General features: G+C 36.3%; 47 protein-coding genes (1 of these 47 running past the window's edge). 20 read left to right on the top strand and 27 right to left on the bottom strand.

All coding sequences use genetic code 11. The annotated features are described in order from the left end of the window. Window positions 1-287 precede the first annotated feature (287 nt). From MP478_RS21320 to MP478_RS21335, 4 genes are all read right to left on the bottom strand, one after another. Complete coding sequence (locus MP478_RS21320) at window positions 288-1,931, bottom strand: SusD/RagB family nutrient-binding outer membrane lipoprotein (RefSeq protein WP_257201595.1); 1,644 nt, start codon at window positions 1,929-1,931, stop codon at window positions 288-290. Between the two features lie 26 nt (window positions 1,932-1,957). Beyond that, window positions 1,958-5,083, bottom strand: a complete 3,126-nt coding sequence (locus MP478_RS21325) for a SusC/RagA family TonB-linked outer membrane protein (RefSeq protein ID WP_257201596.1) — start codon at window positions 5,081-5,083, stop codon at window positions 1,958-1,960. 452 nt (window positions 5,084-5,535) lie between these two features. Beyond that, complete coding sequence (locus MP478_RS21330; RefSeq protein ID WP_257191686.1) at window positions 5,536-7,164, bottom strand: acyl-CoA carboxylase subunit beta; 1,629 nt, start codon at window positions 7,162-7,164, stop codon at window positions 5,536-5,538. 297 nt (window positions 7,165-7,461) lie between these two features. Further along, window positions 7,462-7,989, bottom strand: a complete 528-nt coding sequence (locus MP478_RS21335) for a GNAT family N-acetyltransferase (RefSeq protein WP_257191685.1) — start codon at window positions 7,987-7,989, stop codon at window positions 7,462-7,464. A gap of 198 nt (window positions 7,990-8,187) precedes the next feature. Between MP478_RS21335 and MP478_RS21340 the strand changes: the two genes are divergently transcribed. The 4 genes from MP478_RS21340 to MP478_RS21355 all read left to right on the top strand — a co-directional run bounded on the left by MP478_RS21340 (window position 8,188) and on the right by MP478_RS21355 (window position 13,857). Then, window positions 8,188-9,066 (top strand): DMT family transporter, encoded by an 879-nt coding sequence (locus tag MP478_RS21340; RefSeq protein ID WP_257191684.1) that lies wholly within the window; start codon window positions 8,188-8,190, stop codon window positions 9,064-9,066. 13 nt (window positions 9,067-9,079) lie between these two features. Further along, a complete protein-coding gene (locus MP478_RS21345; protein WP_257191683.1) occupies window positions 9,080-10,162 on the top strand; it encodes a PorV/PorQ family protein in 1,083 nt (360 codons plus the stop codon). A gap of 12 nt (window positions 10,163-10,174) precedes the next feature. After that, window positions 10,175-10,927 carry a hypothetical protein gene (locus tag MP478_RS21350; protein ID WP_257201597.1) on the top strand — a complete coding sequence of 251 codons (753 nt, stop codon included), beginning with the start codon at window positions 10,175-10,177 and terminating at the stop codon, window positions 10,925-10,927. Window positions 10,928-11,001: 74 nt separating this feature from the next. Then, the gene (locus MP478_RS21355; protein WP_257201598.1) at window positions 11,002-13,857 is read left to right on the top strand and encodes a T9SS type A sorting domain-containing protein; all 2,856 of its coding nucleotides are present in this window, start codon (window positions 11,002-11,004) and stop codon (window positions 13,855-13,857) included. 452 nt (window positions 13,858-14,309) lie between these two features. Here MP478_RS21355 and uvrC read toward each other — a convergent pair whose 3' ends face one another. Together uvrC and MP478_RS21365 are read right to left on the bottom strand one after the other, a co-directional pair. Beyond that, entirely contained in the window at window positions 14,310-16,103 is a 1,794-nt protein-coding gene (uvrC, locus tag MP478_RS21360) for an excinuclease ABC subunit UvrC (RefSeq protein ID WP_257201599.1), read from the bottom strand. An 88-nt stretch (window positions 16,104-16,191) separates the two neighbouring features. Then, on the bottom strand, window positions 16,192-16,953 hold the full coding sequence (locus MP478_RS21365; protein ID WP_257191680.1) for a hypothetical protein: 762 nt from the start codon (window positions 16,951-16,953) through the stop codon (window positions 16,192-16,194). 129 nt (window positions 16,954-17,082) lie between these two features. Between MP478_RS21365 and hutH the strand changes: the two genes are divergently transcribed. From hutH to MP478_RS21380, 3 genes are all read left to right on the top strand, one after another. Beyond that, the gene (gene hutH, locus MP478_RS21370; protein WP_257191679.1) at window positions 17,083-18,570 is read left to right on the top strand and encodes a histidine ammonia-lyase; all 1,488 of its coding nucleotides are present in this window, start codon (window positions 17,083-17,085) and stop codon (window positions 18,568-18,570) included. A gap of 68 nt (window positions 18,571-18,638) precedes the next feature. Then, entirely contained in the window at window positions 18,639-19,085 is a 447-nt protein-coding gene (locus MP478_RS21375; RefSeq protein WP_257201600.1) for a GNAT family N-acetyltransferase, read from the top strand. Window positions 19,086-19,212: 127 nt separating this feature from the next. Next, window positions 19,213-20,691, top strand: a complete 1,479-nt coding sequence (locus tag MP478_RS21380) for a S8/S53 family peptidase (RefSeq protein WP_257201601.1) — start codon at window positions 19,213-19,215, stop codon at window positions 20,689-20,691. A gap of 208 nt (window positions 20,692-20,899) precedes the next feature. On the opposite strand, the gene ygiD is transcribed toward MP478_RS21380, so the two are convergent. Both ygiD and MP478_RS21390 read right to left on the bottom strand, forming a co-directional pair. Beyond that, window positions 20,900-21,727, bottom strand: a complete 828-nt coding sequence (ygiD, locus tag MP478_RS21385) for a 4,5-DOPA dioxygenase extradiol (RefSeq protein ID WP_257201602.1) — start codon at window positions 21,725-21,727, stop codon at window positions 20,900-20,902. Between the two features lie 79 nt (window positions 21,728-21,806). Then, a complete protein-coding gene (locus tag MP478_RS21390; protein WP_103291681.1) occupies window positions 21,807-22,319 on the bottom strand; it encodes a YceI family protein in 513 nt (170 codons plus the stop codon). A gap of 451 nt (window positions 22,320-22,770) precedes the next feature. Here MP478_RS21390 and MP478_RS21395 point away from each other — a divergent pair, with 451 nt between their 5' ends. Next, the gene (locus tag MP478_RS21395; RefSeq protein ID WP_257201603.1) at window positions 22,771-24,909 is read left to right on the top strand and encodes a S9 family peptidase; all 2,139 of its coding nucleotides are present in this window, start codon (window positions 22,771-22,773) and stop codon (window positions 24,907-24,909) included. A gap of 521 nt (window positions 24,910-25,430) precedes the next feature. Next, on the top strand, window positions 25,431-26,456 hold the full coding sequence (locus tag MP478_RS21400; RefSeq protein WP_257201604.1) for an Atu2307/SP_0267 family LLM class monooxygenase: 1,026 nt from the start codon (window positions 25,431-25,433) through the stop codon (window positions 26,454-26,456). 767 nt (window positions 26,457-27,223) lie between these two features. Here MP478_RS21400 and MP478_RS21405 read toward each other — a convergent pair. From MP478_RS21405 to MP478_RS21415, 3 genes are all read right to left on the bottom strand, one after another. Beyond that, the gene (locus MP478_RS21405) at window positions 27,224-30,259 is read right to left on the bottom strand and encodes an SMC family ATPase (protein WP_257201605.1); all 3,036 of its coding nucleotides are present in this window, start codon (window positions 30,257-30,259) and stop codon (window positions 27,224-27,226) included. Window positions 30,260-30,262: 3 nt separating this feature from the next. Continuing rightward, on the bottom strand, window positions 30,263-31,468 hold the full coding sequence (locus tag MP478_RS21410) for an exonuclease subunit SbcD (protein ID WP_230040034.1): 1,206 nt from the start codon (window positions 31,466-31,468) through the stop codon (window positions 30,263-30,265). 123 nt (window positions 31,469-31,591) lie between these two features. Next, window positions 31,592-31,744, bottom strand: a complete 153-nt coding sequence (locus tag MP478_RS21415) for a hypothetical protein (protein ID WP_230040032.1) — start codon at window positions 31,742-31,744, stop codon at window positions 31,592-31,594. Window positions 31,745-31,865: 121 nt separating this feature from the next. On the opposite strand from MP478_RS21415, the gene MP478_RS21420 reads away from it, so the two are divergent. Both MP478_RS21420 and MP478_RS21425 read left to right on the top strand, forming a co-directional pair. Then, on the top strand, window positions 31,866-32,117 hold the full coding sequence (locus tag MP478_RS21420; RefSeq protein ID WP_230040030.1) for a VF530 family DNA-binding protein: 252 nt from the start codon (window positions 31,866-31,868) through the stop codon (window positions 32,115-32,117). A gap of 115 nt (window positions 32,118-32,232) precedes the next feature. Beyond that, the gene (locus tag MP478_RS21425) at window positions 32,233-32,733 is read left to right on the top strand and encodes a peptidylprolyl isomerase (protein WP_257201606.1); all 501 of its coding nucleotides are present in this window, start codon (window positions 32,233-32,235) and stop codon (window positions 32,731-32,733) included. Window positions 32,734-33,066: 333 nt separating this feature from the next. Here MP478_RS21425 and MP478_RS21430 read toward each other — a convergent pair whose 3' ends face one another. The 3 genes from MP478_RS21430 to MP478_RS21440 form a co-directional block, all read right to left on the bottom strand. Further along, the gene (locus MP478_RS21430; protein ID WP_257201607.1) at window positions 33,067-33,660 is read right to left on the bottom strand and encodes a hypothetical protein; all 594 of its coding nucleotides are present in this window, start codon (window positions 33,658-33,660) and stop codon (window positions 33,067-33,069) included. A 4-nt stretch (window positions 33,661-33,664) separates the two neighbouring features. Beyond that, window positions 33,665-34,042 (bottom strand): YchJ family protein, encoded by a 378-nt coding sequence (locus MP478_RS21435; protein ID WP_257191669.1) that lies wholly within the window; start codon window positions 34,040-34,042, stop codon window positions 33,665-33,667. Between the two features lie 141 nt (window positions 34,043-34,183). Then, the gene (locus MP478_RS21440) at window positions 34,184-36,325 is read right to left on the bottom strand and encodes a M3 family metallopeptidase (RefSeq protein ID WP_257201608.1); all 2,142 of its coding nucleotides are present in this window, start codon (window positions 36,323-36,325) and stop codon (window positions 34,184-34,186) included. 561 nt (window positions 36,326-36,886) lie between these two features. On the opposite strand from MP478_RS21440, the gene MP478_RS21445 reads away from it, so the two are divergent. After that, entirely contained in the window at window positions 36,887-37,702 is an 816-nt protein-coding gene (locus tag MP478_RS21445; protein WP_230040021.1) for a head GIN domain-containing protein, read from the top strand. Window position 37,703: 1 nt separating this feature from the next. Here MP478_RS21445 and MP478_RS21450 read toward each other — a convergent pair whose 3' ends face one another. The 5 genes from MP478_RS21450 to MP478_RS21470 form a co-directional block, all read right to left on the bottom strand. Next, window positions 37,704-39,590: a monovalent cation:proton antiporter-2 (CPA2) family protein gene (locus MP478_RS21450; RefSeq protein WP_257191667.1), complete on the bottom strand. Its 1,887-nt coding sequence runs from the start codon at window positions 39,588-39,590 to the stop codon at window positions 37,704-37,706. A 3-nt stretch (window positions 39,591-39,593) separates the two neighbouring features. Further along, a complete protein-coding gene (locus MP478_RS21455; RefSeq protein WP_257191666.1) occupies window positions 39,594-40,115 on the bottom strand; it encodes an NAD(P)H-dependent oxidoreductase in 522 nt (173 codons plus the stop codon). A gap of 197 nt (window positions 40,116-40,312) precedes the next feature. Next, window positions 40,313-41,131, bottom strand: coding sequence for a YgcG family protein (locus tag MP478_RS21460; protein ID WP_257201609.1), 819 nt, complete (start codon window positions 41,129-41,131; stop codon window positions 40,313-40,315). Further along, entirely contained in the window at window positions 41,112-41,540 is a 429-nt protein-coding gene (locus MP478_RS21465; RefSeq protein WP_202271782.1) for a TPM domain-containing protein, read from the bottom strand. Before MP478_RS21465 ends, MP478_RS21460 begins: the two co-directional genes overlap by 20 nt. Further along, entirely contained in the window at window positions 41,540-42,145 is a 606-nt protein-coding gene (locus MP478_RS21470; RefSeq protein WP_047493113.1) for a LemA family protein, read from the bottom strand. The genes MP478_RS21465 and MP478_RS21470 overlap by 1 nt, the downstream gene beginning before the upstream one ends. A 74-nt stretch (window positions 42,146-42,219) precedes the next feature. Between MP478_RS21470 and MP478_RS21475 the strand changes: the two genes are divergently transcribed. Further along, a complete protein-coding gene (locus MP478_RS21475; protein WP_257201610.1) occupies window positions 42,220-42,723 on the top strand; it encodes a dihydrofolate reductase in 504 nt (167 codons plus the stop codon). Window positions 42,724-42,887: 164 nt separating this feature from the next. Continuing rightward, entirely contained in the window at window positions 42,888-43,454 is a 567-nt protein-coding gene (locus MP478_RS21480; protein ID WP_257201611.1) for a tetratricopeptide repeat protein, read from the top strand. 53 nt (window positions 43,455-43,507) lie between these two features. Here the strand turns inward: MP478_RS21480 and MP478_RS21485 are convergent, their stop codons facing one another. The 5 genes from MP478_RS21485 to MP478_RS21505 all read right to left on the bottom strand — a co-directional run bounded on the left by MP478_RS21485 (window position 43,508) and on the right by MP478_RS21505 (window position 46,652). Next, entirely contained in the window at window positions 43,508-44,029 is a 522-nt protein-coding gene (locus tag MP478_RS21485) for a hypothetical protein (protein ID WP_257201612.1), read from the bottom strand. Between the two features lie 4 nt (window positions 44,030-44,033). After that, entirely contained in the window at window positions 44,034-44,666 is a 633-nt protein-coding gene (locus tag MP478_RS21490) for a trimeric intracellular cation channel family protein (protein ID WP_230040008.1), read from the bottom strand. Window positions 44,667-44,708: 42 nt separating this feature from the next. Then, on the bottom strand, window positions 44,709-44,909 hold the full coding sequence (locus tag MP478_RS21495; protein WP_257191690.1) for a four helix bundle protein: 201 nt from the start codon (window positions 44,907-44,909) through the stop codon (window positions 44,709-44,711). A gap of 193 nt (window positions 44,910-45,102) precedes the next feature. Beyond that, window positions 45,103-45,567 carry a pantetheine-phosphate adenylyltransferase gene (coaD, locus tag MP478_RS21500; RefSeq protein ID WP_230040006.1) on the bottom strand — a complete coding sequence of 155 codons (465 nt, stop codon included), beginning with the start codon at window positions 45,565-45,567 and terminating at the stop codon, window positions 45,103-45,105. Between the two features lie 95 nt (window positions 45,568-45,662). Further along, window positions 45,663-46,652 (bottom strand): D-alanine--D-alanine ligase, encoded by a 990-nt coding sequence (locus MP478_RS21505; protein WP_257201613.1) that lies wholly within the window; start codon window positions 46,650-46,652, stop codon window positions 45,663-45,665. 154 nt (window positions 46,653-46,806) lie between these two features. On the opposite strand from MP478_RS21505, the gene MP478_RS21510 reads away from it, so the two are divergent. From MP478_RS21510 to murI, 6 genes are all read left to right on the top strand, one after another. Further along, a complete protein-coding gene (locus MP478_RS21510; protein ID WP_257191661.1) occupies window positions 46,807-47,901 on the top strand; it encodes a PASTA domain-containing protein in 1,095 nt (364 codons plus the stop codon). A 74-nt stretch (window positions 47,902-47,975) separates the two neighbouring features. Then, window positions 47,976-49,049 carry an RluA family pseudouridine synthase gene (locus tag MP478_RS21515; RefSeq protein WP_230039995.1) on the top strand — a complete coding sequence of 358 codons (1,074 nt, stop codon included), beginning with the start codon at window positions 47,976-47,978 and terminating at the stop codon, window positions 49,047-49,049. A gap of 51 nt (window positions 49,050-49,100) precedes the next feature. After that, the gene (locus tag MP478_RS21520) at window positions 49,101-50,051 is read left to right on the top strand and encodes a PorP/SprF family type IX secretion system membrane protein (protein ID WP_230039993.1); all 951 of its coding nucleotides are present in this window, start codon (window positions 49,101-49,103) and stop codon (window positions 50,049-50,051) included. 51 nt (window positions 50,052-50,102) lie between these two features. Further along, a complete protein-coding gene (hemW, locus tag MP478_RS21525) occupies window positions 50,103-51,227 on the top strand; it encodes a radical SAM family heme chaperone HemW (protein WP_257201614.1) in 1,125 nt (374 codons plus the stop codon). Between the two features lie 48 nt (window positions 51,228-51,275). Beyond that, entirely contained in the window at window positions 51,276-52,868 is a 1,593-nt protein-coding gene (locus MP478_RS21530) for a DUF4139 domain-containing protein (protein ID WP_257201615.1), read from the top strand. 45 nt (window positions 52,869-52,913) lie between these two features. Beyond that, window positions 52,914-53,744 (top strand): glutamate racemase, encoded by an 831-nt coding sequence (murI, locus tag MP478_RS21535; RefSeq protein WP_230039969.1) that lies wholly within the window; start codon window positions 52,914-52,916, stop codon window positions 53,742-53,744. A 171-nt stretch (window positions 53,745-53,915) separates the two neighbouring features. Here the strand turns inward: murI and MP478_RS21540 are convergent, their stop codons facing one another. From MP478_RS21540 to MP478_RS21550, 3 genes are all read right to left on the bottom strand, one after another. Beyond that, window positions 53,916-55,523, bottom strand: a complete 1,608-nt coding sequence (locus tag MP478_RS21540) for a solute:sodium symporter family transporter (RefSeq protein WP_257201616.1) — start codon at window positions 55,521-55,523, stop codon at window positions 53,916-53,918. 43 nt (window positions 55,524-55,566) lie between these two features. Next, a complete protein-coding gene (locus tag MP478_RS21545) occupies window positions 55,567-56,544 on the bottom strand; it encodes a Gfo/Idh/MocA family oxidoreductase (RefSeq protein ID WP_257201617.1) in 978 nt (325 codons plus the stop codon). An 88-nt stretch (window positions 56,545-56,632) separates the two neighbouring features. Beyond that, window positions 56,633-57,671, bottom strand: the 3' portion of a protein-coding gene (locus tag MP478_RS21550) for a CoA-acylating methylmalonate-semialdehyde dehydrogenase (protein WP_257201618.1). 440 nt of this gene lie beyond the right edge of the window; the window shows 1,039 of its 1,479 coding nt (coding positions 441-1,479); the start codon falls outside the window, past its right edge; it ends in the stop codon at window positions 56,633-56,635.

The raw sequence follows: 57,671 nt of genomic DNA on the forward strand, positions 1-57,671 counted from the left end.
ACTGCTAACGCGGGAGAGTAGGCCGCCGCCAGTTTTTATTTTATTTTTAAAAATCCTTTATCGTAAGATAGAGGATTTTTTTTTGTTTATATACTATAACAACTATACTCCTAATACTTCAACTCTAAACTATACTTAACCTCAGTTGATAGTTGATAGCGCTGTCACCTTCAACTCATAACTCTCAACTATTAACTCCTAACTCATAACCCTTGGCTATTGAGGCCCATGGGATGACAAAGTCATAGAACTATTAATTCTATTTTGAAAAGAATTGTACATGCTGTTTATTTCTTATCCCACCAAATGCGTCCCTGGATATCACTTTCACTTAATCCAAAATCAGGATCCAGTTTCATCATATCAAGTGCTGATTTTTGATTCTGATAATTCAGGTTATCTTTTGAAGGGGTTGAAAGAATAATTCTTCTAGGCATTACTAATAAAATTCCTCCATCCCGTGAGGGAGATTCTAATGTAAGAGCAGTGGATGTATTAGGCATGCCGGTCCTCTTAATAAGAGCCCAAACTTCATTTGGTTGTTTGAAATAATTAAGATATTCTTGTATGATAATTTGCTCAAGGGCTGTTGAAGTATTAAATTTAACTTGAGAAGAATTAAGGTAAGTCGTAATTTCTGCTTCGGTAGTTGGGACATACTTGTCTACTAATGCTTCTTTAGCGATATAGTTATAGGTTATGATTGAGGCTCTGATTCCTTGTTCATATAGAGCCTGTACATTACCGGAAATAAGCCCCCTTGCTGCTAACTCAGCTTTTAATAAAGAATAATCAGCGTAAGTAAGAATTGGAAATACGGCGTTTCCGGTACCTGCATTATATTCAGGATGCCATATTTTATACTGTAATCTAGAGATCGTATCATAGTTTATACCGTCTAATAGCCTCTTGGCAGAAGTATAGTAACGGCTTTTATTTGGGCTGACCATATCCGGGCTGGTTGGACCTCCTACATATCGCTGATTTTCTATAGTTGGTTTCATTTTTCCGGCAGCAACAAGCTTATCAATATTTTCCTGGGAATAATCGTTTTCCTGGAAAAAAATGGGCCTTCTTGGATCTTTATTAAGATTCATAAAATCAGCCATTGGTTTAGAAGCAGACATCCCTATAGGGTTGAAATTACCATTCTCAGTAAATCTTTTTGCGAGCAGAGAGAAATCTTCATCTGTACTATTAATCTGTTCTCTTGATAATACTTGTGCTGCAATTGTGGACAGTTTTGCAGGATTTCTTTTCATTAATCTTGAAGCAATCTTTAATCTCAATGAATTGGCAATCTTTTTCCATCTTGTAATATTGCCATTAAAGAATAGATCTTTATTTCCAGGATTTATCTGTATAGATTGATCAGCAGCTTCAATAGCCACATAGACATCATTTAGCTGTTTGTCAAAAATATCATATAATTGTTCCTGGGTTTCAAATTTTGGAGTTAGTGTACCACCATAGCGTGCCTGAAATGATTCTGTATAAGCCATACTTCCATTCACATCAGTAACATACCACGCATAATAAACCTTTAAAATGCTGGCAATGCTTTTAATGTTGACGTATTTTACCTGTTCATTGGCCGGCATTTGATTGATCTTGTGAATAATATCAGTAAGCAACGCACCATGATCTCCATAAAAGATATCTTTTCTCGCATTCATGTTGGAACCATCATCCATAAAGTTCGAAGCATTTCCAGTATTAGGAACTAAGGTTTGAGTCCATGGCATAATTCTACGATAATAATCATAATAGTATTCATAACTGCCATCATAACCTCTTTTAATAGCGAGAGGTAATAGTTCTTCCGGGGTTGCGGTTGTTTTATCCAGGGGATTGGTATTGATGTCAGCAAAATCACTTGTACAGGAAATGAATAGAGAAAGTGAAACGGTTAATATTAATAATTTTTTCATGCTTTAAATTTTAAATTAAATAGTTTCTAGAAAGAAAAATCCAGGTTAAACCCAATATATCTTGACATAGGTGAGCCTCCATATTCTGCAAAGCTTCCTGCACTATTGGAGTATTTTCCTTCGGGATTGATGCCATCGGGTAATTTATTATAGATATAGAATAAATTTCTTCCTATTATAGAAGCACTGAGTGTGTTCAACCCTAGAGGCTTAATCATATCCGGTTTAAAAGAATAGGTAAGTCTTAGCTCACGAAGGGCTACCCAGGTATTCTCAAAAATAGCCTGTTCCCGTATACCGGTTCCCCATGAGGCTAAATTTCTATAATATAAATCGGTACGTACAGGATTTAGCCATCCATTTTCATACACTTCCTGATAAGTCATTCCACCTACATCTCTTTTAATGCCTTGTTTATCAGTTATTTTTGTTTTATCAGCAAACACTCCTTCAGGAATTAATCCATATTGTGTCACGCCATTGGCATCTGTATATTGAATCCCTCCTCTGGCTTCATCTCTATATTGTAGGGTTGATGGTGAGTTTCCAAACTGAACTCCATAATTATAAGTGGCTGAAAGAATATCTCCACCCACTCTTGCATCTATCAATACACTTAATGATAAATTTTTATAGCTGAAGGTATTTCTAAAGCTGGTTAAAAAATCAGGGGTCAGCTTTCCTACTGTAACATCGTTCTGATTCTGATAAGAATTGGAGCGTAGATAATAGCCATTAGAGTTTAAGACTTTCATTCCATTTCTGGGGTCATTGGCATCCTGTGCCTGGTATCTGGCATAGGCATACCTTGTTTGTATCAGCCCATATTGTTGGCCCGCTATGGCTACACTTCTTACATCATCTCCCATACCCAAATTGAGAACATATACACTTACTCCAGGGTACAATTCAATAAGCTTGTCTCTGTTTTGGGAGAATGTAAATGTTGTATTCCATGTGAAATTAGTTGATTTAACAGGAACTGCGTTTACAATAACCTCAATACCCTGGTTTTGTAAGTTTCCGGCATTTATCTGTTGTTCTTTAACTCCGGACTCCTGGGGTAATGAAAGGGTTAATAATTGGTTTGTTGTATTCGTTTTGTAAAAAGAGACATCAAAATCTAAACGGTTGTTCAAAAAGGCCATATTCAATCCAAATTCTATGGATTTGCTCAGCTCATTCTTTAGGTTTGCGTTGGCAAGGGCATTACTATTAAAACCTGTTAAAGGAATGCGGTTCCCATTAGGAGTATTGTAAGCTGACGGGTCTGGTCTGTAGTAGAAGCCCGCGCTTGTGTTATAGGGAGAAGTATCCCGGCCTACCCATGCCAGGCTGGCTCTTAAACTACCAAAATTAATCCATTTCGGAAGTTTGAAGGAATTGGAAAATATCCAGTTCCCCACAAAGGATGGATAAAAATAGCTCAGACTTCCGTGGCCATCAGGATATGATAAGGTGGAAGACCAGTCATTACGTCCGGTAATATCTATGAATAGCTGATCCTTCCATGCGAAGTTAGCAAAGGCATAAACGGCCTGAATCCTTTTTGGAGACTGCTCTCCATCAGTGTATGAAACTTCATTTCCTGCAGGATCTATAGTATTCTGGATCTGAAAAACACCAGGGGTGTTAAGGCCTCCATTTGTCCATTGTTTGTTTGATTTATACCTGGATCTGAAATCCTCTCCGCCCAGGGAAGCATTTAATGTTAAATGATCAGTTAATTTAAAGTTACCATTCAATAAAAATTTAACATTATACTGTTCTTTATTTCCTTCCAGAATAGTATAGCTCCCTCCTGTAAAGCCGGTATTTTCGCCTAGTATTTTAGATTCGTTGATAAAATTATAATTATTGAAATTACCGCTAACGGTTAGATTTAGCCAATCCGTTAACTGAGACCGTATTTCTAAACGTCCTATATAATTATTTTCTTTTTGGGTTCTTGTATTTTGAAAAATATTAAAATAATTAGCGGCCATTTCATAAGGATCGGCACTCTCTTTTTTTATACCTCCATTGATTGGATCCAAATAATTGTTTCTCCAGTAAACGGCATCAAAGCTTCTGGGAAGTCCATAAATATAGCTGAACAACGGACTTGAATTTCCTCCCTGAGGTACCGGGTTCTGCCCAAAAGACCGGTTATAATTGAAACTGGCATCCACTTGCAGATATTTACTGAACTCATGAGTTGCACGGAAATAAAAAGCATTTTTTGTAAATTTATTTCGGGGCAAGATCCCATCGGCTTCCTGATTGGTATAGCTTAATAAAAAAGTAGATTTCTCATCGCCACCAGATAACTCAATTGAATTTTTACGATCAAGGCCTACCTGATAAATATCTCTGTAATTATTGGGTTGAGAATTCCATAGTATGGTTCTGCCGTCAATATCCCTTACAGGCTTTCCATCAAACTTTGGCCCATAGCTGTAAAAAGCATTGCCCGGATCAATAAAGCGCTCACCATTACTATCCGTTTGGAATGTAGGGCCCACGCCTGCTCCAAATTCATTTTGAAATTTTGGCCCTGAGTAAACATGTTGTGTGGTAAGGGAAGAATTGACTTTGACCCCAATCCCATTTCTGCTTTTCCCTTTCTTGGAGGTAATAACGATTACCCCATTTGCGGCACGTGAACCATAAAGGGCCGAGGCTGCTGCTCCTCTGAGCACGGTAACAGATTCAAAAACATCTGAGTTCAGATTTTTCATTTCGTTACCGAAATCATATCCCGATCCCCATGCATCTGCACCGGTTACACTGTTATCTATAATAACGCCATCCACAACAATTAAAGGTTGATTATTTTTCCCCAATGAAGTATTCCCCCGGATTTGAATTCTGGAGCTAGATTGAGGCCCTCCTGCACCGGCAACAATTTCTACCCCGGGTAGTTTCCCCTGAAGGGCTTCCATAGGATTAACAACCCCTGCCTGTGTAATATCTTTGCTTTCAACCTTTGTAACGGCGTAACCTAGTTTTCTCTGGTCTCTTTTTATTCCAAGTGCAGTTACAATAACTTCTTGAATTTCCTTATTTTTTACAGTATCTTTCTTTGTTTTCTGAGCATTTAAATGGTTTGGACTCAACAGAAAACAAAAGACACTTACGGTTAAGGCAAAGCCCACACTTGATTGTTTCATTTTGATTCATCATTTGGTTAAGAATTACAATATTAAAAAAATAAATAATAAAAAGTGATTTATTTTTATTGTAACAAATTGATTATCAGTGTTTGAAGCTTTTGATTATCTTGTCTAATTTAATTTTCTATGTAAAATATTTATCCATTAAGGATATCATAGTGATAAATTAATATCAATTGCTATTTAAATGAATTTTATTTTTTTTATCAATTGAGGTAATATTTTATGGTAAACTTCGTAAGTTGACTAAGATTATTAAAATAATAAGAAATATTGATAACCTTCTTATGAGTTGTCATACTATTTGATACTGTATGTGAAGAATTATTTAAATAAAAACTTTTCTCTTACAAGAGCATATATATTCAAAGAAAGAGGCCGTTTTCACATATTGTGAAAACGGCCTTTTTCTTTGAATTATTCGCCGAGGTGAATATGTATACGTCAGATCATACCTGTATAACGCCTAAGTTAAATTTCTCTGTAATAGGAGAATGGTTGGCAGCTTCAATACCCATAGAAATCCATTTTCTGGTGTCTGCAGGATTGATGATGGCATCTGTCCATAATCTTGCTGCTGCATAAGTAGCATCGGTTTGGCTTTGGTATTTTTTGGAAATAGTATCCAGAATTTCGTTATGTTCTTCTTCTGATATTTCTTTGCCTTGTTTTTTTAATGCGGATTCCTGGATCTGTGCTAAAACTTTTGCTGCCTGAGACCCACCCATTACGGCTAAGTCTGCCCAAGGCCATGCAACAATTAATCTTGGATCATAAGCTTTTCCACACATGGCGTAATTACCGGCTCCATATGAGTTTCCTGTAATGATGGTAAATTTAGGAACAACGGAATTGGATACGGCATTGACCATTTTTGCACCATCTTTGATAATCCCTCCATGTTCGGATTTAGAACCTACCATGAAGCCTGTAACATCCTGTAAGAAAACCAATGGTATTTTTCTTTGGTTACAGTTAGCTATAAATCGGGTGGCCTTATCTGCAGAATCGGAATAAATAACTCCTCCGAATTGTACTTCTCCCTTACCGTTTTTTACCATTTTTCTTTGGTTGGCTACAATTCCTACAGACCAGCCATCTATTCGGGCTGTAGCACAGATGATACTTTTTCCGTAGTCAGGTTTGTACTCTTCATATTCAGAGTTGTCTGTAATACACTTTAGGATATCAAAAGTATCATACTGCTCAGCTCTTGAAACCGGCATTATTCCAAAAATATTTTCCGGTTTTTCTTTAGGAAGAAAACTTTCTATTCTGTCAAAACCTGCTTTTTCAGTACTTCCGATAGATTTCATAATGTTTTTGATTCTATCCAAAGCATCTTTATCATCTTTAGCTTTATAATCTGTAACTCCTGAAATAGAGCAGTGGGTAGTAGCCCCACCTAATGTTTCGTTATCAATGCTTTCACCAATTGCTGCCTTTACAAGATAGCTTCCTGCAAGGAAAATAGAACCTGTTTTGTCAACAATCATAGCCTCATCACTCATAATAGGCAAATAAGCTCCTCCGGCTACACAACTGCCCATAACTGCTGAAATCTGGATGATTCCCATAGAGCTCATTTTCGCATTATTCCTGAATATTCTTCCAAAATGTTCTTTATCCGGGAATATCTCGTCCTGCATAGGAAGATAAACACCGGCAGAATCTACCAGATAGATAATAGGAAGTTTATTTTCCATAGCAATCTCCTGTGCTCTTAGATTCTTTTTCCCTGTAATGGGGAACCATGCACCTGCTTTTACAGAAGCATCATTAGCTACAACGATACACTGCCTTCCTGAAACGTAACCAATCACTACAACAACTCCCCCACTAGGGCATCCTCCATGTTCCTTATACATTTCATATCCTGCAAATGCTCCTACTTCTATGGAATCTGAATTTTTATCAAGAAGATAATCAATTCTTTCTCTTGCCGTCATTTTTCCTTCATCACGAAGCTTTTGAAGCCTCTTTTCACCACCACCTTTTTTTATTTCGGTGAGCAAGCGGTTTATATCTGAAAGTCTTAACCTGTTTTGATCTTCCCGTTTGTTGAATTCAATATCCATAAAGTTTCAATTTTTTACGCTTAAAGATACTATTTTTATACAGAATATGAATTGAAGTAAAACAGGTGTTTAATATATTGGTATTCAGAAAATTGTGATATTTTTAACAGAAAAATATTTTTAGATGATTTATATTTTTTCTAACTTTACGGTAGAGTAACAGAGATCCTAATCTCTGCAAAATACTCTGTTCCTAGTTTATTTTTTTAATAGTTTATTATTTGAAAGCCCTGAAAGTTTAACAAATTTTCAGGGTTTTTTGTATCTGCATAAAAGTTGGAAGAACATACTGAAAAATTAAACTGAATACTGTTTTCTATATTCTATAATATTGAGAAATGATGATGGGCTTTTATTTTTTTGATATTTTTTAAAAGGGATAAAGCCTAATTTTTCAGGTATTCTCCTGCTCGCTATATTTTCCTGATCAACTGGATAGACTATATATTTAAAAGTAAAATTACTTTCTAAAAATTCAATAAGGCTCACTATGATCTCTGTACCCAATCCAATACCTTGTGCATCCTTTTTTAACCATAAGCCGAGTTCTACCGATTCTTCTGTTATGCTATGAATACCACAGCAACCCATAAAGTTATTATCATCATCAAGCGCAACCATGACAAGGTCAGTATTTTTTAACAACAACTTTTTTGATTCTTCTACGAAAACCAGAATATCATTCCTATCTCCATGCGGATTGAAAGGCATATATCTTGTAACTTCTGCAGTAAAACAGGTATTGATATCGTCAATATACAAATCTTCTACAGGCTGCAATATCAGCCGATCTGTTTTAATTCTAATATCTTTATTCAGTATCATAAGTCCAATGTATGAATTTTTTATTTTAGTGAGAAAAGATCTTATGGGGCAGTAACATTGCTTTTTTTGATAAAATTTTTATAAAATAAGGTGAAGACCTATTAAGTGTTTTTTTATTAAACTATTATTTGTTTTTTTATCAGATTTGTAAAAGCCTATTTGTAAATTTGCACGTTAAAAATTCATAGAAGATAGGATATGCATAAATTGGCACTTTTCAGGCTGCATTTAATTGTGTTTTTGTGGGGGTTCACTGCAATTTTAGGAAAACTAATTCATGCGAATGCGCAGGTTCTGGTATTTTACAGAATGTTGTTTGCTGCAGTCTTTCTTTTTGTATTCATAAGAGTTTACAAAAAAGAGAGTATAAAGGTTTCAAAAAAAATATTCTTTCAGCTGGCAGCTATTGGTGTTGCGATGGCACTTCACTGGTATTGCTTTTTTTATTCTATCAAGGTTTCTAATGTTTCCATTGCTTTAAGCTGCTTATCATTATCTACACTTTTTGCCTCTATTTTAGAGCCTATCATTTTTAAAAGGAAAATTGATATATCAGAAGTGGTGATGGGAACAGTGATTGTTGCCTGCATTTTATTGATTTTTAAAACTGAATTTCATTTTAAAGAGGGTATTATTTATGGTATCCTGTGTGCTGTTTTCGGAACCATTTTTTCTGTTTTTAATGGTAAAATGTTTGGAAAAACAAGTTCGGGGAATATTATATTCTATGAAATTTTCTGTGGGTGGTTTATTTTAATGGTATTTTATCTTCTGACGGGTCAAATCTTTCAGATGGATGAAATAAACTATAGAGATCTGGCGTTAATATGCTTGTTGGCCAGTGTTTTTACAGCTTTTCCAATGTTGGAATCAGTAAAATTAATGAAGTATATTTCGCCTTTTACTTTAATTTTAACAGTTAATTTAGAACCGGTTTACGGAATTATACTAGCTTTTTTTATCTTTGGAGAATCAGAACATATGAGCCCTATATTTTATATTGCTTCAGGAGTTATGATACTGGCAATCATTGTCAATGGATTAATAAAAGCTAAAAAAACAAAAAACTTTAACTAAGCATCAAATTTATATGATGAAAAAATATTTTTTACTTGCATTTTCACTGCTGTTTGGGCTGTCACAATCTCAGATTATCAGGAAATATTCCAATGAATTTTTAAATATCGGAGCCGGTGCACGAGGTCTGGCAATGGGGGGAGCAGTAATATCCAATCAGGATGATGTATATGCTCCAATGTGGAATCCTGCGGGTTTAATGTCTATTGAGAGAGACTGGCAGGGAGCAGCGATGCACGCAGAATATTTTGAATCTATTGCAAAATATGATTACCTGGCCTATGCAAAGGTAATGGAAGAAGGTGTTTTTGGAGTTTCAATAGTAAGACTTGGGGTAGATAATATTTTGAATACCACCCAAATGATAGATTCTGAGGGAAATATTGATTATGATAAGATCACCAAATTCTCACAATCTGATTATGCAGCTATACTTTCTTATGCATTCAGGCCGGGAGGGAATCCCAATTTGGATGTTGGGGTGAATGCCAAAATTGTGTACAGAAATGTGGGTAAATTTGCCAGTGGCTACGGGTTTGGTTTTGATGTAGGAGCTATTTACAAAGGAAATAATGGATGGAAATTTGGGGGTATGATCCGTGATATTACTACCACAGTAAACTTTTGGACCATTAACCAGAAAGAATTATCAACTGTTGTAAATGGTGAAGAGTTTAACCCTGCGCCAAAAGATAAAATGGAGCTTACCATGCCTAAGCTGAATGTTGGGGCAAGTAAGTTATTTGAAATTAACAGCAGTGTCTATGTTTTGCCGGAAGCGGGGATTAATGTGGATTTTGCAAAAACGGCTTCATTAATTTCAACAGACTTTGCAAGTATCAGTCCTTATGCGGGAGCTGAGCTGGGGTACCAGAAAATGATTTTTGTAAGATTGGGGATCAATAGGTTCCAGTCCATTACAGATATAGAAGATCTTAAAAGAAAAGTTTCCTTTCAGCCGAGTGCAGGTCTTGGAATAAAATATAGAGGACTTACCCTGGATTATGCAATCACAAATTCAGGAATAGGCGGATCTAATTTCTATTCCAATTTCTTTTCATTGAAGCTGGATATGGGAGCATTTAGAAACGATTAAAAATAAAATAATATGAAAAGGATATCAGTGTTTATGTTGGCTATTTGTTCAACACTCATTTTCGGACAAAAGGTTTCAGATTATAAATACATATTTATTCCTGAGAAGTTTGAATCATTTAAAAAAGATAGTTATGGCTTAGAGACTTTTTTAGCAAAAGCACTGACAGGGAAAAAATATGTCGTTCTGCCGGCTAATAGAGATCAATGGCCTTCTGAAGCTAAAGATAACTCCTGTAATATCCTTAATGCAAATGTTTTGGATGATTCTGGATTATTTACTAATAAAGTTATCTTACAATTATCGGATTGTAATAAGAAAACCATTCTGGAATCTAAAGGAAGATCGAATATCAAAGAATTTGAAAAAGGATATCCGGATGCACTGAAGCAGGCTTTAATGAATGTTACAATTTCAAACCCTGTTAATATTTTACCTGCGCAGACATCTGATACAGCCAGCAGTACTCAGAATACAGCTTCTGATACTCCTGCAGCTACAACAGCTGTTTCTACGGCAAGCAATTTTTCAAACGGAAAGCTTGATCTGCAGAAAGTACAGATAGATAACACCCAGTTTATTCTTGCTAAGTCAGGGAGCTCTGTTCCTTTCGCTATTTTTAAATCAACTTCAAAGAAAGATGTATTTATGGTGAAGCTGGATAACGGAACAACTACTATTGGTTATTTTGAGAATGGAAATATAGTAATTGATGTTCCTCAGGCTGACGGTAAATATTCTAAAGAGGTCTTTGCAGCAAAATAATTTTTTAAAACTTAATAAACTAATATATAATCCTTAATTCATGATGTTTGAATTAAGGATTAATTTTTAAAACCATGAAAAAACTTTACATTCCTATATTGACTTTACTGTCAATATTTTCAACTGCACAAACTGTATTGAATACACAATTGCATGAGATTAATTTTGGAGCTTCAAGTGATCCAAAATCGTTTATCAAACTTAATGATCTGATCATTTTCCCGGCAACCGGGTCTCCTTATGAAGGAAGAGAGCTCTGGTGCTTTAATTCCACTACTCAAAAATCTAGTTTGCTGAAAGATATTTATCCGGGGCCCAGCGCTGGTATATCAGGATCTCCTGCCTCAGTAAAATTAAATAATAAAGTCTATTTTCTTGCCCAGCAAAACTCATCCTATTACCAGCTTTGGGTAACGGACGGAACAAGTGTTGGAACAACAAAGTTAAAAGACCTTAGCTCAAATTTTGTTATTGATGAGCTTGTGGTGGTGGGAAATAAAATTTTCTTTTACCAATCTAATGAGCTGTGGGCTTATGATGCGGTTACTGACGATCTGCAGTCATTAAAAACATTTTCCTATTCCGGAAATGTAAAATTATATTCTTTTCACAATGAATTGTTTCTGGCAGCTAATGACGGAGTACACGGAAAAGAGATCTGGAAGTCTGATGGTACACCGGGCGGTACCACTTTGCTGAAAGATATCGCCCCAAACTCGGGATCAAGTATTTCTAATGATTTTAAAATTATTGAATTAAATAATAAGTTTTATTTTGTGGGCAATGGGGCGGCTGGATATGAGCTTTATGAAAGTAACGGAACTACTGCCGGTACGGTGTCTGTGACACCTGTAAAGGTTCCGGAATTGGATGGGGCAGCTTCAGATAATTATTTTGTATTTAAAGGCTTAGACCCTGTGGGAAGTGGAATTGAACCGTGGGTGTCAGATGGAACGGCTGCTGGAACTCAATTATTAAAAGATATTACGCCGGGAGCGACAAGCTCCATGGCAATGCCTAAATTCATTAGTTTTAACAATAAAATCTATTTTGAAAGTAATTCTAACGGAATAACCCCGAATTATGGAAATTATATCTGGGAAACTGATGGAACTCTGGCTGGAACAGCATTATTTAGTACACCTCCGGAAATGAAATTATATGGAAAGAGTTCAGATGGGATACATTTAATATATAACACTGTAAATTCAGGGCTAAGATATTGGATCACCAATGGAGGTTCTGTTCAGCCATTTGAAATTACAGGATTAGCTTTACCGGTGGACAATAGTTTTATAGATCTTAATTCTAAAGTTTATCTGGCTGGTACAAACCAAAGAAACGGTGGTGAAGTCTTTTCTCTGGATCCAGCGACGAAAGTTATTTCAATAGCTGCTGATATTAACAGGGTGGAAGGTTCTGAACCACATTCTTTTGATGTACTGAACAATAATCTGATCTTTATCGCCAAAGACCGGGAATTTAGTAATCAGCTATATAAGAGAAATAAAAGCACCCAACAGGTTGAAAGATTATCTTTCTTTAATACCGGTGGAGCTTTACCAGGGGGAATAGCTACCACTTTTGACGATGAGTTCACTAAAGTAGGAAACTATCTTTACACAAAAGGAGGCTTTTACAGGACAGATGGAACGGCTGCAGGCTCAAATGTAATCATTATGTTGGAACCAATTACAAATAGAATTGTCTATACCAGCCTGAATGATAATATGCTGCTCTTCTCCGCCTATAGTAACTTTACAGGAACTGAGCTTTGGAGAATTAACAACAGTTCAAATACAATGGATTTAGTAAAAGATATATCGGTGGACAATATGGGAAGTTTATATGATGTGGATACTAAAACGGCTGTCCTAGACGGATACGCATATTTTATAGCGAGACAGAACGGAAAACTGGGAATCTGGAAGTCTGACGGTACGTATCCTAATACCAATAAAACCATTCAATTTACATATCAGAATGGGACGGATGGGGATATAAAAGTCTTGAGCGCTGTTAATAATAAATTATTCTTTACTCTGGCTCAGGAGAATAATTCAAGTAATGAACATACGGAGCTTTGGTCTTCGGATGGTGACCAGGCTTCATCTGTACTGTTAAAATCCTATGTAGAACCTGCCGGTTCTGGAACTATTTACAGGGAAACAGGAATACTCAATGACAAATTATTTTATGTGACTACAGGTTTCTCTTCAGGTCTCCATTCTTCCGATGGAACAGTTGCGGGCACAGAAAAAATTATAGCAGGAAACTTTACGGCAAATGTGAAGTTTAAAAAATGTGGAAACCAGCTATTTTTCACCAATAATTATCATAAAGAACTGTGGAGGACTGATGGCACAGTCAATGGTACTTATAATGTGAAATCCGGATTTTCTGCAATAAAGGATATGGTTTGTGCCAATAACTATCTTTACTTCCTGAATGGTGATTCCCAAAAAGTATGGAAAACTAATGGTATTGCTTCAGATACAGTGCCAATGGATATTTTTGTTACGAATGATGATAATCAGCTGCTGGCTAATGAAAATATTCAGAAAATGGCAACGGACGGAGAAGAGCTGTTCCTGACCATTTTCACAAAAGAGCATGGAAGTGAATTTTACGCCATCACGGATACTTTACCCATTTATATGGCGACTAACGAATCTGTAAAACAGGAAGAGAAGAATGCTGATTTTAATATCAAGATTTATCCTAATCCGGTTTCAGACTATTTTTCAATACATTCCAAAGAAAATGATAAAATTGAAACAGTTAAAATTTTCGATGCAGCCGGGAAGCTGGTTAAGAATATAACGTATCCCAATGATAAAATTGATGTTGCCGAACTTTCTTCAGGAATTTATTTCCTTAGAATTAAAACGGCTAAGGGAGATTATCTGATTAAGATCTTAAAGAAATAATATTATAAAAGGCTCTTAAAAAGAGCCTTTTATATGTATATATGTTGATGTGTTTTCTCAATAGGAGTACAGAACTCTGTCATCTGTTTTTGTTTCTAAAGCCGCCTGTATTATTTTAACTCAGATTATTTTTTACTCTATCTAAACTTTGAAAGCTGTACTAATTTACGAAAAATATTATAAATAATGTTAATTTATTTATAATATTTTATTAATTAATATTTATATATATTGTTTTTAATCGATCATTAGGGATTTGTTATATTTTGTCTTTTTATGGGACAATAACTTAATCTATACGCCAATACTACATAAATATAGTAAAGGCCATTTTAGAAAATCTAAAAAGGCCTTTTATTATTGGAATTTTGATAGTATTTAAAAAATATCAAAATCAAATGCATATAGGATTAAAAAAAGGTGTGACAGTAAAATGTGGATGTAAAAGCGTTTTAATTTGAATTAAAAAATTCCCAAACTACCTTTGCTTTACTCTTGCCCAGAATTTCTTCTAATGTTTCCAGATTGGATTCTTTAATCCTTTTAACAGATTTAAGCTTTGATAATAACAATTCAATTGTTTTTTCTCCCACTCCGGGAATTTCCTCCAGTTCAGATTTTATAGTAGAGTTCTTTCTTCTTGTTCTATGATGCTTAACTCCAAAACGGTGGGCTTCATCACGAACTCTTTGAAGAATTTTTAATGTTTCAGATTTTTTGTCAAGATAGAGCGGAATAGGATCTTCGGGAAAGAATATCTCTTCCAGTCTTTTTGCAATTCCCACAATAGTTATCTTACCATAAAGACCCAATAATTTCAGGCTCTTTACAGCAGAAGATAGCTGGCCCTTTCCACCATCTATCAGAATTAATTGGGGCAGGTCTTCCCCTTCATCTACCATTCTTTTATAACGGCGATAGATCACTTCCTCCATCGTAGCAAAGTCGTTAGGCCCTTCTACGGTTTTAGGATGAAAAATCCTGTAGTCCGTTTTGCTGGGCCTGCCGTCTTTAAAAACTACACAGGCAGAAACCGGGTTTGTTCCCTGAATATTGGAGTTGTCAAAACCTTCAATATGTCTTGGTTCTACAGGCATTCTGAGCAGTTTTTGCATCTCAGCCATTATCCTGTTGGTATGTCTTTCAGGATCCACAATCTGAACCTGTTTTAATTTTTCAAGACGGTATTCTTTAGCGTTTTTTTCGGACAGCTCTACAATTCTCTTTTTATCACCTACTTTAGGAACAATAAGTTTTACATTAGGAATTTCTACAGATAAATGAAAAGGAAGCAATACTTCTTTTGAGTTGGAACTGAATTTCTGCCTGATCTCAATCAAAGCCTCTTCCATAATATCTTCATCCGCTTCCTCTAAGATTTTTTTAATCTCTGTAGTAAAACTCTGAATAATATTTCCGTTTCTTATTTTAAAAAAATTGACATACGCGGCGGTTTCATCACTCACCATTCCAAAAACATCCACATCGTCAATATTAGGATTGACAACCGTATTTTTAGCTTGGTAATCTTCCAATATATCCAGTCTTTCTTTGATAATCTGAGCTTCTTCAAACTGCAAATTAGAGGCGAGTTTCATCATCTGATTGATCAGATAATCTTTTGCCTTCCGGAATTCTCCTTTGATCATTCCACGGATAGCATCTATCTTTTCATCATAATCCTCTTTACTTTCAAGATCTTCACAAGGCCCTTCACAATTTTTGATATGATATTCAAGACAGACTTTGTATTTTCCGTCGGCTATTTTATTCGGAGAAAGATTCAGATTACAGGTTCTCAGTTTATAGATATGTTTGATGGTATCTAATAATATTTTTGCCGGACGCACTTTTGCATAGGGGCCATAGTATTCAGAACCATCTTTAATTACATTTCTGGTGAGAAAAATTCTTGGGAAATCTTCATTTTTAATACAGATCCAGGGATAGGTTTTATCATCTTTCAACATCACATTGTAAAATGGCTGATGTTCCTTGATCAGATTGTTTTCCAATAAAAGAGCATCATACTCACTGTTTACAATAGTAGTTTCCAGGCGCTGGATTTTCCCAACCATTATTTTGATCCTGTACCCTGAAAGGTTTTTGTTGAAGTAGGAGAGAACCCTCTTTTTTAAGTTTTTGGCCTTACCCACATACAATAGCTGTTCATTTTTATCATAATAACGATAAACACCGGGTTCCGAAGGTAAAGTTTTGAGCTGTAATTCTAAAGAAGGATTCATATAACAAAATTAAGGAATCTTTCTATATTTAAAAAAAGAATACCTGCAGAATTGCTCCGCAGGTATTAATTCTATAAATTGAATGTTTTTATCCGTTATTCATATCAGTGTAAGCACTGATAAGAAAGCTGAAATAATCCCACTCTACAGAGTTTTTAGGATATTTTTTCATGAATTCTGCATTGTCACCAAAAAGGAAATCATAGTTGTCTTCAAAATCATCTTTATGAAGCCACATAATTTTGTCTCCTTTCTTTACATAATAAGATTTGATAACCCCACCGCCAAGCTGTGGAGAGCCCATCACCGAAAAGCCTGTTGTTTCTTTAGCTCTCGGATCATGATATACAGAAATAATATCATCAAAACCGGGGTTGATAACCTGCATCAGAAATTCTTTATCATCCTTTTTGTTCTTTAATGAAACCGTTTGGTTTACAAAATAGATCCTGTCATTATTGGTATTCTTTGTTAATTTCTTTGTTCCGAAATTTCTGATATTCCCCATGTACTTGGCCACTTTTGCAATTTTTTCTGCGTTACTTGGATAAACGTACATTTCATTGATCTGTTCAGCATTAAAGGTAGCATTCTTTTTTGTAGCACTGTCTTTGATAGCTACCTCATAAATCTGTCCTTTTTTTGTTTCAATCTTGCTACAAAACCCTTTGTAAGAGGTTCCGTCTTTCAAAATAATGGTTGATGTTTTTTTCGGGGATGGAGTATTGAAACCTTCATTAAAAAGGTATGTTTCCATTTTTTTGATATCCTCTTTAGAGTATTTTACTTTCTGGGCGAAAGTAGTGGTACCTGCAAGGCATAAAGCAAGCAGTAAAGATGTAAGTCTCATGTATTATTGTTTTTTATTCGGCGGTAAAAATAACAAATTAATTAACTTATTTGGAGAAAAAGATAGAACATTGAAATTTAGTTTCTTTAATTATTGTTAAATGTGTAATTTTAAGAAAATTTTTTAGAAATGATATACGGAGTAGATGTTTTAACTTTCCATGATGTTCTGGAAATCTGTAAAAGCCCCAGTAAAGCGAAGCTGAATAAAGCGGCAAAAGAACAAATATTAAAATCTCAGAAAAACGTACAGCAAATAGTAGAATCCGATAGATGTGTATATGGAATCAATACAGGCTTCGGGCCACTGTGCGATACTAAAATATCAGCTGACGAAACAGCCCAGTTGCAGTATAACTTAATTATTTCCCATGCAGTAGGTGTAGGAAAACCCATTGATAAAGAATTTTCAAAAATCATGATCATTGCCAAAGTTCATGCTTTGTCAAAAGGATTTTCCGGAGTTTCTCTTGATGTGATTGAGAGACTGATCCTGATGTTGGAAAAGGATATTATTCCGGTTGTACCGGAGCAGGGATCTGTAGGTGCATCAGGAGATCTGGCGCCTTTAGCACATCTGGTTCTTCCTTTACTTGGGTTAGGGCAGGTTTGGGAAGGAGACCAGGTTTCCAATACAATGGATGTGTTGGAAAAATACAACCTTGAGCCTTTAGCTTTAGGACCAAAAGAAGGCCTTGGATTAATTAACGGAACTCAGTTTATCCTGGCTCATGCTATCAAAGGATTGGAAAAATTTGAATACTTATTAGACCTTGCAGATGTCACGGCAGCCATGAGTATTGAAGCATATAGAGGTTCTTCAAGCCCTTTCAAAAAAGAACTTCATGATATCAGGCCTTTTGAAGGAAGTAAAAAAGTGGCGGCAAGAATGCTTAAGTTCTTAAAAGGATCAGAAAACATGAAGGCACATGAAGATTGTGAAAGAGTGCAGGATCCGTATTCCATGAGATGTGTGCCGCAGGTTCACGGGGCCAGCAGAAATGCTTTTGAACATCTTAGAGGTATGGCTGAAACAGAATTAAATTCTGTTACCGACAATCCTATTGTATTAAGTGCTGAAGAATCTATTTCCGGAGGTAACTTCCATGGGCAGCTGATGGCATTACCTTTAGATTATGCAACGTTAGCGGCTGCGGAATTAGGAAATATCTCAGACAGAAGAAGCTATTTATTATTAGAAGGGAAATATGGCCTTCCAAGATTGTTAACAGAAAGCTCAGGATTGAATTCAGGATTTATGATTCCTCAGTATACTTCTGCGGCGTTAGTTACAGAGAATAAAACACTGTGTTTCCCTGCCTCTGCAGACTCTATTCCTACAAGTTTAGGTCAGGAGGATCATGTTTCTATGGGAAGTATTTCAGGGAGAAAATTCAATCAGGTCCTGGGGAATCTGGTTAATATTTTAGCGGTTGAGCTGATGTTTGCAGCACAGGGGCTGGAATTCAGAAGGCCTTCCAAATGTTCTAAGATCATTGAAGAGAATGTTGCTGTTCTCCGCTCTAAAGTTACCAAACTTGAAGAAGACAGATTAATAGGTCAGGATATGCTGGCTATTGCAGCCCTGATTAATGAACGAAAATTTATCGTAAAATAAAATATACCCCAAAAAAGCTTCCGGAAGGGAGCTTTTTTGTTTTATCCTATTTTTTTAATTAAATATATATGACTATAAAAAGACTTGATTCTACCCATCCGGATTTTCAAAATTTAGTACAACTTCTCGATGCAGATCTTGCGGTACACAATGGGGAAGAAAATGCTTTTTTTGAACAGTTTAATACAATTGATAAGCTTAAAAACTGTATTGTTGCCTATATTGATGAACTGCCGGCAGCATGCGGAGCATTTAAAGAACTTTCGGAAAATACTGTAGAAATCAAAAGAATGTACACTAATCCGGCTTTCAGAAAAAGAGGGTTAGCTTCTGCCATAGTAGGAGAATTGGAAAATTGGGCTAAAGAATCGGGATTTGAAAAAGCTGTTTTAGAAACTTCCATAGACTTAAAGAACGCTATTTCTGTCTATGAAAAAAGTGGCTTCTATCGCATTCCGAACTATGGACAGTACATTGGAATAGATAATAGTGTCTGTTTTGAAAAAATATTATAGATTTCATTGAATATTGTTGATTTCATCCTTAAAGTGTTATTAATATTCGGATAATATAGAATTCACCTTTAAAAAATAGGTAATTCACAATAAAGTGTTATATTGGTCCCAACCAAAATTATAACATATGAAAAAAAGTGTATTCTTAGTAGCAATATTTTTTGCTTTAAGCTCTTGTAATACCGAAGATTTCCAGAATGAAAGTTCAAACATTGAAATGAGTCAGAAAGATCCCCTGACTGCCAAACAAATTAATGAGGGAATTAACCAGTCCATCAAAACAAAAGGTTCTTTCAACTGGGCCAATCAATCTGATCATTTTTTATGGAGCGCCATCTTTCAGGGAAATAAAATGGTATCCATTGGATTTGGAGAATCTAAAGAAGATTTTGATAGAAGCAAATCTTCAAATAACCAGGCCATGGAAACTGAGATTTTATCGATAATCAAAAAATATGAAGGAAAAGATGAAAGAACTTTCTTTCTTACCTCAGATAAGTACCTCAACCAGATCGATGTAGTTATTGAAAAAGAAGAAACCATTAAAGCGCTTCGACAGATGAAGACTATCCGGTATCTTGAACCGGGGGATTATCACTATTTCGAAAATGAAAATAAATACAATCTAGCTTCAAGATCCTCAGGCAGCGGTTCAGGATGTGGATTTTCATCTACTACTTTGAATGCTGATGACTATACTTCCACCACTCCGGGTGCGAAAATTCCCTGGGCTTTTACCAAACATAATATTCCTGGTGCATGGGGCTACAGTACCGGAGCTGGCGTTACCATTGGCCTGGTAGATACAGGCGTTTCACCAGAGCAGGCGTTTCTTGGAAACAGCTTTAATAACGGATCCTCCTCAGGGAGAACAATCAGTAAATTTGGGGTCTATAATTCAGATGGTTCTGCAGATCAGTGTGGGCACGGAACAAAAATGGCTTCCGTAATGGCGGCACCGAGAAATAATGCAGGACTGCCTGTAGGAGTTGCCTATAATGCCAATTTAATTGCTTACAGGGCTGCAACAAATGTAGTATTGGATACCTCAAGTGAGCAGACAGGAGTGAAAACGGCATTTACAGAGCTGGCAAATAATGCCAGTGTAAAGATTATTTCTATGTCTATGGGACATATTTTTTCAGTAGGAAAAATTGAAGATGGTGTAAAATATGCCTATTCCAAAGGAAAATTAATTTTCTGTGCAGGAGGTACCTCTACCAGCTTTACCACTTTTGTAGGCGTTATTTTCCCTGCATGGATGCCGGAAACACAAGCCATAACTGGAGTGAAAGAAGGAACTTCCAATCAGAAATGTGATGTTTGCCATTCCGGAGGTGAGATAGACTTTACCTTCCAGATGGAAAGAGCTTCAGGAAATACCGTTCCGGTTTTAAGTTATTATAACGGACAGGCCGATTATGTAGGCGGTTCATCAGTAGCTACAGCGGCAACAGCCGGAATTGCAGCCTTGGTGTGGGCTAAAAATCCATCATGGACCAGAGATCAGGTCCTTAATAAAATGAGACAGTCTGCCACTTATTATCCAAATGTGAATTCAAGCTATGGCTATGGAAACATCAATGTTTTAAAAGCAGTGCAATAAAATACTATTTCAAAAAACAAGCCCCTCAACCAGCTAGGTTGAGGGGCTTTATTATATCTGTTTTTTGCTTTCACTTGCCGCTTAGTATAGAATACAACTTTGCTGAGTTCATCGCCACTACGAACGTACAATGTTTTCAACAGCAATTTGTGATTTTAGCCTTAAAAAACTGTTTATAAAGCGTTTATCATGAGCTTAGGATACAGAATTATCCAATTCTCACACTTGTCATGCTTAGTGAACCTCCAATAAGTTCGTCATTAAATAAAGACAATTGTTCAGACCGGTCTTTCAACCCTAAAGTATAGATAAGCGGAAGATAGTGATCAGGGGTAGGCACAGCGTATTGCAAAAATATTCCCTGTTTCTGATAATCAATAATAGGCTGGAAATTACCGTCAAGAAGCCAGTTATTGGTTTTTTCCCTCGCTTCCACTGCCCAGTCCCAGCCGGCACCCACTGTATTGATATTTTTCCAGTCGATTAAACGCAGGTTATGAACAATATTTCCGCTGCCAATGATCAGAATTCCTTTTTCACGGAGTTTATGAAGCCTTTTAGCCAGGTCATAATGATATTGCGGAGGCTTGGTATAATCAATACTCAGTTGAATGACCGGAATATCAGCTTCAGGATACATATGTCTGATGACTGACCATGCCCCATGATCCAGCCCCCAGCTATGGTCTTCTTCAACCTCCACGGGTAATAACAGCTCAGCAGTTTCCGCGGCTAGCTGAGGATTTCCGGGAGCAGGATACTGTACATCAAATAATTCTTTCGGAAAACCATAAAAATCATGAATTGTTTTAGGCATCTCCATGGCAGTGACAAACGTCCCTTCCGTATACCAGTGTGCAGAAATACACAGAATAGCATTAGGTCTGGGAATCTCTGCAGCTGCTTTTCGGAAGCCCTGTACAAACTGGTTTTCTTCAATAGCATTCATAGGAGACCCATGTCCTAAAAATAGAACAGGCATTCTCTGAGTGCTCTGGAAGTTTTCACTTATGTTTTGCAGATCGTTGAGGTTCATAATTTAATAATAATAAAAAATAAAAGGTTCAAGGTTTTTAGTAAAATCCCTGAACCTTTTATAAAATATATGAAAAAAACTATGCTTGTTTTACAAACTGTAATTCACCAGCTACTTTTACATCATCACTTACCATTACTCCTCCTGCTTCTAAAGCTGCATTCCAGTTTAATCCGAAATCTTTTCTGCTTATTTTCCCTTCAAAAGAGAATCCCGCTTTTGTATTTCCCCACGGATCAACATTGATTCCTCCGAAATCTACATCTAACGTTACAGGCTTCGTAATCCCATTGATCGTAAGATTTCCCACTACCTGATCATTCAGGGCCTGAGAATCAAAAGTAATCGTTGGATATTGCTCAGCATTGAAGAATTCACCAGACTTTAGGTGATTATCTCTGTCTGTATTATTGGTGAAAACAGAATCCGTCTGAATAGTAGCGGTAGTTTTTGCATTGGCGAAAGTATCATCCTCCGCTTCGATTTCTGCAGTGAAAGTTCTGAAACTTCCTTTTACATTAGAAATCATCATATGTTTTACTTTAAAAGTAATCTCACTATGCGTTGGGTCTAGGTTCCATTTTGTTGCCATTGTATTTTTATTTTTGTTTGTTATTAATGATGCAAATGTAGGATAGAGAGCATATACGGAACATTGATATAGGATAAGAAATGCAGGGTATATGTAAATTATGATTCTTTTTGCTTTTTTTTTGAGCTTTTTCCCGCTATCCACTTTTACTCCTCTCGCCAATACACTCCAACGCTCCAATCCCCAAACCCTCCAATGCATGCTGTGGGGTAACCGTTACTATCGGGGCTAGACTTATCCTCATCTTTGACAATATCCTCATTGAGAAGATCAAAATGAAACAATCTCAATGTATTTTGCGCCATGGCAATTTCCACAATACTCAAATCCTAATATTAAGGTAAGAAATAATTTCTTTTAATCCATTAACTCCATTTTATGAATGTTTTAATTTAACATTTCTTAACGGATGATTTTTATTTCTTATTTTTGATGGATTCAATTTTACGCAATGAAATTATATAAGTTTTCTTTATTGATGCTGGTTTTGGGAAATGCTGCATTCGCCCAGACACAGAAGTTTACCATGGCGGAGGCTGTAAATGGGATGAGAACCAACCTTGCTGTGAAAAATATTTCACAATTTTCATGGTCTGCAGACGGAAAATCCTATATCCAGTCCGTGAAAGGAGGGTATCTGGTGACAGATCTGAAAACCAATAAACAAGATACTCTGGTATCCTTAACACAGCTGAACAGGCAGTTTGCCGATGATAAACTGAACGCTGTCCCTCAGATTAAGTTTTCGAGTACTTCAAATGGTTATTTTAACAAAGACGGTAAAATGTTCTGGATTGAAAAATCAGGAAATGACTGGAAAGTGAAAAATCAGGTGACCATAGATAAAGATGCCTCCAATGTGAAAGTTTTTGGGGATGGTCAGACTTTCGCTTTTACAGCAAAGAACAACCTGTTTGTGAGTAAAAACGGAAAAACGATTGCAGTCACTAACGAAACAAACGAAAATATTATCAGTGGACAGGCTGTTCACAGGAATGAATTCGGAATAGACACCGGAATTTTTCCCGCTCCCAATTCCGAAAGTGTAGCTTTCTATAAAATGGATCAGTCTATGGTTGCAGATTACCCGATCATCGATTGGTCTGTAACACCTGCTGTAAACAACAATATTAAATACCCGATGGCAGGTCAGACTTCCCATCAGGTAACTTTAGGCGTTTTTAATATTAAAACCCAGTCAACAACTTTTCTGAAAGTTGAAGGCGAAAAAGACCAGTATTTAACTGCTGTTACCTGGAGCCCGGATTCAAAATACATTTTTGTAGCAGTACTGAACAGAGGACAGAATCATATGAAAATGAATCAGTATGATGCCGCTACCGGAGAACTGGTAAAAACTTTATTTGAAGAGACCGACAGTAAATATGTGGAGCCACAGCACCCACTTACTTTCTTCCCAAATTCCAATACAGATTTTATTTGGCAAAGTCAGAGAACAGGGTACAATCACCTGTTCCATTACAGCCTGGAAAAAGGATTGGTTGCGCAGATTACAAAAGGCGACTGGCTGGTAACCGATATTTTAGGGTTTAATGAAAAGAAGAAAGAGATCTATTTTACGTCAACAAAAGAAACTCCTTTAGAAAGACATTTGTATAAGATCAATTGGACCAACTTCAAAATGCAGAGACTGGATGATGCAGAAGGAATGCATGCCGGTGTATTGAGCAGCGACGGAAATTATCTGTATGATGTTTATAGTAATGCCAATTCGCCAAGAATTGGAAATATTATTAATACCAGCAATTTAAAGTCTACGAATATTTTTACAGCAGAAAATACATTGAAAAATTATCAGAGACCTGAAATTAAAAATGTAGAATTGAAAGCTGATGACGGAACACCTTTATATGGAAAGATCATCCTTCCAACAAATTTTGATCCTAATAAAAAGTATCCTACCATTGTTTATTTGTACAATGGTCCGCACTTACAGTTGGTAACAAATACTTTCCCGGCGTCAGGAAACCTATGGTATGAATATATGGCTCAGAATGGATATATCATCTTTACCATGGACGGAAGAGGATCTTCTAACCGTGGAATGAAGTTTGAGCAGGCTGTATTCAGAAATCTGGGAACTACCGAAATGAATGACCAGATGAAAGGTGTAGACTACCTGAAATCTCTTCCTTATGTAGACGGTACAAAAATGGGAATCCATGGCTGGAGCTTTGGAGGGTTTATGACTACAAGCTTTATGCTTCGTAAACCGGATGTATTTAAAGTAGGAGTTGCCGGAGGACCGGTGATCGACTGGAGCATGTACGAAATTATGTATGGGGAAAGATATATGGATACCCCACAGGAAAATCCACAGGGATATGCTGCGGCCAATCTTTTAGATAAAGTACAGAACCTGAAAGGAAAATTATTGATGATTCACGGAGCTCAGGATGATGTAGTGGTATGGCAGCATTCTATAAAATTCATCAAATCTGCGGTTGATAATGGGGTTCAGTTGGATTACTTTACTTATCCGGGACATCCGCATAATGTGATCGGAAAAGACAGGGTTCACCTGATGCAGAAAATTACAGATTACTTTGATCAGTACCTGAAAAAATAATAATGAAGAGGCCGTCTCACAACTCGTGAAAACGGCCTTTTTTATGAAATTTTCCTATACCCCTATATGAGAAGGGTTTTCGTTTAAACGATTCTCAACCCACATCGTCTAGTTGTGATACACCTTCTTTTTGTTGAAGACGCAAGGGCGCAAAGAATGCTTACTATCATATTGCTTTAAGGCGCAAGAAAATCGGAGATTTTCAGCAAGGGATCTGTATGTCTATACGACAGGTATATAAATAGTTTTATTTGTACATCCACGGCAAATATAGAGAGGTCTGCAATTATTATCGCAGATAAAATCCTTGCGTCTTAAAAATGTAACCTTTTAAAACAATTTGCGTCTTTGCGTTTTCCAACACCGTATAAATATAAATTGATATTCTTCAAAAATAAAGTCGTGATATTTGTGCAAGAAACTAGCATCATTTGTGTTTGGAAATCAAGTTTACGTTCTTAACAAACATCAATGTTTTTGACTTTTTATTCCTGTAATTTTGTGTATATAAAATCAACAATATGGAATTAGGAATAGGAATGTTCGGTGATCTGGCTTTTGATCAGTCCACCGGAAAATATAGAGATGCCGGAACAAAGATTCGTGAAATTTTGGAACAGGTAAAATTGATGGATGAGGTAGGAATCGATGTCTTCGCCATGGGAGAACACCACCGTCCGGATTATGCTGTTTCTTCTCCTGAAATGGTATTGGCAGCAGCAGCAAGTATTACAAAAAATATAAAATTAGCAAGCGGGGTGACTGTCTTAAGCTCTTCAGAGCCGGTAAAGGTGTACGAAGATTTTTCAACCTTAGATCTTATTTCAGACGGAAGAGCAGAAATATTCGTAGGCCGCGGAAGCTTCATCGAATCATTCCCTCTATATGGGTATTCATTGAATGACTATGAGGAGCTTTTTGATGAGAAACTGGAGTTGCTATTAAAGATTAATTCCGAAGAAAATGTAACCTGGTCAGGAAAACTACGGGCACCGATGCAAAACCAGACCGTATATCCAAGGGCAAAAAATAACGGAAAGCTTTCGATCTGGAGAGCAGTAGGAGGAACTCCGCAATCTGTATTAAGTGCTGCCCAATTGGGAATGCCTCTGGTGGTAGCTATTATCGGAGGAATGCCTACCCAGTTTAAAAACCTGATTGAGTTTTACAAACAGGAATACCAGAAAGCAGGACATGATGTATCCAAAATGCAGATTGCGATTCATTCCCATACTTTTGTGAGTGATGATCAAAATGTAGTGGACGGATATTTCCATACCTATAAATCTCAGATGGATAGGATAGGAGCTTCCAGAGGATGGGCACCTTATACAAAAATGCAGTATGACGGGGGAAGAAACAAAGAAGGCGCTTTATTTATCGGTAGTCCGGCAGAAGTAGCTGATAAAATTGCTTATATGAAAGAGATTTTCGGAATTACAAGATTTATAGGGCATATGGATATCGGAGATCCTGCTCATGACCTGGTGATGAAGTCTATTGAATTATTCGGGAAAGAAGTAAAACCATTGGTACAAAACCTGTAATTGCCGGATATTATTTAACCACAAAAGGTCACAAAAGATTTTAGACACTTTAGATTTTTTTAAGCTAATATCAAACTGCTGAGAAGTACACATAAGTTTTATGAAAATCTTTGATTTTCTTCTAAAGTGAACTTACTTGTATTCAGTAATTTTTGTACTTACTTAAGTGAGCTAAAGTGTTTAAAAAATATTCATTCTTTAGAATAACGTATTTGTCATTCTGCAGGAATTTGAGCATAGCTATTATTTACGTTTTGTAAAGCTAATTTTAAGTATCTGGATTCCTTCGGATGACAATTTTTGCAGGTATTATCTTATTCAATTAGAATAACAGCACTTGTCATTCCGCAGGAATCCAGACATAATAAAAATCTGCTCAATCAATCTGCGAAAGAAATATAACCACAAAAGGTACTCGGCTTAAAAACTTTAAATCGCGCATAATCTTGGTGGGCATATCCCAATTATTAAGCTTTCTCTCCAAGCCTAATTTACACAAAACTTCTGAATCTTTCTTTTTACGATATACCAAGTAGTGGTTATCTCTTACAAAATATTTCTTCTGTCTCTCTAGCATTATACTCCAAAAGTAAATTTACAATTGCACTGCATAAAAGGTTTACGTGAGTTGAAAATCGAAGATTTTCATAATCTTAAGTGTACTTTCTATGCCCAAGCTTGTTACTTGAAAATAACTTAAGTGTTTAAAATACTTTTGTGCCTTTTGACTACTTCGAATCTTTGATTTGGGGTTTAATAATATAAAGTTAAACAATCTCAATCAGGCTTCCTCTTTCCTCATCTTTAATAATATTGAGTGCTGTAGGAATTTTTTCTTTAAGTTCTTCTACATGAGAAATAATTCCTACAATTCTGTTCTCTTTCATCAGGTTGGTAAGGGTCTCAAAAACAATATTTACCGATTCAGCATCCTGCGTTCCAAAACCTTCATCAATAAAAAAGAAATTTTTATCTGCCTGAGCATTGGCTTGAACACTTTCTGCCAAGGCCAGTGCAAGACTTAATGAAACTTGAAAAACCTGGCCGCCCGAAAGCGTTTTTACACTTCTGCTTCTGCCTTCGTTAAGGTAATCAATGATCTCAAAATCATTATTCTCATTAAGCTGAAGGCTCAGCTGATTTCTGGTCATCCTATGAAAACGCAGATTGGCGTGATCACAAAGCTGTCTTAAATAAATAGAAGAGACATACTGCACAAAACCGGCCCCTTTAAACAGATTCATCATCAGCTTTAAATTTTCGGAACGCTTTTGAAGCTTTGACAGGGCTTTCAACAGCTCTTCTTTTTTGCTGTATTCTTTTTCCAGCCGCTCTATTTCAGAAGCCATCTTTACAACAGAATCATTCATTTGTTTTAATTCATTCTGAGCCTCAATGAAATGTTTTTCAGTTGAAGAAAACTGTTCATCATTAAACAGAAGGCCTTTAAGCTTTAATTCTAATCCTTCAATAATCTTCTTTAAGGTTTCAAAGTCAATTCTGAACTGTTGAACTTCGGCCCTGGTCTGCAGAACGTTAAGTTTTTGAAGCAGAATGATCTCAACTTCTTTAAAATCAGTAATATTTTGTGCAGCCAGGGCATTAGTGATAGCCTCGGTATTTTCCGAAATTTCTTTTTCAAGAGCTGAAATCTGTTTTTCAGACTGGCTCAGGATGGCTTTTTGCTCTGCCAGTTTTGGAGCTATTATTTTTTCCTGTTGAGCTGCCTTCTGATAATTCTGTTCTGTTTCAGTATTAGACAGTACCAGTTTCTGGTAAGTTTCCTCTATTTCTGCAAGTGTTTTCTGTTCATAATGATTCCAATCCAGAATTTTTAAGCTGGAACGGCTGATATTAATCTGTTCTTGTTTTGTAGCCTCTTCCAGCTTGAAAGTTTCAAGGGCAGTTTTATATTTTTCTAAAAGTTTATTTTCCTTTTCAAGTATTTCCCGTTCTGCAGTAATATGCTGTTCTGTTTCTTCCATCTTTTTTTCAAGAGCAAAGGAATCAGACCTTTTTTTCTCAAATTCATCTTCATGATCCGGACTGAACTGTTTCCATATAAAATGTTGAAAATGAACTTCAATATCTTTTTGAATCCGTTCCAAAATTCTCTGCTCAGCAATAAGTTGCTCTTCAAAGATCTTTTTCCTGTCCAGAATCTTCTCAATTTCCGTTTCCTGTTTTTGAATATTCAGGATATCATGGTCAAGGGTACTTATTTTATCCTGAATCTCCTGAAGTTCAAAATTTACATCTTGAATTTCCACAATATGAGGATGCTCCAAAGAACCACAAAGCGGACAAGATTCTCCGTCGTGAAGCTCATGGGCGAACCGGGAAAGCTCTTTTTGAATCTTTAGATGATCCAGTTTTTGTGAAAGCACTTTTTTATTTAATTCCAGAACTTCCCTCTTTTTTTTGAATTCCTCTCTGAAATTTTCACGAAAAGAAAAAGGTTTGAGTTCTCCTGAAATGGCTTCAATCTGTTTTTGCTGTTTCTCAATCTTTCCAGCCTGATCGTACAGTGTTTTATTGAGGTTTTTCTGTTGAATAAACCAGTTTCCAACATTGGAAAGAAGGAAGGTGTCAAGTTTCTTTTCTTTTAGCTCATCAATACTTTTAGCCAGCTCCTCAATTTTTTTCTGAACAATTCCTTTATTAATACTTACTTCTGCTACCTTCTCAGAACCGTTCTTAGTTCTGGCGCGAAGTGTTTTAATTTCATCATAAAATCTGAGAATCTGTATAATGATACCCAGATCATTTTCTTGTATTCTGGATTGATCCAAAGCCTTGAACTGAGCTTCAAGGATATAAAGCTGTTCCTTTACAGTAGTAAAATTTTGCTCGGTTTCTTTCAGTATTTTAATTTGATTTTCCCTTTCAATCCGCTTATCTGTAATTTCTTTTGAAAGCTTATTTTTTTCAGCAATTAAAGGATTAAAAGTTCTGGAAATAAGGTCGTATAGCTCTGTCTGTGTTTCCAGTGCATCTATTTTAGGCTTCCGTTCAGCCAGTTTTGTAAAACTCTCCTTATGTTGCTTTAAACTTTCAAAATCGGTTTTTAAGTTTTTTAGCTGCTGATAGGTATGGGAGATTTTCTCAAATTTTTCATTGGATTCAGCCAGCTTTTTCTGTTCTTTTGTTAAAAGTCCTTTCTGCAGCTGGATATTTTCTTCACTCACTTCCTCAAACCCTTTGAGCTGACCTTCAAGCTGATCCAGCTCAGACCTGTTTTTTACATTCAGTGTAGACACATTATTCTGAAGATCAAATTTTTGAAGATTGAAAATCTCCTTCATCATATTGGTTCTGTCGGCAGCCCCTAATTCAAGGAACTCTTTAAACTGTCCCTGCGGAATAATAATAGTCCGTTTAAAATTGGCATAGCTTAACCCAATGATAGCTTCTGCATTGGAATGATCCAATGGTATCCATTTATCATTAATATTCTCGTAAAAAGTGACAGCGTAAGGCTTTACATCATCAAATTTTTTAGAATTACGCCTGAAATCTCTAGTTGCACGAAACAGCTTATTCTCATAATTGATGAAATCAAATTCTATATAAGAACTGTTTGACTTTAAATTCATCATATTATAAGCCCTTTTATCACGCATATTCAGACGTTCCGTTTCACCATATAAAGCAAACGAAATAGCTTCAAGAACCGATGATTTACCGGAACCTACAGCACCAAAAATACCAAACAGACCCGCATCAGTGAGGTTTTTAAAGTCAATGCTCTGACGCTCCTGGTAAGAGTATAAACCTTCAATCGTTAGTTGAATGGGAATCATAATTTAGATATTTAAAATTTCGTTAAACAAATCCATAAGCTCTTCATTGACTTCCTGTCCTCCATTTTTAGATTTAAAATAATCCTTGAACAATACTCCTATATCCTGATTTAAATTGATTTCATGTTGCTGTTCTCCGGTTATTTCACTGTTTTTGATTTTGGGAATAAGATGGACGATACCGGTATGAGACTGGTAGATCATCTTTCTTTCATCAGCCGTTAAAAAGGTTTCACTTTCCAAAGTCAGTTCAATAAAGGTATTCGGGTTTTCATTCAGCCACTGAACGGTATCTTCCACAGAGGTAAAAGTTTTCCTTACCAGTGTTCTTCCATTTTTCAACGCCTTCTTTTCAAAAGAAATATTTTTTCCCGGAAATGCTTCAATAATAGAAACATATTTTGTTTGTCCTGCCTCACTAAAGCTATAGCACAAAGGGGAAGAAGAGTAGACAACAGGTTTCTCTGCCGTTCCTATATTTTGAAAACCGTGGAGATGACCTAAAGCGGTATACTGAATCTGATCAGGAATACAATCCGAAAAGATCAGATCAGCATTCCCAATTTTAATAGGCTTTTCCCCTTCAGGTTCCTCCAGAAGTTCAGAGCCTTTTTTGTTCATATACAAATGAGCGGTCAGAAGATTGACACCCAGATCATCACAAAATTCATCAGCAAGATTTTTCCACATCTGGGAAAGTATTTTATTGATTTCTTCTTCCTTATTTTCACCAAAATATTCTTTTAAACGGATCTCATTGGCATAAGGCGTATGCAGAATTCTTACAGGAAAATTTATATTTTTAATAGCCAGTTCAATAAAACCTTCTTTTGAATTCAGAATATTAAAATGTTCGGTCCCAAAAGGAGTGATTTCTGCTTTGGGATGACCTATTAAAATAATTCCGCATTCTCTGGCTAAAGGATCGGGAGCATTGATGAGGCTGGGAGAGTCATGATTTCCGGAAATAGCAATCACAGGGCGTTTACCGTTTAGAGATAAACGTTTCAGGGTTTTATAAAATAGCTCAGAAGCTTCTACTCCCGGATTAAAATTGTCAAAAAGATCGCCGGCAACAATCACAAGGTCAATACCTTCTTCATCAGCAATGCCAATCATCTCTTCCATGACCAGAATTTGCTCTTCCAGACGGGAAAAGCGGTCCAGCCGTTTGCCTAAATGCCAGTCGGCGGTATGCAGAATTTTCATAAAAAGTTTATCATTGTTTAAAGGGAATGAAGTGTAGTTGTATAATCAGACGTATTGAACTAAAATCTGGATATTAAAATACAGGACAAAATTTAAACCGATTAGGCTTAGTCATGACGATTTTTACAGTTTATCATCGGCTTCTTTTGCCTGGAAGTCTTCTCGAATTTGTTTTAGACGTGCTTTCCTTTCTGCCTCTGCACTTTGTATTTTACGTTTTTTCTGATCAATTTTCTTTTTATTTTTTTTTCTGTTTGCTTCGTTATTTTTGCTCATATTTTTTTTGTAACGAATAATTTTTATTGGTAAGAAATAGCTTCATCAAAAATACTAAAGATTAAGAGTTTAAACAATTTTAGTCGGTAAGTCTGATAAAATATTTTAATTTTACTGCGTTATGGAAGAAAAATCAAAAGATCCTTTACATGGAAAAAGACTTGATGCTATTCTCGAAGAACTCGTAGAATATTATCAGGGTTTTGGGGAATTAGGCGAGCAGATCAACATAAAATGCTTTACAGATAACCCGAGCATCAGTTCTTCATTGAAATTTTTACGGAAGACACCTTGGGCAAGAACGAAGGTTGAAAGTTTGTATCTATTTATGCTGAGACAGAAGAAAAGAGACGAAACGAAGAGTGGAAAGTAGAAGTCAGTATATTGCTTAAGATTATCCTTTAGCTTGTCTCTTTAAACAATCATTTCAAAAATAGTATATTTGTGCATTATTAATCGTGAAAAAATGCACGAAAAAAAGGAAAAATATGACAATTGAAAACAACCATGTTGTAGCTGTAAGTTACATACTTCACACAATCGAAGAGGATGGAAGTAAGATTCTTGTAGAAGAAACAGCACCAGAAAATCCACTTACATTTTTGTACGGTGTAGGAATGATGATTCCAAAATTTGAAGAAAATATCCTTGGTTTGAAAGCTGGTGATAAAGCTGCTTTTACAATCCAGCCTGAAGATGCTTATGGTGAAAAACAACCTGATGCTATTGCTCAATTACCTATTGAGATGTTTCAAGAATCGGGAACTCCACCTGTAGGGGCTATTTTACCTCTATCTGATAATCAGGGAAATAATTTCCAGGCATTTGTGGTAGAAGTAACACCGGAAGTTGTAGTGGCAGACCTTAACCATCCAATGGCAGGTAAAGTTTTGGATTTCCAGGTGGAAATCTTAAATACACGTCCTGCAACAGAAGAAGAATTGTCACATGGCCATGCTCATGGAATTGACGGAACTGAAGCTCACTAAAAAATAATATAAATGTCCGGTTTTTCGGACATTTTTTTGCAGTATCTGTTGTCAACGGTTATATTTTCTCCCGAAGATAAATCGGATCAGTATAAAATGTCTTACATATAATTCCGGGGTCATTTTTCCCCTTAAAATTGTTGAGAAAGACACTCTGAGCAAGAAAATAGAAATCCTATACATTGGTATCAAGACAAAAAATAAACCACAGAACTCAACTGTGGTTTATTTTTATTATAAAGTTAAAAATAAATAAAATGCTTGGCACATTCCCTTCCACTGAATCTCAGATTTGAAGGGGTAGTTTTCGTATTATTCTACCAATTATCTCATCTACTCTGCATCATATTCCGTAACGTCAATGAGCGTAAGGAACCATTTCGTATCTATTTTTGTCATGAAAAATCTCAATCCATTGATAGGAGTCTTTTCCTTAGTATTTTCAGCAAGTGTCACCCAAACTACATTCCTGGGATCAGAATTGATCTTAAAAACGTCCTGATCTTTTACAGGATACTGTTCCAGAAATTTGTCTGCATAGTCGTTGACTCCGTTAGAGTTGAACTGAACATATAATCCTTCTTTTTTCCACTTTTTATTTCCTGAATCGTAGGCAGGGGCGGTTTCAAACTGAATCGGAAATTTATTTTTAATATTCCATACCTTTTGAATATACCCTAACGGCATACTGAAACTAACATCTTCATTTAAAACAAATCCCAGATCACCGCTGCTTTTAAAAAGGACCCCAACTCCATAAGTAGGATTGATATATTGGTTCATGAGATCTCCATTTTTAGTCTGAAAACCTTTTAAAATATCAGTAACAGCTAAAGTAATCTGCTTTTTGTCATCAGCAGTCTGGGCATTGAAAAAGCTAAAACCGCAAAGCAGAAATAGCATAGTGTATATAATATTCTTTTTCATAGTATTAATTTAGAAACTCACCAGAAACATAATACCAGCGTTCATGCATTTTCTGGAACATAGAAAATTCATGGTGAATTTGTGGATGTCCGTCTTCATCGGTATAGTACGCTTTAAATTCTACCTGATTTAAAGCGGGTGTACGAATAATTTCCAGTTGGGTCCATTGGTTGATTTCTCCCCACTCCTGAAGATCGCGGGTATTGTGGTATTTCCTTTTTCCGGGAAGAGTGGTTTCCATTAAATAGTCACCATTTGGAATAGCAAATGCCGAAAATCGGGAACGCATCAATGCTTCTGCAGTGGGAGCATGCTTTTCTCCGGTATGATATGGTTTACAGCATTCTTCGTAAGTTTTTCCTGAGCAGCAGGGACAATCCATATATCTGGTTTTAAATTTGAACCGCAAAAATAATAAATATCAATGGAAACAGGCCCGCTAAAAAAGATGATAAATAAATCTATTGGCTTTACTAACCAAAACATAAAAAAGACGCATTCTTAAAGAATACGTCTGATTGTTTTATTTAATAAACCCTCTGTTTCTCAATAAAGGTTTGATATCCGGATCATGTCCTGTGAAATCTCTGAATGCCTGGTTAAGATCTACAGAATTTCCTACAGAAAGAATATATTTTCTGAATCGGTCACCATTTTCTCTGGTTAATCCGCCATTATTTTTAATCCATTCCCATGCATCATTATCTAATGTTTCAGACCATAAATAAGCATAATATCCTGCTGAGTAGCCACCGCCCCAGATGTGAGCGAAATAAGGAGTATGATATCTTGGAGGAACGGTTGATAACGTAAACCCATGATTAGTTAAGGACTGTTTTTCAAAATCCAGAACAGGGATCAGCTGGCTGTCATTGGTTACAGAATGCCAATCCATATCTAATGCTGCTGCAGAAACCAATTCTGTGGTCATATACCCTTGGTTGAAAGTAGAAGCCTTTTTAATCTTTTCTACCAAAGCCTGTGGAATAGGTTGTTTTGTTTCGAAATGAACGGCATAATTTTTTAAGACAACCGGATCTAATGCCCAGTGTTCGTTAATTTGTGAAGGGAACTCTACAAAATCTCTCGGTACATTGGTTCCGGAAAGAGAAGGATATTTCTGACTTGCAAACATCCCGTGGATAGAGTGGCCAAATTCATGGAAAATTGTGGAAACATCGTCATAGCTGATTAATGATGGTTTTCCGGGAGCTGGTTTCTGATAATTATAGCAGTTTACAATTACTGGTTTTGTTCCCATCAGATAAGACTGTTCTACAAAGTTACTCATCCACGCTCCTCCATTTTTAGAATCTCTTGTGTAGAAATCCAGATAATAGATAGCAATAGATTTTCCATCATGATCAAAAACTTCATAAGTAACTACATCAGGATGATAAACAGGAAGATCGGTTCTCTTTTTAAATGTCAGTCCATAGAATTTTTCAGCGGCAAAGAAAACACCTTTTTCAAGAACTGTTGTGATTTCAAAATAAGGCTTTATTTCACTTTCGTCAAGATCAAATTTTGCTTTTCTTACCTGTTCAGCATAGAAGGTCCAGTCCCAAGGTTCTACTTTGAAACCTCCTTTTTGCTGATCGATAAGATCCTGAATATCTTTAGCCTCCTGTCTGGCTGTTTCCACGGCAGGAGTTGCTACCTGATTCATCAGTTTCGTGGCAGCTTCCGGAGTTTTTGCCATCTGATCCTGAAGTTTCCATTCAGCATAATTCTTTTTACCTAAAATCTGAGCTTTTTTAAGTCTGAGTTTAGCCAGTTTTTCAATGGTTTCTCTGGTATCGTTGGTATCACCCTTTTCTGCTCTAGTCCATGAAGCTTTGAACAGTTTCTCTCGGGTAGCTCTGTTTTTTAAATTTTGTAAAAGAGGTTGCTGTGTGGTATTTTGTAAAGCCAAAAGGTATTTCCCGGGCTGGCCTGCAGTTTTGGCATCAGCCGCCGCTGCTGCAATTTCATCAGCCGAAAGGCCATCCAGTTCTTTGGCATCAGAGAAGAAGACACCACCTTGCTTTCTTGCTTCCAGCAATTTATTGGCATATTGGGTAGAAAGAGAAGCCAGTTCCTGATTGAGTTGTTTTAATTTCTCTTTATCCGCTGCAGAAAGGTTAGCGCCTGCAATTTCAAAATTTTGTTTATAATATTGGACAAGTCTTTTACTTTCAGAATCCAGACCATCTTCTTTGATGGATTTTATTCTTTTATAAAGATTTTCATTCAGATACATTTTGTCGGAATGTGCAGCAAAAATAGGAGCGTATTCCTCATCTAGCGCCTGCAGTGTAGGATTGGTATTCGCACTGGTAAGATTGGAAAAAACAATTTGTGTCCTTCTCAGCACTTCACCACTTTTTTCCAATGCTACAATAGTATTTTCGAAGGTAGCTGCCGCAGGATTATTTGCAATTTTTACAATTTCAGCTTCATGCTGTTTTAACCCAAAATCAAAAGCAGGCTTAAAATGTTCATTCTTAATTTTATCAAATTCCGGAGCTTCATATTGAAGTTTACTTTTCTTCATGAAAGGATTTGAAGATAAGGAGGGATCTGGTGCAGGAAGTTCCTGTTGAGTATCAGTTTGTTTCATTGTGGTACAAGATTGATTAAACGCCAAAGCAGAAATTAATAATACCGATGAAATATTCTTCATAAAATAGTTGTTATTAAAGCATAAAGATATTAAAAACTTGCATCATAGAAGGTATTTTGTCCCAAATGTATTTATTGAAAATAATGGATAGATATTTTCAGAGCGGGCTACATCTTTTATCTTATGCCTGTTTAACTAATTAAAAATTGAGTCACAAAAGCTTAATGAATCGCTATAAACACTTTAGTTTATTTTAAGATTAAACTGATTGAAAATAAAAGTACACGTAAGCAAAAAATCTTTGTTTTTTTAAAAACTTACGTGAGCTTTAGTGAGCTTATTTTCACAGCCTTATTAAGTGTTCAAAAAACTTTGTGACTTTTGACTACGTCGAAATAACATTCATCGACTGAAAGGAGATAATCTTCGATTTGTGGTTAAATAAAAGTGTAAACAGTTTTTCTAAATAAAAGGTAATTAAACAATTGGTAAAATAAACTCATTTATTAATAATTTGGAGAGTGGTTAATCACAGAATTTTAAAGAAGATGTAATATTTTTCATAATTTAGTTGTTGTTAAATAATACGATCGAAATAATAATCTATAAAAATAAATAAACATGAAAAAAAGAACTCTTTTTATTTTTTCCGCCTTAGTGGTATTGGCCTCATGTAATGAAAGACATGAGAAAAAGAACAGAGAAAAAGGCGATTGGGTAGATAAGGTGATCAATAAAGAAAGCGGACCGGTACAGCAGAAAGAATTTAATGGTGATTTTGATGAAATTCAGGTTTCTCAGGCGATTGATGCTGAGGTGATAAAATCTGAAACAGAGAAAGTTGTTATTTCAGCTCCTCAAAGTATCATTAATGAGATTCTTGTAGATAATGAAGGCGGAAAGCTTCATATTCATTATAAACCCGGCATCAGAGTGATGAATATCAATAAGGTGACAGCTAAAATTTATACCAAAGACTTTACAAAATTGATTGCAGGATCAGCTGCAAAAATAGTGGTGAAGGATAAATTTACTCAGGAAAAAACAGATATTGAGATATCAAGTGCTGCCAGTATCTCCGGGGATCTGGAGGCTAATGATTTTGAAATTACAGCAGGCAGCAGCAGTAATTTTAATGGAAAAATATGGGCTGTAAACCTTGATATAGAATCTTCTTCAGGATCAAGTATCGATATTTCAGGTAAAGCTAAGCATGCAGATATCAATTCTTCTTCAGGAAGCAGTATATCAGCAAAAAATGTAATTGCAGATAATGTAGAAGCTGAAGCTTCCAGTGGAGCAAGCGTTGAGATTAGTGCTGTTACAAGTGTTAAAGCAAGTGCTTCATCAGGTGGAAGTGTTGATATTGCTAAAAAAGGCGAACTAAGCAATGTTACTAAAGAAGAAAGCAGTGGCGGAAGCGTAAATATTCACTAGATTAATCCTGGGATTCTTCCTCATCTTCTTCCTCAGCAGATGAGGATCCTTCCCAGTTTTTATTATCAAAATTAAGATTGTCATAAGCCAATAATTCCTCCTCTCGCTGGAGGATTTCTTTTGTTGTAAATAAGGCAATATCGTCATCATCCTTTGCCCTTGCAAGCTTTCTGATAGAAGCCTTATCAATGGCCATAAACCTTTGGCCAAGACGTCTGGCAGCATATTTTCTCATACCTGCTTCATGAAGCACGTCTACAGCCATATCAACAGCGGTACCTAATGTTTCACGATAGATATGATTGATTCCGTTATTGAGGTAATTATAAGCATCAATTCTGTTTTTTGCCCTCACAAAAATTTTCACTGCCGGATAATGCTCACGTACAAGCTCGGCAATGAATTTATTGTCATCAGGATCATCCAGGCATAAAATTAAAATTTCGGCATCTTCAATACCGGCTGCCCTTAAAATAGGAATTCTGGTAGCATCACCATAATATACTTTAAAACCATAGCTTCTCAGCAGCTTTACACGGTCTGAATCCCTGTCCAGAACTGTTGCTGACATTTTGTTTGCTTTTAAAAGACGCCCCACCGTACTTCCAAAATGCCCAAAACCTACAATAATAATTTTCTTTTGGGCCACCTCACTGTCCAGAATATTGAAATCATGTTCTTCCTCAGGAATTTCTTTAATAAACCTGGGGGTAATAAACTTATCATTAACAATAAGAAGAATAGGAGTGATGCACATGGTAATTGCTGTGACAGCCATTAATTGTGCATTCAGTTCAGGGCTTAAAAGATAAAGATCAGAAGCATAATTGATCAGGACAAAGGCAAATTCTCCCACCTGGGAAAGTGCAAACGCATAGAAAAGGCTTTGTGGAGTATCTATTCTGAAAAATTTTCCAATAGCATATAAAACGATAAATTTTACCGTTACCACTGCAAAGACGGTACTAAATATAAATAAAGGATCCTGCTGGATAATATTAAAATTGATGGTGGAGCCTACACTCACAAAAAATACAGCCAGTAAAAGTCCTTTAAAAGGATTGATCTGTGCTTCAAGCTCATGACGGAATTCACTGTTGGCCAGCATTACTCCGGCAAGAAAGGCTCCCAATGCCGGAGACAGACCGATAACGATCATCAGCTCAGAAACGCCAATCACTAAAAATAGGGAAGAGGCAGTTAAGAGTTCTGTCATTCCTGATTTTGAAACATAGCGTAAAAAAGGAACAAATACATATCGTCCTAATAAAATAAGCATGGCAACCCCTATAATCACTGTTCCTGCCTGAAGCCACTCCGGAAGCTTTTGAATCAGAATCTGAATTTCATTATCATGATGTTTCGCTTTGTAGTTGGCAATGATGGGAAGTATTGCCAGAATAGGGATCACAGAAATATCCTGAAATAACAATGTAGAGAATGAAGCTTCCCCTGCTGTTGTTTTAAAGTTGTTTTTTTCCTGTAAAGTCTGTAGTACAATTGCTGTAGAAGACAGGGCAAAACACATGGCCACGGCTACGGCCTTATCTACTCTCCATCCCACACTGATGAATATCAGAACAAGTAAGGAAATTGTAAGTGCCATTTGGGTGAGACCCAGGCCCATGATTTTCTTACGCATCTCCCAAAATTTTCGCGGTTCCAGCTCAAGCCCTACCAGAAATAAGAGCATGATTACCCCAAACTCACTGGCATGCATAATATCATTTACATTATTTCCTGTAAGCCTGAGAACATAAGGGCCAATGATGATCCCTCCTAAAATATAACCGATCACAGAACTCAGACCGAATTTTCTGGCCAGTGGAACCATAATAATAGCTACACCCAGAAAAAGTAATGTGTTCATTGCTAAGCTGGATTCCATATTCTATTGGTTGAGAAGTTCTGTAAATTCTTTTTTATGTAAAATGATTTCTTTTTTTGACAGCTTATTGGCTTCGTAAACAATCTTAATATGCTTTATATCTGCTTTAAAGACCTTTAAAGAAACAATCAGTCCGCTGATAAGCTCATCAATGGTGTATTCATACGTTCCTGTTTTGCTGAAAGATCTTTCCTTTCCGCCGGTAGTGATCAGGATGTAAACTTCTTTATTTTCTAAAGGATTGTTTTTTTCCGGTTGAAGCCAGTCTCGATCGAAGACTTCATCAATCCATAATCTTAATAAAGGAGGCATTCCAAACCATATCAGTGGGAACTGAAAGACAAACCTGTCATAATTGGCAAGACGTTTCCTTTCTCTGAAGGCTGCGATATGAAAATCAGGATATTCTTCATAAAGATCTCTTAAGGTATAATGCTGGTGGCGAACGTAGAAATTGATCAGCTCTACATTCGAATTAGAGTGCTCCAGATAGGGATGAGCAAATATTACCAGCGTCTTCTTCATAATCCTGTTTTCAGTAAATATAGTGAAAAAATATTGGATAAAAGGTAGGTTTTAGTTGGATTTATTAATTTTTTAATATGTAAAATGTGGTTTAGTGCTTATAAAAATCAATAAAACAATAATATTTTGAGTTTTTAAACAAAAAAATCAGGCCTTTATGACCTGATCTGTTTCTATCTATTGTTTCTGGATTAAAATTACCATCCACCGGATGCACCACCGCCTCCAAAGCTTCCGCCACCGCCGAAGCCTCCAAATCCGCCGCCACTGCCGCCGGAACTTCCACCACCGAAGCCTCCGCCACCAAAACTTCCAGGGAATGGGAAGAATCCACCAGGATAGTTTCTGCGTCCTCTTCTTGTGATGATAACGTCATCATCGTTATCGTTGTTGCCTCTGCCGGGGCCACCACCTCTGTTACCAAAGAGAATGGCAATAATGATGAAAATGACAAAAGCAATGAGGAGGATTTTAAATGCACTTCCATTACCGGAAGGGGCTGTTGTTTCTTCAGGTTTAAATTTCCCCTGAACAGCTTCCATAATGGCTGAGGTACCACGGTTGATACCTTCATACCAAAGTCCTTTCCGGAAATTGGGTGTCACAATATAATCCAGAATCTGTCCTGCTACTGAAGCTGTGAGATATTGCTCTACCGCTCTTCCCTGCTGGATAGACATTGTTCTGTCTTCTGTAGCCACCAGGAAAACCACTCCATTATCTACTCCTTTTTTTCCGATTTTCCATTTCTGACCAAACATGGTGGCCAAAAAGTTCACATCTTCTCCTTTGGTAGACTTGATGATTACGACTTCAATTTCCGTTGAGGTAGAATCCGCAAATTTGATCAGCTTATTATTAAGCTCATCCTTCTCCTGCTGGGAGAGCAGTCCGGCTTCATCAAAAACCGGATATAGCACTGCCGGCTTTTCAGGAACAGTATATTGTGCTGATACAAAACTGTAAAAGCAGATCAATAAAAATGAAAATACTATTTTAAGAGAACGTAATTTCATTCGGGAGTTGGTTTGGGTTTTCTCCTTCCACAGGAAAATATTTTTTGAGTTCAAGGCCTGTTTCCAGGATGGCACTTTTTAGCGCCTGGTGATAATTTCCTTTGGCAAATTCAGAGGTTACATAGTCATGCAAATGATCCCAGTAAGACTGCTGTACCTTTTCATGTATCCCGATATCTCCGATAATGGTCAGATATTTTTGTTCGAAATTGATATGAAAAAGCACTGCGTTTCTGTCAGCTGTTTTATCCATACAAAGCTCTTTGAATACCTCAAATGCAGTTTTTGCATTCCGTTCTTCCGTATTGGAGTCTATATGCACTCTTATTTCGCCTGTAGAATGATCTTCTGCTGACTGAATCGCTTCCACAAGGGAAGCGATTTGTTGATTTGTAAGGAAATTACTCATTATTTGAATACCTCAGGTGCTTTTTGAGCTCCTGCTTCAGCTTTGAAATAAGGTTTTTCTTTAAAGTTGGTAAAATTCGCCAAAATATTATTGGGGAAAGTTTTGATGGAGGTGTTGTAATCCTGCGCAGCCTCGTTGTAATATACAGTTTCTGTTCTGATACTGTTTTCAATAGCGGTATATTCTCTTTGGAAGTTGATATACTGCTGGTCTGCTTTTAAATTTGGATAAGACTCCACAACAGCCATCAATCGGCTTAAAGCTCCAGATAATTCTCCTTGTGCAGCCTGGAATTTAGCAATGTCAGCATCTGTCATATTTGTAGGGTCAACATTGATGGAAGTTGCTTTGGAACGTGCTTCAACCACTTGTGTTAACGTTTCCTGTTCAAATTTTGAATAAGACTTAACCGTTCTTTCCAGGTTAGGGATAAGATTGGCTCTTTTCTGATATACGGTCTCTATATTAGACCATTTTGTGTTCACCGTCTGTTCTTTGGTTACGAAGTTATTATATCCGCTTTTTCCCCAAAAGAATAGAATTGCAACAATAACAAGGAGGGCAATACCAATAGTTCCGGCGCCCAGACATCCTTTATTTTTCATAGTTTATTTTTTTTTAATTTTTTGTGCTAATCAAATATACAAATTATGTGCTAATTTTGCAGAAAATTATTTGAATGACAACAATAGTGGTGGCAATGGGAGAGAAAAATGAAATTGGTTTTGAAAACCAGTTACTTTGGCATCTTCCTACAGATTTAAAACATTTTAAAGATCTTACCTCGGGGCATCCGATTATTATGGGAAGAAAAACATATGAAAGTATTGGGAAGCCTCTTCCTAACCGTACCAATATTGTTGTTTCAAGAAAGAAAGATTGGTTTGAAGAAGGCATTCTTATTGTGGGCAGTATCAAGGAAGCGGTGAAATTTGCTAAAAAAATAGATGAGGAGGTTTTTATTATTGGGGGAGGTAATATTTATGAGCAGACGATGGATGCTGTAGATAAACTTGAAGTAACCTTAGTGAAAGCTGATCTGAAGGCTGATACATTTTTTCCGAAAATTGATGGGAAGATCTGGAAAAAGACCAGTGAAATCTGTCATGAGAAAGATGAAAAAAACGCCTATGATTTCTGCTTTCAGACATTTGAGAAAATAAAGACCAAAGAGGAGGTTTAAATATTAGCAGTCAGTTTTTGCTTCGCAAATGAATAGTGAATGTCTTTGACTTCTATAAAAATAGACAGGCTAAGCGTCTTGACAATTCATAATTGGCTTTTTGGCCTCTAAACCTTAAACTCTAAACCTTAAATTTATTATCTTTGCACTTCTAAAATTTAATAATGAATAAATACATAAAAATTGTAATAGCAGCTCTTCTTATCCTTACAGGAGTTTATATGATGTTTTTTACAAGAAATCTAGGCTGGGGTATTGTTGTTTTTCTTCTTTCAGCATTTCCGATCTTACTTTTCTTTAAAAATGAATATATCCTTTTGGCTTTCTGGCAATTGAGAAAGCAGAATATGGAAAAAGCGGCAGAATGGCTGACTAAGATTACCAACTATCAGGCACAGCTCCACAAATCCCAATATGGATATTTCCATTATTTATTAGGATTAACGCAAGCTCAGGATCATCCTACAAAAGTAGAACCTTTGATGAAAAAAGCATTGGAGTATGGTTTGAATATGAAGCATGACAGAGCCATGGCTACTTTAAATCTTGCGGCATCTGCTATCTCTAAAGGAAGAAGGCAGGAAGGCCAGAAATTGTTGGAAGAAGCAAAAAGATTAGACAGTGCAGGAATGATGACAGATCAGATCAAGATGATGAAAGATCAGTTGAAAATGCCTACTATGCAAAAGCATATGCATAATCCAAATATGAGACAAAGAGGAAAATTCTAATTGATTTTCTGTTATACCATATAAAGGTCCTGATTTTTTCAGGACTTTCTTTTTTACTTACCAGGAGGTGGAGGTGGAGCTTCCTGCATGAAAAAAGTATCTGCAGGATACATATTTTCTTTGACAAGGAGTAAGCGATCCAGTTTTATAAATTTATCACGGAGACCATCGTCGTAAAAGTTACGTTTCTGATTTTTGTAGTGAACAGAAACCAATGGGAAATTACTTTTGTGATCCGGCTTATCTTCTTTATTAAGGTATTTAAGATAATTTTCAAAAGACAGCGGATCGTTTGCTTTCATTTTGTAAATGATTTTAGGTAACGTTTGAGCTCTTTTTCCCCCTGTATCTATCTGAGAATACTTTTCCAGAAACAGACTGTCATTTTGTTTGATAAAAATATATACTTCAAATGCAAAAAAAGTACATGCTGAAAGCTCTGTTTTGATTTTCATGGTATCTCCATTTTCCATTTTTTCAGAGAACTGATAAAGATCTCTATTCAAATCAAATTCACTCTTATGCTGACAAGAGAATAAGGAAAGGGATAAAATGATGAAAAATATGCTTTTCATGAATTTACATTTCCGAATTATGGTCATAGCCATAAAACTTAGGCATCTGCCAGTGATATTTTACGGCAAAAGTTCTGATGGCAACGATCAGTAAAATAGTAAAGATCTGTATAAAAGTATAGGATAGCGGAGTGTATTTTGTCATCAGTAAAAATGCTGCCCCACCCACAATACAGGCGGTAGCATAGATTTCTTTTCTGAAAATCAAAGGAATCCTGTTCAGTAAAATATCCCGGATAATACCTCCAAAGCAGCCGGTAATGGTTCCCAGTCCGATACAGATCAAAGGATGAATACCTACATTCAGCCCTTTTTGAATTCCGATAATGGTAAATAGTCCCAATCCGAAGCTGTCGAAAATAAACAGGGTTACTTTAAAATTCTTTTCAAGAGATTTGAAGACCATTGAAAATATACTGGTAATCAGGATCAATACACACATGAGAAGATCATGCATCCAGAACACAGGGATGTCCAGCAGGAGATCCCTCACCGTTCCTCCACCTACAGAAGTAACAAAGGCAATAATAAGTACCCCAAACGGATCAAGCCGTTTTTGCATCGCTGCAAAACTTCCTGACATGGAAAAGGCAATGGTTCCAAGTACTTCTATGGCGAAATTGAACTGTTCGTGCATATATTATAAGTGATGAGCAATGAGTAATAAAAATTATGCCATTTAAATTTGTGATAGTTTGAACTTATATCTGGTCATGACTTTTACTAATTCTTCACATTCTGTTTTTAAATATAGAATTTTTTCAGGATTTACATATTCTAATTCTTCAATGATCTCAAGCCAAAGCTGATTTTCATCAATTTTTTCAACAACAATACATATTTTAGCAAATTTTTCTTTTTCAGATCTTGCTCTTGAAATAGTTCTGTAATTTGCTGCTACAGAAGTAGTTGATCGTTATCTGTTTCCTTATTATGGAAAGGCCATCAGAACAGGGTAGTGGAGAAAGTGTTCTAATAATAGCAATAGGACAGTTTTTGGCTCGTTCCCTAAAGATCTGATTAAAACCCCTACTATTAAAATTACTTATTACTCATTGCCAATTACCTATGTTTTATATCTTCACTCTCACGGAATCCGGAACCATCAGTTCGTATTCTCCTCCGTGGGTGATGATTTCTCTTACAATGCTGCTGCTGATAAAAGACTTGCCGGATGAAGTGAGTAGAAATACGGTTTCCAGTTTTTTGTGAGCTAATGTCCTGTTGGTATGAGCGATTGCTTTTTCAAATTCAAAATCAGCAGGATTTCTTAAGCCTCTTAGAATGTATTGTGCATTTTTTTCAAAACAGTAATCTACTGTTAATCCTTCAAATGAGTCTACTTCTACATTGGGGAATTCTGCCACAGAGTTTTGAATAAATTCCATTCTTTTTTCAAGAGGGAACATATATTTCTTCTGAGAATTCTGCCCAATGGCAATAATTAATTTATCAAATAGCGGTGCCGCTCTTTCTATAATATCGTAATGTCCTAGTGTAATGGGATCAAATGACCCCGGGAAAACAGCAATTTTCATGTGGTACGAGTTATGAATTTTGAGTGATTTTGAGGTATAAAAGTTTATTCTTATTCCAGCTTTCAACCTCTAATTTTTCAACTTCTTTTTATGATCTATTTTCTTTTATGTAAAGCTTTTTCAACTTCATTTCCGCAAAGATCCAAAAGGGAAATTCCGTAATGCTTTGCCTGTTGGGGAAGAATACTTGCAGGAGAGAATCCCGGGTTGGTATTCATTTCAAGCATATAAGGAATTCCATCCATTAAAATATATTCGCTTCTTGAAAATCCGCTCATTCCTAATGAATTGTAAGCTCTTTTTGCTATTTCTTCCACTCTCTTTGTGGTTTCCGCATCAACTCTTGCCGGAGTAATTTCTTCTGAAGCTCCTTCATATTTTGCTTCATAATCGAAAAACTCATTGGTAGGTACAATTTCAGTAATTCCCAGTACTATGGTTTCTCCTTTAAAATCTATAACCCCTACAGAAACTTCCATTCCATCCAGGAAACTTTCAATAAGAATTTCATCATCTTCTTTGAAAGCTATTTCTGTAGCAGCAATCAATTCTGACTTTTCTTTTACTTTTGAAATTCCCAGAGATGATCCGGACTGATTAGGCTTCACAAAAACCGGAAGGCCTAATTCTTCTGTAATCTTATCAACATTAATGTTTTCTCCTTTTCTTAAATATACACTTTTGGCAGAAGGAATTCCATATTTTGACAATACAGCAAGGGTATCTTTTTTATTGAAGGTAAGAGCACTCTGATAAAAATCGCAACCCGTATACCGCTGGTCTATTGCATCCCAATATGCCTGTAGAATTCCATTTTCACCAGGAGTTCCATGGATAGTATTGAAGCAGACATCAAATTTTAATTTTTCACCATTATCTAAAACTACAGAAAAATCTCCCTTACTGATATCGTATTTTTTATCATTTTCTCCTAAAAAGTACCATTCATCTTTTAGAATGACTACTTTATATACATCATATAGATTTCTGTCTAAAGAATCATAAATCAACTGTCCGCTTTTTAAGGAAACCACATATTCATCAGAATAGCCTCCCATTACTACGGCAACGCTTTTTTTGTTCATAATCATATAGTATCAATTAAGGCAAATTTAATCATTTTATGCAATGCAATATGGGAAAACTGGAAATTTTAAAATCAAAAATGAATTGTTAAATAAAAAGCACATTCTAAAATTATTAGTTATATTTGCGGTTGTAATAAAAGTATTTTTAAATATGCTTAAATCACTTTTCAATTGGAAAGTTTTACTTAATTTAGTAATAGCCATCGGCATTTTTGTGGGGCTGGTATGGCTCACATTTCGTTGGTTGGAATATCATACAAACCATGGGCAGGAAATTCCTGTTCCTAATGTTGTTAATAAATCAGTGCATGATGCTATTAAAATATTAGATGATACCGGTCTTGAATATGAAGTGGACAGTGCCAATTATGATCCTAAATACAGACCTTTCCAGGTTCTTCAGATTTATCCGGCACCTGGCTCCCGTGTAAAAGACGGAAGAACGGTACGTTTGAGAGTTAATCCAAGAACATGGGCTCAGATTGCTGTGCCTGATGTTATCAATAAATATTCCGGACTGGCCTTCCAGAGACTTGATCAGGTGGGTCTTAAAATAGGAGATACGATCTTTGAACCAAGTATTCAGAAAGATGCTCTTCTCAGAATATTATATAAAGGTAATGCCGTTAATCCGGGAACACGTTTACCTAGATTCTCTGTCATAGATGTTGTAGTAGGAACAGGTCCTATGAGAAATATTTCTATTCCTAATGTAGTGGGACTTTCTGTAAAAGAAGCAAGAGCGGTTATTACAAAGGGAATGTTTGAAGTAGGATTGGTAGAGCATGAAGATGGCAGCAATGATGAATCTGATATCATTTATTATCAGGATCCTGCTGCAGGAGATGTTCGTGACCAGGGCATGCAGATCGATTTATGGGCAAGTAAGCGAACTCCGGCTGAGCTTAGGGCTAAAGTGGAACAGCTGAATTCTATTTACCGTATGAAAGTAGATACTTCTTTGCCACCGGTACGATATGAGGAAGTTCATAATGAACCAAGTTTTGATCCTCCGGTAGCTCCGGCACCGGTTCCCAAAAGAGAAACGCCAAAACCTGAGCCTGTAAAAACAGAGACTCCTAAAACCCAGACTACGGCTCCTAAGTCAACAGCTTCCGGAGCAGAGAAACCTAAAACCTCTGCCGGCAGCCAGGCAACAGGAAGCACAGCTAAGCCTGCTGCTTCTACAAATACAGGGCAGCAACCTGCTCAAAAGCCAAAGGCTAAAAAAGTAGTCGTAGAATAATATCAAACTAGTATAAATAAATACAGGCTTCAACTGCAAAATGTTGAGGCCTTTTGTGTAAAAAATATAAAACAATGTCAGAAGATAACGAAGGTTTTTTAGATGAAGAATTATTAGATTCCAACAGTATTGAAAATATCGATATTGATGAAGAAAATAAAGGATTGTATGAACATCTTAATCTCACTGTTGACAACGGACAGGAGCCATTAAGAATAGATAAATTCCTGTTAATACACAGGCAGAATTCTTCAAGAAATAAAATTTCCCAAACCTGCAGGGCAGGGAATGTCGTGGTAAACGGAAATCCTGTAAAACAGAATTACAGGGTAAAGCCTGGGGATCAGATTTCAGTTTTACTGACGCGTCCTCCAAGAGAAAATGTTATTATCCCACAGGATATTCCTATTAATATAGTATATGAGGATGATGATTTAGTGGTTGTTGATAAAGAACCGGGAATGGTTGTCCATCCGGGATTTGGAAATTGGGATGGCACACTGGTTAATGCATTGGCCTTTCACTTTGAAAAGAATGGTGAAAAATCTGATCTGGACAGGGTAGGGCTTGTACACAGAATTGATAAGGATACTTCAGGATTATTGGTAATTGCCAAAACTGAATATGCATTAAGCTTTTTAGCGAAACAGTTTTTCAACAGAACTACTAAAAGGCTTTACTGGGCTTTTGTATGGGGAAATCTTCAGGAAGATGAGGGGACAATAAGAGGGCATATCGGAAGACATCCCAAAAATAGAATGCAGATGTCTGTATATGAAGACGGAAGCCAGGGAAAGCATGCCGTTACGCACTACAAGGTATTGGAGAGGTTCAGGTATATGACCTGGGTAGAATGTAAACTTGAGACCGGAAGAACCCATCAGATCCGGGCCCATTTCAAACATATTGGCCATACCTTGTTTAATGACGAAAGATATGAAGGCCATACACCTTTACGAGGAGTGAACCTGCCTAAGTATAAGCAGTTTATAAAAAATGTTTTTGAAATTCTGCCCAGACATGCACTTCATGCGCATACCCTGGGATTTATACACCCAACCACAAAAAAGGAATTATATTTTGAGAGCCCAATGCCCAAAGATATGGTGGATGCCGTAAAAAAATGGAGAAATTATTTAGAAAACTAAAAATATATTGAGATTTTTTTTATATTTGTTGAATTGAAATCAAGATTTGTTATGAGAAAACTATATGCTATCGTATGTTTAGCTCTTTTGTCAAATGCATACAAAGCACAGGAAACACTACCCTACTATCAGCAATATCTTATGGATGGTGAGTTCCTATTCAACCCAGCTCAATACGGAAAAACAGACTACGTACAGCTCAACGCTAATTATCAACAACAATTTTCAAAATTCAACAACTCTCCGAATGTACAATCAATCGGGATTAATGCGAATATTTTTGATAGAGTGGGTGCGGGTATTTCTGTTTTTAGAGATAGCAATGGGCCTATTTCTGCCGGAGGTATTACAGCGGGTGCTTCCTATTTTATTCCGCTAAGCAGCGAAGGAGATAGAAAGGATCAATTCTCTTTCGGTACAAGTGTTAACTTCTATAACATGAATTTTGATTATTCAAAAATTAATACTGAAGAAGCTAATGACCCATTATTGAGAGGGGAAGAGAGTAACCTTTTTATGGTGTATGCAAACTTCGGTTTGGCTGCTACGTACAGAGGACTTTTCGGGGGAGTTTCCGTTAATGATATTGCTTTAAGTAATGATCAGTCTATTGTAAACGGGTATGAACCATCACCTATTAAATTCTTTTTAAACTTAGGATACAACTGGAATATTGCTGATAATATTTCAATTGCACCTTCCGCATTAATCAACTTAAATACCAACTCAACAAGAATGATTGACTGGAATTTAATGGCCACATTCTCTAATGAGATTAATGCATTTTCTTTTGGGGTAAGCTACAGAACTGTTCAGAACAGATTCGACAGTCAGGATTTGAGTATCTCTCCAATTGTAAAAGTAAGATTCAACAAGTTTATGATCGGTGCCACTTATAATCTGGGAATGTCTGATATTCAGAAAACTGGAGGAAATAGCTTTATGCTTGGCCTTGGTTATAACTTCGATAACTTTATTAATGTTAGAGGATTTAGATATTAATCAATTTAATTTAAATAAATTTGAGCTCTGAATTTTTTCAGAGCTTTTTTTATGATATATATTCACATCCCATTCTGTAAGCAAAAATGCAGCTATTGTAATTTTCATTTTTCAACATCCCTGAACTTTAAGGATGAAATGCTTCATGCTATGAAAACGGAAATGATGCTTCGGAAAGATGAATTACAGAACAAAACCTTACGATCTTTATATTTTGGTGGCGGAACACCTTCCATTCTTTCAGTCGATGAGATCCATTCTTTAATTGATGAAGCTTTACGATATTTCAGTTTTGATAAAGACATCGAAATTACGCTGGAAGCTAATCCTGATGATCTGGATCAGCAGTTTTTAAAGCAGCTGGCAGGAACTCCCGTGAATCGTTTATCTATTGGAACACAGAGTTTTTTTGAAGAAGACCTGAAACTGATGAACCGCGCTCACAGTGCTTCGGAAGCAGAAAGCTCCATTAAAAGAGCCCAGGATTTTGGTTTTGAAAATCTAAGCATTGACTTAATTTATGGTTCACCTACTTCGAATCTCGAAATCTGGAAGGAAAACCTGAATAAAACAATTGAACTAGAAGTTCCTCATATTTCGTCTTATGCTTTAACTGTGGAACCTAAAACGGCGCTGGAAAACTGGATATCAAAAGGAAAAGTGATCAGTCCGAAGGAAGAAGAGCAAAACAGAGAGTTCTACTATCTCTCAGATTTTCTTAAGGATCATGGATTTGAACATTATGAAGTTTCCAATTTTGCAAAACCGGGATTTTATTCAAGACACAATTCAGCATACTGGAAATATCAGGAATATCTTGGAATAGGTCCATCAGCACATTCCTATAACGGATTTGATGTCAGAAGCTGGAATGTTGCCAACAATTCGCAGTATATTAAAAAACTGGCAGTTAAAAACCTTGCCAAAGAAGAAGAATTGCTCTCTCAGGAAGACCAGTTTAATGAGATGATTATGATTGGCCTGAGAACCATTTGGGGTGTAGACCTTACGAGTTTAAAAAATAAGTTCTCCGATAAGATAATGGATCATTTTCAGGCGGAGGTAAAACCTAAGTTAGAAGAAGGCATTTTAATTATTGAAAAAGATCACCTGAAAATTCCTGAAAAGCATTGGTTTATGGCAGATGGTATTGCTTCGGATTTATTTCTGGTATAATGTTTATTAGATGTATATTTGAAGCCAGACTTTAAATAAACTAAAACCATGAGAAGAAGCTTATTACTCTTTTTCCTTTTTTCAAATGCTTTATACTTTTCTCAAAAACCAATTTTTACTAAAGCGAAAGTGTATGCAGTAAATGTATACAGAACTTCTGCTGAGTTACAAAATCTGGTAAATATTTCCCTTCCTTCAGGTAATTCTGAAGTTGTGATTACCAATGTTTCAGATGAAATTGTAGAGAAATCAATACAGATTAATACCAACAACAAGAATATTTCAATTCTTTCTGTACAGTACAGAGATGATTACAGCTCCAATTATTTTGAAAATAATAACCCAAGCGGGAAGAGAATTAAAGACAGCATAGTCATTTTAGAAAATTTTAGCACAAAAATCAATATCGAGCGTCAGACGAATGAAAAGACCCTTGAGCTGTTAGATAAAAATCAGGCTCTATTAGTAGGAAGCAATACCTCCAGCGTAGCGCAGCTCATGCAATTGACGGAATATTATAAAACCAAAAGGAATGAGATTAGTATTGCCCAGCTTGATATCAATAAAAAATATACGGAAGCTGTATCAAAACTTGCAAAGCTTAAAAACAGGCTGAAAGCCAATACAGAATCTGAAGAGACATTTTCTGACGGTGTCCTTGTTTTAAAAGTTGCAAGCAGCGTAGCCGGGAATGTAAAAATGGATTTGGGATATCTGGTTGAAAATGTTTCCTGGGAACCGTTTTACGAAGTAAAGGGCAATAAATTAACAGAACCTTTGGATGTGATTTTTAAAGCAAAATTAAGACAGGATACCGGACTTGACTGGAAAGGAGTAAAACTTTCCCTGATCAATGCAAGATCGTCAAGAAATAATAATGCTCCGGTAATGAATCCATGGTTTCTGAATTCTTACAAAAATGAGGAAAGACCTACTCAGGCTTATTCCCGCGGGAAAGATACTGCTAGAACCCGGGAAATTGAAGAAGTGGTAGTGACAGGGTATGGAGGATTTAAAATCAATGATAACCAATTGAATATAAGCTTCGATGTTGATATTCCGTATGATATTTTGTCTAATAATGAAGATCATTTCATCAATTTAAAGCAAATAAAAATTCCTGCAGATTATAAATATTATACAGTACCGAAGTATAATACTACCGCTTATCTGGTAGCTGATATTAAAGATTTTAATACATACGATCTGATTTCCGGCTCTGCTAATGTGATCTTTGAAAATATGTATGTTGGGGAAACTAGAATAAATCCCAATCAGACGGAAGATAAAATGAGCATTACTCTTGGTGATGACAAAAGAATAAGCATACGAAAGGAAATGGTGAATGATAAAGCTAATGAGAAATTCTTTTCTTCCTATCAGGAGAAAACATTCACCTATGATCTTATTGTACGCAATAATAAAAAGGAAGTGATCAATATTGATATAAAAGATCAGATCCCATTAAGTAAAGATGAATCGATCAAAATTGAGCTTCTTCAGAGTGATAATGCAGATTTTGATAAAGAGAAAGGATTCCTGGGCTGGAATGTTAAAATTTCTCCGTCAGAAACTAAGAAGTTTAGAGTAAGTTATAAAGTAAGATATCCGAAAGATTTTTCGGTTAGTAATCTTAAATAAGTAACAGATTATTCACTATTTTTGTATAAAATTTCAGTTCACAATTTGAAAACTAAAAAACAAGATTATTCGCATCTTTCACCTAGCCAGCCTATCGGTATTTTTGATAGTGGGGTGGGAGGACTTACCGTAGCTAAAGAGATTAAAAGGCTTCTTCCTCACGAAGATCTGATCTATTTTGGGGATACCAAGCACCTTCCTTACGGAGAAAAATCTAAGGAAGCCATTATTGAATATTCTACAAAGATCACTAATTTTCTGATGGAACAGAATTGCAAGGCCATAGTCATTGCCTGTAACACGGCTACAGCAAATGCTTTGAACGAAGTAATGCAGTCTGTGGCAGGTAAAGTTCCAGTGATAGATGTTATTAATCCTGTTGCTGAAAAAGTAGCTTACGAAATCCATAACAACGTTGGAGTAATTGCTACTAAAGCTACTGTAAATTCGGGATTGTATAAAAAGAGCATCCGAAAACAGAATAAATGGATCAAGGTAGATGAATTGGCAACACCATTACTGGTTCCTGCTATTGAAGAAGGATTTAAGAATCATCCGATTACCCATGCTATTATTTACAATTATCTTAGTAACAATAAGCTGAAAAATATTGAAACATTAATTTTAGGATGTACCCATTATCCACTTTTAATTGATGAGATCAAGCAATATTATGGAAACAGGGTCCGTGTTATTGACTCTCCGAATATCGTTGCCAACCATCTTAAAATTATCCTGGATAAATATCATCTTCTGAATGATCATAATCCCAAACCGAATTATCATTTTTACCTTTCGGATCTTACTAAGAATTTTGAAAAAATTTCTAAGAAGTTTTTCGGAAAAACCATTGATTTGGAATTGAAAGTACTATAATGTATAGATACAGTTTGGATTTTTATTTACTGAAAATAGAGAAATAATATTTTTTGTTATTCTCTAAAAAGATAAAGAGACTGCCGGTAAATGAATATTACTGGCAGTTTGTATTCTAAAAATATAATAATGGGTGCTAAATGTTAACCTAAGTTCCTTCAACAAATAGGGTTATTGGCTGGGAATAATCCCTATTGGGCTGAAAAACAGGAAAACTATGATCGTAAGAAGAATGATGAGAATGCAGACAGGTTTTAAATATTTCCAGTTTTCTACATTGACAGCTCCTGTATCCTTAATGACAAAATTGTTTTTTCTGGGATAATACCTGCTTACAATAATGAGGGTAAGGATTGTGATAACAAATGCAGCAGCCAAACGATGTAAAAAGTGAATATGAACGCCGATAGCCTCCATTCCGAATTTAGAAAACAAATAGAGCAGGGTGCCGGTTATCAGTCCTATTTTTGCTGCTTTTGCAGAGACTTTAGGTAACAATAGCCCAGAGATGATAATGGCAAAAATAGGCATATTGAAGATGGAGCTAAATTCCTGAAGGATAATGTACAAACCTTTCCCTGCCATACTAATAAAAGGAGCAAGAATAATAGCCGTAATGGCCATAATGGTTCCACTGATTCTACCTATCTTTACGACTTGTGTTTCTGAGGCTTTTTGATTTACATATCCTTTATAAATATCAATTGAAAATAACGTAGCTGCACTATTTAACGCTCCATTGAATGTACTCAGAATAGCCCCTACCACAATAGCTGCAAAAATACCGATAAGGCTTACCGGAAGTACAGCTTTTACAAGCTCAGGATAAGCATAATCAGGATCATTTAAACTATTTTTAAAATAATAGTATGCAATAATGCCGGGTACAACTACTACAAAAGGAATAAATATTTTAAAAAAGGCAGTTAAAAGAACTCCTTTTTGCCCTTCTGCAAGATTTTTGGCAGCGAATGCGCGCTGAATAATAGACTGATTCATAGTCCAATAGAATATTTGTGGAATAAACATTCCCGTAAAAAGTACTGAAAAAGGAACATCCGAATTGGATTCTCCAATTGCATTAAAGCGATCCGGAACAGCTTCAAAAACGGTATGTACCCCAGCTAAAAACTCTCCGTCACCTATTTTATAGAATGCGAGTATAGGAATAAGCGCACCTCCAATAACCAGACCAATACCATTAATCAAATCAGAGATGGCTACGGCTTTTAACCCTCCTAAAATAGCATATAAAGAACCGAGGGCTCCTATGCTCACCACCATGATGACAATGGCTGTCATTTTATCAATGTTCAGATTTTTTGAAACATCAAAAATACTTTCCATACTAATAGCTCCCGTATAGAGTACAATGGGAAGGAGAGTCGTAATGTAAAGCAATAGGAATAACCCTGAACAGATTACCCGCGTTTGTTTATCATAACGGAGCTCTAAAAATTCTGTAATGGTGACCAGTCCCATTTTTAGATACCTGGGAAGAAAGTAGATAGCCATAAATACCAAGGCAAATGCTGCCATAGTTTCCCAGGCCATTACTTCCATTCCAAAAGCATAAGCACTACCATTAAGACCCACCAGATGTTCCGTGGACAGGTTGGTGAGTAATAAAGAAGCTGTAATTAAAACGGCAGTCAAATTACGCCCTCCCAGAAAATATCCTACAGAAGAATGTGCCATTTTTGTTTTTCTTGTAAACCACCAGGAAGTAATGGCCACTCCGGCTGTAAATATGAAGAATGTGATTAATGTTGTAAGCATAGAGTTAAGTTTTTTTGATTACCATTGTAAACATTATTTTTCATTATAGAAAAATCAATTTTTGTTGTTCTAATGACCGCGCACAGGCATTAGCTAATAGGGCAGCCTTAAGGGCGTCCTCTGCAGTGGAAGGAAATTCTTTTTTCTCCTTTATAGAAGTAACAAATGCTTTTGCTTCTTCTATATATGAATCTTTATATCTCTCCAGGAAAAAGGGTTCGAGTACACTGCTTTCAATAGCACTTTCAAAATAAAAACGGGTATGGCTGATCTTTTTATTTTCCACAGAGATCATTCCCTGAACTCCCAATATTTCCAACCGTTGATCATATCCATAGGAAGCTTTTCGGCTGTTATCTATATTACAGATAATACCATTTTTAAACTTAATGGTAATAAGGGTTGTATCTGTATCTTCTGTAAAATTGCGGGAACCTATGGCAATAATCTGCTCAGCCTCACTTTCACTGATAAAACGGGCCATATCCAGATCATGGATACTCATGTCATTGTAAATTCCTCCGGATTGTCTGGAATATTCTGCAGATGGAGGGAAAGGATCCCTGCTGGTGATTTTAATAATCACAGACTTGCCTATTTTTTTCAGTTTTGCTTTGGCATTGGCAAAGTCAGGATCAAAGCGTCGGTTAAAACCTACCATAAGACGATGATTGATATCCGGATAAGAATCTATAATAGTTTGAATTTTATCTCTATCTGCATCCAGTGGCTTTTCGCAGAATACATATTTATTGCTCCCTAAAGCTTCCATCACCTGAGTGAAATGTTGGCTGGTAGGTGAGCATATCCATACTGCATCAATATCCAGCCGACGCAGAATATTATGATAATCAGTATAGAAATGAGGAACCTGATACTCTTCAGCTGTTTTTGTTACGTGATCCAAAGAAATATCTGATAGCGCTACAACCTCAACATTTTTTATAGTTTTTAATGCTGCAAGGTGTACCTGTCCGATTCTTCCAAGTCCTATAATACCTATTTTTAATTGGGTGTCCACTTTATGTATAGTTGAATTTGTGTTTTTAACTTTCCTGTATTCCAATTATTTCGAACCCGAACCCTTTTATTTGATATGGAACCTGGAATTAAAAGGTTCTGGACCAGGTTTTAGGCCAGCGTTCGATGACTACTTTTGTCTGGGTATAAAATTCGATGCCGTGGCGTCCTTGTGCATGAAGATCACCAAAGAAAGACTCTTTCCATCCTGAAAAAGGAAACTGCGCGACCGGTGCTGCTACCCCTACATTGATGCCTATGTTTCCGGCCATTGCTTCACTCCGGAATTGACGTGCTGAAAGACCATCCTGAGTAAAAATACAAGCCATATTGCCGTAACGTCCACTATTGATAAACCGAATAGAGTCTTCCATAGATTTGAAATTAAGCAGGCTCATTACCGGACCGAATATTTCCGTAGAAATAATTTCTTTATCTAGCGGAACATTTTCCAGGATAGTAGGATACAGGAAATTTCCACGATCAAATCCGGAAACATTTTTTTGAGTACCATCTACCAGAAAGTTGGCACCTTCGGCAATTCCTTTCTGAATAAGCCCCTGAATTCTTGTTTTACTTTCCTGAGAAATTACAGGTCCCATTTCTATTCCGTCTTCAAGGCCATATCCTACTTTTCTGGACTTGGCAGCTTCTACCAGAGCATCTTTGATTTTTTTATCATCACCAACAGTAATAACAAGGGACGCTGCAAGACAGCGTTGGCCTGCACAGCCATATACTGAATCCGTGATGATTTTTGTAGTCATATCAATATCGGCATCAGGCATGATAACGATAGGATTTTTAGCTCCTCCCTGTGCCTGGACGCGTTTTCCGTATTTGGCTCCTTCCGAGTAAATATATCTGGCTATGGGAGTAGAACCTACAAAGCTGATAGCCTTTACATCCGGATGCCGGAGCAGCGTATCTACAGAATCTTTTCCACCGTGTACCAGACTTAAAAGGCCCTTAGGCAGATCTAAGTTCTTATGGATAAGATCAAATACATATTGCATGGTGGCGGGTACTTTTTCTGAAGGCTTTAGGATGAAAGAATTTCCCGTGGCAATTGCATACGGAAGAAACCAAAAAGGAATCATTCCCGGGAAATTAAAAGGAGTAATACAG

The organism is Chryseobacterium sp. WG14 (genome assembly GCF_024586945.1).
Taxonomy (GTDB): Bacteria; Bacteroidota; Bacteroidia; order Flavobacteriales; family Weeksellaceae; genus Chryseobacterium.

Excerpts from the sequence above, each read along its gene's own strand:
- MP478_RS21320 (WP_257201595.1), bottom strand. The coding sequence starts at position 1,931 with ATGAAAAAATTATTAATATTAACCGTTTCACTTTCTCTATTCATTTCC.
- MP478_RS21325 (WP_257201596.1), bottom strand. The coding sequence starts at position 5,083 with ATGAAACAATCAAGTGTGGGCTTTGCCTTAACCGTAAGTGTCTTTTGT.
- MP478_RS21330 (WP_257191686.1), bottom strand. The coding sequence starts at position 7,164 with ATGGATATTGAATTCAACAAACGGGAAGATCAAAACAGGTTAAGACTT.
- MP478_RS21335 (WP_257191685.1), bottom strand. The coding sequence starts at position 7,989 with ATGATACTGAATAAAGATATTAGAATTAAAACAGATCGGCTGATATTG.
- MP478_RS21340 (WP_257191684.1), top strand. The coding sequence starts at position 8,188 with ATGCATAAATTGGCACTTTTCAGGCTGCATTTAATTGTGTTTTTGTGG.
- MP478_RS21345 (WP_257191683.1), top strand. The coding sequence starts at position 9,080 with ATGATGAAAAAATATTTTTTACTTGCATTTTCACTGCTGTTTGGGCTG.
- MP478_RS21350 (WP_257201597.1), top strand. The coding sequence starts at position 10,175 with ATGAAAAGGATATCAGTGTTTATGTTGGCTATTTGTTCAACACTCATT.
- MP478_RS21355 (WP_257201598.1), top strand. The coding sequence starts at position 11,002 with ATGAAAAAACTTTACATTCCTATATTGACTTTACTGTCAATATTTTCA.
- uvrC (WP_257201599.1), bottom strand. The coding sequence starts at position 16,103 with ATGAATCCTTCTTTAGAATTACAGCTCAAAACTTTACCTTCGGAACCC.
- MP478_RS21365 (WP_257191680.1), bottom strand. The coding sequence starts at position 16,953 with ATGAGACTTACATCTTTACTGCTTGCTTTATGCCTTGCAGGTACCACT.
- hutH (WP_257191679.1), top strand. The coding sequence starts at position 17,083 with ATGATATACGGAGTAGATGTTTTAACTTTCCATGATGTTCTGGAAATC.
- MP478_RS21375 (WP_257201600.1), top strand. The coding sequence starts at position 18,639 with ATGACTATAAAAAGACTTGATTCTACCCATCCGGATTTTCAAAATTTA.
- MP478_RS21380 (WP_257201601.1), top strand. The coding sequence starts at position 19,213 with ATGAAAAAAAGTGTATTCTTAGTAGCAATATTTTTTGCTTTAAGCTCT.
- ygiD (WP_257201602.1), bottom strand. The coding sequence starts at position 21,727 with ATGAACCTCAACGATCTGCAAAACATAAGTGAAAACTTCCAGAGCACT.
- MP478_RS21390 (WP_103291681.1), bottom strand. The coding sequence starts at position 22,319 with ATGGCAACAAAATGGAACCTAGACCCAACGCATAGTGAGATTACTTTT.
- MP478_RS21395 (WP_257201603.1), top strand. The coding sequence starts at position 22,771 with ATGAAATTATATAAGTTTTCTTTATTGATGCTGGTTTTGGGAAATGCT.
- MP478_RS21400 (WP_257201604.1), top strand. The coding sequence starts at position 25,431 with ATGGAATTAGGAATAGGAATGTTCGGTGATCTGGCTTTTGATCAGTCC.
- MP478_RS21405 (WP_257201605.1), bottom strand. The coding sequence starts at position 30,259 with ATGATTCCCATTCAACTAACGATTGAAGGTTTATACTCTTACCAGGAG.
- MP478_RS21410 (WP_230040034.1), bottom strand. The coding sequence starts at position 31,468 with ATGAAAATTCTGCATACCGCCGACTGGCATTTAGGCAAACGGCTGGAC.
- MP478_RS21415 (WP_230040032.1), bottom strand. The coding sequence starts at position 31,744 with ATGAGCAAAAATAACGAAGCAAACAGAAAAAAAAATAAAAAGAAAATT.
- MP478_RS21420 (WP_230040030.1), top strand. The coding sequence starts at position 31,866 with ATGGAAGAAAAATCAAAAGATCCTTTACATGGAAAAAGACTTGATGCT.
- MP478_RS21425 (WP_257201606.1), top strand. The coding sequence starts at position 32,233 with ATGACAATTGAAAACAACCATGTTGTAGCTGTAAGTTACATACTTCAC.
- MP478_RS21430 (WP_257201607.1), bottom strand. The coding sequence starts at position 33,660 with ATGAAAAAGAATATTATATACACTATGCTATTTCTGCTTTGCGGTTTT.
- MP478_RS21435 (WP_257191669.1), bottom strand. The coding sequence starts at position 34,042 with ATGGATTGTCCCTGCTGCTCAGGAAAAACTTACGAAGAATGCTGTAAA.
- MP478_RS21440 (WP_257201608.1), bottom strand. The coding sequence starts at position 36,325 with ATGAAGAATATTTCATCGGTATTATTAATTTCTGCTTTGGCGTTTAAT.
- MP478_RS21445 (WP_230040021.1), top strand. The coding sequence starts at position 36,887 with ATGAAAAAAAGAACTCTTTTTATTTTTTCCGCCTTAGTGGTATTGGCC.
- MP478_RS21450 (WP_257191667.1), bottom strand. The coding sequence starts at position 39,590 with ATGGAATCCAGCTTAGCAATGAACACATTACTTTTTCTGGGTGTAGCT.
- MP478_RS21455 (WP_257191666.1), bottom strand. The coding sequence starts at position 40,115 with ATGAAGAAGACGCTGGTAATATTTGCTCATCCCTATCTGGAGCACTCT.
- MP478_RS21460 (WP_257201609.1), bottom strand. The coding sequence starts at position 41,131 with ATGAAATTACGTTCTCTTAAAATAGTATTTTCATTTTTATTGATCTGC.
- MP478_RS21465 (WP_202271782.1), bottom strand. The coding sequence starts at position 41,540 with ATGAGTAATTTCCTTACAAATCAACAAATCGCTTCCCTTGTGGAAGCG.
- MP478_RS21470 (WP_047493113.1), bottom strand. The coding sequence starts at position 42,145 with ATGAAAAATAAAGGATGTCTGGGCGCCGGAACTATTGGTATTGCCCTC.
- MP478_RS21475 (WP_257201610.1), top strand. The coding sequence starts at position 42,220 with ATGACAACAATAGTGGTGGCAATGGGAGAGAAAAATGAAATTGGTTTT.
- MP478_RS21480 (WP_257201611.1), top strand. The coding sequence starts at position 42,888 with ATGAATAAATACATAAAAATTGTAATAGCAGCTCTTCTTATCCTTACA.
- MP478_RS21485 (WP_257201612.1), bottom strand. The coding sequence starts at position 44,029 with ATGAAAAGCATATTTTTCATCATTTTATCCCTTTCCTTATTCTCTTGT.
- MP478_RS21490 (WP_230040008.1), bottom strand. The coding sequence starts at position 44,666 with ATGCACGAACAGTTCAATTTCGCCATAGAAGTACTTGGAACCATTGCC.
- coaD (WP_230040006.1), bottom strand. The coding sequence starts at position 45,567 with ATGAAAATTGCTGTTTTCCCGGGGTCATTTGATCCCATTACACTAGGA.
- MP478_RS21505 (WP_257201613.1), bottom strand. The coding sequence starts at position 46,652 with ATGAACAAAAAAAGCGTTGCCGTAGTAATGGGAGGCTATTCTGATGAA.
- MP478_RS21510 (WP_257191661.1), top strand. The coding sequence starts at position 46,807 with ATGCTTAAATCACTTTTCAATTGGAAAGTTTTACTTAATTTAGTAATA.
- MP478_RS21515 (WP_230039995.1), top strand. The coding sequence starts at position 47,976 with ATGTCAGAAGATAACGAAGGTTTTTTAGATGAAGAATTATTAGATTCC.
- MP478_RS21520 (WP_230039993.1), top strand. The coding sequence starts at position 49,101 with ATGAGAAAACTATATGCTATCGTATGTTTAGCTCTTTTGTCAAATGCA.
- hemW (WP_257201614.1), top strand. The coding sequence starts at position 50,103 with ATGATATATATTCACATCCCATTCTGTAAGCAAAAATGCAGCTATTGT.
- MP478_RS21530 (WP_257201615.1), top strand. The coding sequence starts at position 51,276 with ATGAGAAGAAGCTTATTACTCTTTTTCCTTTTTTCAAATGCTTTATAC.
- MP478_RS21540 (WP_257201616.1), bottom strand. The coding sequence starts at position 55,523 with ATGCTTACAACATTAATCACATTCTTCATATTTACAGCCGGAGTGGCC.